Raw genomic sequence first — 57,671 nt, forward strand, 5'->3', positions numbered from 1 at the left:
GTGCGCTGCCAATCCAGACCTGCTGTTAAGCGGTTATAATCATCGCCTTCAGAGCGTGTAAGAAACGTCCCGTCGCCAAAGGCGCGAAGGCGCCCGCCAATGACAGGCACGTCAAAATAATGATCAGCATTTAGCTGTGGCAACACAACCGGGAGGGTGCTGTTATCTTCTTGATTGACGATGATCTGGTTGAGATTGTTGGGATTGCGCGTGACGTTTCCGCGCAGGGATTGAAATCCAAATGTCGAGGCGGAGTAGCGAAAATCGTCCTGTTGCCCGACCAGATAGGCCTGCTGAACCAATCTGCGGCTGCCGCCATCATAAAGGCCAAAATCACTGTCGGGCTCGTCAATATCATAACGGTCCAGATAGAAGGCATCAGTCGCCGTTTGCACGCCAAAGCCCCAACCCCATGTCTCGGAGAGATCAAATTCGCCTCTGGCGAAAAGATGGCTGCGTAAGCGCTCGCCTCTCAGGCTGAGATCAGGATTAAGAAAAACATCCGCATCGCTAAAGCTGTCCCCGCGATTGTCGAAAAAACTATCGTAAGTGAAGCTGCCTTCAATTTCGATACTGCCGGAGTTAAACTTTTTATTATAGTCCGCCATCAAAAGCGGATTAACGCGCTCCATAATACGCGGCGTAACGACGAGCTCTGAGTATGGCGAGATCGCCCAGTAATAAGGCTGTTCGTAAAATACCCCGTAAGCGCCGGAACGTCCGCCAAAAGGAATGAGAAAGCCGCTGCGGCGCTCACTGCTGGGATCGGGATGGGCCAGATAGGGGGTGTAAAAAATCGGTACGCCTTTGACCTCGAAAACCGCGTCGTGATAATAGATCATCTGGTCTGCTTTATCCTGCGTCACTTGACGCGCGCGCAGACGCCATGTCGGTTTTTCTTTCGTGCCGTCCGCTTTCCTGCACGCCTCGCAGGCTGTGTAATAGGCATTATAGAGATCAACGCCGCCATCGGCGCGGCGCAATGCAAAAGCGGCTGCGGCGATGCCGCCTTCGGGGAAGCGCGCAACGAAATCGGTTGCGCCGCCTGATTCGAGCCGGCTATTGAGCTCAATTTTTTGTGAATATTGGGTGCCGCCATCGGCGTCGATGATGATCACATTGCCAATCGCTGTGACATTGCCGGTGTCCAGATCATAGACAACTTCGTCGGCTTGCAGTGTGCGGGTCTGGTAACGCCCGGTGACGCTGCCGCGCGCGATGAGTGTATTATCTTCTGATTTATCAATCAGTTGGTCAGCTTCAAGATAGATAAGGTTCGGGTCGGCAAAGGGACTGTCCGTTTCGGCGACATTCTTTTGCAGCGCAAGCGTTTGCGCCTGCGCGGTCATAGCGGGCAGGCACAGTCCCAAAACGGCAGCGGCAACACTGGCGGTTAGATAGCGGCGGATACGGCGCAAATCATTCTCCCTGAACTTTTCTCCGCTTAACGCGGCCCCGTCCATCCGTCCATGGCCTGAGGATTAAAAAGTGTTAGTCATAGGGGGTGATTTCACATCTTCACGCTTTCATCTATATCCTTAATCCGGGATGTTAGTAGGGCGTCTGTGCGGGACTTTGAAAAACAGGGGCTACCTGTGGGTGCGCGTAAAAGTGTTTCGTTTATCAAAGTCTCTGCCCTTGGCGCGGCGGCGAGGCCGCACGTCGGACATGCTGCGCCTTGGCAGACGCAGCAGCACAGCAATGTCTCTGCTAAACGGCCGAATTAGCCAGTCGAGGCGCTAGACAGCTCACGCTTAGCGGGCCGGCCTCCTTTGCGTTACCATCGGAACCTACACCCAACACCATCTTACCCTCCGACCAGCCAACGTACGCTTGCCTGCCCTGTGAGATAAGAACAGTTTGAAGATAGGGCAGGTTTGAGAGGCGGGGATGAATTTGTTTATATCCACGGTTTTGATGAACCAAACTCCCGTACCGGATGACGAGGGTTGGGGATGTAAGTTAACATTAATCCCCGCCTCTCAAACGGGGATAAAGTTGTGTCAATTACCATGACAGGCGCAAGCCCGTGCGCCCAAAGCCTGTGCACGGCGCGTTAGCTGCACGTCCGGCTGCCATAAGTCTTGCCCGCGCCGCGCCCCCCTGCTAACCCGCGCGCATAAGAATTATGGAGCGTAGCCGTGAGTGTTTCCGCCAAAGATGTTAAGAAAATTGCCCGCCTGTCGCGTCTGCATGTTGAGGATAATCAGCTTGAGCCGCTGGCCGGAGAGCTAAACGGTATCCTGAAATGGATCGAGCAACTCGGGGAGGTCGATGTCGAGGGCGTGGAGCCGATGACATCAGCCGTCGATATGGACGCGCCGTTACGCAAAGATGAAATCACCGATGGCGGCGTACGGGACAAAATTTTGGCCAATGCGCCCAAATCCGATGACGGCTTTTTTGTTGTCCCCCGGTCAGTGGAGTAGATGATGAGCGACCTTACAAAACTCACATTATCCGGCGCTCTGGACGGTATGGCCAAGGGTGATTTTACATCCGCCGAACTCACGCAGGCCCATATCAAAGCCTGTAAAGACGCTGTGAAGCTCAACGCCTTTGTCACAGATACGCATGAACTGGCCATGGATATGGCCAAGGCGTCCGATATGCGGCGTCAAAAAGCCAAATCCAGTGGACAAAGTGTCGGCAAGCTTGAAGGCGCGCCTTTGGGCATCAAGGATTTGTTCTGCACCGAAGGCGTGAAAACCACTGCGGGCAGTAAAATTCTCGGCGAATTTACGCCGCCTTATGAGAGCAGCGTCAGCGCCAATATGAAGGCCGACGGCATGGTCATGCTCGGCAAGCTCAACCTTGATGAATTTGCGATGGGCAGCAGCAATGAGACCTCCGCTTTTGGTCCCGTGATTAATCCATGGCGTAAAGGTCAGGACCTCGTTCCGGGCGGCTCGTCCGGCGGTAGCGCCTCTGCAGTCGCGGCTGATTTATGCCTTGGCGCGACGGCGACCGATACGGGGGGATCCATCCGCCAGCCCGCCAGCTTTACCGGAACGGTCGGGATTAAGCCGACTTATGGCCGGTGTAGCCGTTGGGGCACAGTCGCTTTTGCCAGCTCGCTGGATCAAGCCGGCCCGATTGCCAAAACGGTCAAAGACAGCGCGATTTTGCTCGAGTCTATGTCCGGCTATGACCCCAAAGACAGCACGTCAATCAACGCGCCTGTCCCCGATTGGGCGAGCGCCTGCGGCGCATCCATAAAAGGTCTGCGCATTGGTATTCCCAAAGAATATACTATTGACGGCATGCCGGCTGAAATTGAAAAATTATGGCAGCAAGGCATTGAATGGCTGAAAGCGGCAGGAGCGGAGATCGTCGACGTGTCGCTGCCCCATACCAAATACGCTTTGCCCGCCTATTACGTGGTCGCCCCCGCCGAAGCCTCGTCCAATCTCGCGCGCTATGACGGCATGCGTTACGGCCTGCGCGTCGAAGGCGCAGACCTGGCCGATACTTATGAGCGTACGCGCACTGAAGGCTTCGGGGCCGAGGTTCGCCGCCGCATCATGATCGGCACATATGTTCTGTCCGCCGGATATTACGATGCCTATTATCTGCGCGCCCAAAAAGTGCGCACCCGCATCGCCGAGGATTTTAAAGCCGCATGGGAAAAATGCGACGCGCTGTTAACGCCGACATGCCCGTCTGCACCCTTCGCCGTCGGCCGCAAGGTCAATGACCCAATCACGATGTATCTCAATGATATCTTCACCGTGACGGCGAATTTGGCCGGACTGCCGGGGATATCTATTCCCGCCGCGCTCGACGCTGACGGCCTGCCGCTCGGCCTGCAAATTATCGGACGGGCTATGGACGAGGAAACGGTGTTTAAAGCGGCGAGTGCGCTTGAAGATGCGGCTGGATTTACGGCTAAGCCGGAGAAGTGGTGGTAGGTTATGTCTGAAAAGAAAAGCAAATCTTTGGTAGGTCTGAGATTAGAAGACTATGTTTCGCAAACATGCATTCAAATTCTCATGGGTGTTGTGAAAGCGCAAGATAATTCTGAAATCGGATCATATATTGGACGTGCAAGCCGGGATAGTGAGAGTGACGAAAATGGTAACTCAATAACAAATATTGAGTTTTCAATAGTTTCCGAAGTTTCCTCAAATAAAAATGGAGGACTTGAGCTTACGGTCCCTATGCTTGCGGCGAAGGTTGGAGCAGGGGCTAAAATCAATTCAGAGAATAAGATTTTAAATACTCTTAACTTTAACGTTCCAATCGCGTTTCCAAAACCTTCAGGCCAAATCGTGGATGAAGAAGACTTGGCACAAAGACAATCCGAAGGGTTTCAACGTATTAGTGAAGGGTTGAAGAATATGAAGGATGATGGCGTCGTTTGAAAAATCTAAAATCGTAGTTCAGAATCGGCAGCCATCGGCCTTCTCCCTAATGGGAGAAGGTGCCCGACAGGGCGGATGAGGGGAGATAATGGACAGAGTTAACTTCGCAAGACAGCTTCGAAAAGAGCAAAGCGAAGCCGAGGCCTTATTCTGGCAGAAAGTAAAAGCGCGGCGTTTCTGTAATCTGAAGTTCAAACGGCAAGTGCCGATTGATAAATATATTGCAGATTTTGTGTGCGAGCATGAAAAGTTGATTGTTGAACTCGACGGTTTTCAACATGATGAGAATGAAGCGTATGACGATACGCGAACACAAGTTTTACAGCGCCACGGCTATCGGGTCTGGCGGGTAAGAAATGAAGATATTTATGAGGATATTGAGCAAGTCCTTTATGATATGAAAGAGTTTTTGGGGCAGTAATAATTTCCCCTCATCCGCCCTGTCGGGCACCTTCTCCCATTAGGGAGAAGGACGATAATCGAGAGTTTGGCACGAGAAACGAGAGTTGAGTAAATAACATGTTCATAGCACCCCGCGTCGCGGACGCAAAAGACTGGATAAAGGGCGAGACCGGAGACTGGGAGATTATCCTGGGTTTGGAAGTCCATGCGCAGGTCGCGTCTAAGTCCAAATTATTCTCCGGCGCAGCGACCGAATATGGCGCGGCGCCCAATACGCAGGTCTCGCTCGTTGATGCGGGCATGCCGGGCATGCTGCCTGTGGTCAATGAATTTTGCCTCGAGCAGGCCGTGAAAACGGGTCTGGGCTTGAACGCACAGATCAATCTATTTAGCCGCTTTGACCGCAAAAATTATTTCTATGTCGACCTGCCGCAAGGCTATCAAATCAGCCAGTTTGAATTTCCAATTGTCGGCGAGGGCGAGATTGAAATCACCCCGATTGACGCTAATGGCAAGACCGGCGATCCGGTTATTGTCGGGATCGAGCGCCTGCATCTCGAGCAGGATGCGGGAAAGTCCGTGCATGATTTGTCGCCAACAGAAACCTATGTCGATCTGAACCGCTCCGGTGTGTGTCTGATGGAGATCGTATCAAAACCCGATATGCGCAGCCCCGACGAGGCGTCTGCCTATGTCGAGCGCCTGCGCACGATTGTGCGCGCGCTGGGCACATGTGACGGGGATATGGAAAAGGGCAATTTGCGCGCCGACGTCAACGTCTCCGTGCGCCGACCGGGCGGAGAGCTTGGGACGCGCTGCGAGATTAAAAACGTCAACTCTATGCGCTTTATCCGCCAAGCGATTAATTACGAGGCCCGCCGTCAAATCGATATTCTGGAAGCGGGCGGCGAGATCGACCAGGAAACGCGCCTGTTTGACAGTGACAAGGGCGAGACCCGCACCATGCGCAGCAAAGAAGACGCGCATGATTACCGTTATTTCCCGGACCCGGATCTGCTGCCGATTAAGCTGGAGCAAAGCTTTGTTGATGGCATTAAAGCGAACATGCCGGAAATGCCGGGCGCGCGTAAAGCGCGGTTTATGGCTCAGTATAGCCTGTCTGAATATGATGCGCGCTTGCTCTCCGGTGACAGCGAAACAGCCGCGTTTTATGAAACGCTGGCGACAGGGCGTGACGCGAAGATCGCCGCGAACTGGATGCTTGGGGATTTCTTCGGCGCGCTGAATAAATCCGAAAAAGACCTGTCCAGCAGCCCTGTTAGCGCAGACGCGCTGGGCGGCCTGATTGACCGCATTAGCGATGACACAATCTCCGGCAAAATTGCCAAAGACGTGTTTGAAAAAATGTTTGACGGGCAGGGCACGGCTGATGAGATCATTGACCGCGACGGCCTCAAACAGGTCACGGATATGGGCGCGATTGAGGCCATGGTAGATAAGGTTATCGTCGATAACCCCGACCAAGCCGCTAAGGTCAAAGACAACCCGAAACTAATCGGTTTCTTTGTCGGGCAGGTCATGAAAGCGTCTGGCGGCAAAGCCAATCCCGGCGCGGTGAACCAGATATTGCGGAAGAAATTGGAATAAACAATCTTTCCGCTCACCCCGTTGAAAAACGGGGTCCATCACCCGATTTTGGATTGTAGGTATTTTGGTCAAAATAACGGGCGGGATTATAGATATCTGCTTCGCTTATGTTGATGTAAAGATCATCCCAATTCGTGTTAAGCTGCTCTAACATCTCAATTTTCCAGCGCCGTTTCCATTCCTTGATACGGCGCTCGCGTTCAAACGCGCCGTCACGGGTTTCATGCAGTTCAAACCACATAAGCTTTTTGCAATCGTGCTCTTTAGAGAACCCTTCGAAGACGCCCTCTATGTGTTGCTGCATTCGGAAGACCAGATCTTCAGTGTGACCGGTATAGAGCGCACCTTGTTTTCGATTGGTGATTATATATGTAAAGAACATGGCCCAGAATAAATCAAACTTGATTAAATTGAAAGCGCGGGTGATGGGCCCCGACTTTCGTCGGGGTGAGCGGGAAGTTTGGATGTCATGACCCGCCCCCGCATCATGGGGATCGTCAATGTCACGCCCGACAGTTTTAGTGATGGCGGGCGCTATGACAGTGTTGATTTGGCGGTTAAGCACGCGTTGTCTTTGCACGACCAGGGGGCGGACATCCTCGATGTTGGCGGCGAGAGCACGCGCCCCGGCGCAGCGCAGGTGGACGCTGCCGAGGAAGCTTTGCGCGTCGTCCCTGTTATTATGGCCCTGCGCGGCGAAGAACGAAAGCGCGATCTTACGCTAACCCTATCTGTCGACACCCGCAAAGCCGCTGTGGCCCGGCAAGCCGTTCTGGCCGGCGCCGATATCTGGAATGATGTGAGCGCGCTTAGCTTTGACGAGGCCTCTCCGGACATGGCGGCGCAGCTGGGCTGTGACGTGATCCTGATGCACGTTCGGGGTATGCCGGAGACCATGCAGGATAATCCGCGCTATCAAGACGTTCTGATGGAGGTCTGTGATTACCTGAACGCGCGCGCGCAGATTGCTATGGCGGCCGGTGTTGAGAAACATAAAATCACGCTCGACCCGGGTATCGGTTTTGGCAAAACGCTGGAGCATAATCTCGCGCTTATCCGCCATTTGGATGATATAAAAGCGCTCGGCTATCCTGTGCTTATGGGGGTGAGCCGCAAGAGCTTTATCGACCGTATTGATGGCTCAAAAGCCGATGATCGCCTTGGCGGCTCGCTAGCCGCGGCGCTGTATTCAGTGAGCAAGGGCGCAGATATTTTGCGCGTTCACGATGTGGTTGAAACCGTGCAGGCCCTTGCTGTATGGTCAGAAATACATGACCACTCGTAATTCAAAACCTTGGCTTGAGCATAAAAGCAACATTTCTGATCCATCTGAGTATAAGCCTAAAATTCAATCTAAATCTATTTCTATAGCCAGACTTTCTTTGATACTTGGTTTGGGACTTGGTTGGCATCGGTTTTACCTTGATGACAAAAAGGGAGGGTGGCTTTGGATTCTTTTATATTCATGTGGATCATTTGCTGCTTATTTTATTAGTATTATGACTCCGCTTATTCATCCATATAACATCGCTTTTGCTGGATTGCTTTTGAGCTCATTCTATATTGCTATTTCGATTTACGAATGGCGCGCAATTCCGGCCCGCGTAGAGGTATGGAATAAGCGGCATTTTGTTTGACCCGCCTACCCCGCCCATCCCAGCGAAGGCTGGAATCGAGTGTAAGGGAAAGCTATAGTTGCTTTTAAAAATTATGGGCGGTCCATGAACTATAGAATTGATCCGGGCTTTAGACTTTAGGATAACCCACTCTGAATTTCAGCCTTCGCTGGGATGAGCGGGTAAAAATATTGAGCGGAAATATAAATAATGACCAAATCTTCGAAATCCCCATACCCCCGCATCCTGATCATCGCCGGGTCCGACTCCGGCGGGGGCGCGGGTATTCAGGCGGATATCAAAACCTGCGCGGCCTTTGGCGTCTATAGCGCGACGGCGATTACGGCGATTACGGCGCAAAATACGCTGGGTGTACAGGCTGTTGAAGCCCTCTCGCCTGCACTGGTCACGGCGCAGATCAAAAGCGTGCTGACCGATATCGGCGCGGATGTGGTCAAGATCGGCATGCTGGCCAACCGCGAAATTATCGACGCTGTGGCCGATGCGCTAGAGCAGTACGCGCCCGAAGCCTCTATTGTGCTGGATCCCGTCATGGTCGCCACATCCGGCGATAGATTGCTGGATGAGAACGCTGTCGAGGCGCTGAAATCCCGCCTGATCCCGATGGCCGAAGTTATTACGCCTAATGTACCGGAAGCGGTCGCGTTGACGGGCTTGCCGTGCAGTGACCTTGAAGAGCTACAAGCGGCAGGACATGCCCTGATTAAAATGGGCGCCTTTAGCGCGCTGATGAAAGGCGGGCATCTGGACACGGGCGCGATGATGCATGACCTTATCGTGACCGAAGAGGGCACGACCTATATGTCAGGACCTAAAATCCGTTCGCGCCACACCCACGGCACGGGCTGCACTTTGGCGAGCGCACTGGCCTGCGGCCTCGCGGCGGGAGCGTCACTGGAGGATGCCGCGCAGGCGGCCAAGGATTTTGTCTATGACGCGATAAAAACCGCGCCCAAGCTGGGCAGTGGCGGTAAGGGCACACATGGCCCGCTTAATCACGGGTTAAAACCGCTCTAAGCCAGTGGCGTCGGCGGGACAGTGCGTTTCCTGCGGCGCGGACGCGACAGGGCAACGCCAACCAGAATAACGACCAGCGCAATAATGGCGCGGTATGTGAACTCTTCACTCAGCAGCCAAACGCCTGCCAGCACAGAGATAAGTGGCGGGAAATAATTGATCTTGGCCATCGCGCTGGGTCCTGATTTTTCTACGACCCATAAATATAATATCGTGCCTATCGCGGTTGAGCCGACGCCAAGACCCACAGCCATCCACCAGCCGATTGCAGGCGGCATAGTCTCGGGAATGCCGGAATACAGCGCCATCGCTGTCGATGTGATGGCCGCACTGATCAGCATAATGGTTGCGCCCACCACGGCAGAAGTGTCCGGCGCGCGTTTGGCGGCCACGGTTGTCACGGCGTAAAAGAAAGCCGCGCCGAGAATGAGCGCTTGGGCTTTCCAGTCACTGATCAGGGCGAGGGAAAAATCTTCCGGCAGAAACAAAATAACAATGCCAAAAAAGCCGATAACAAATCCGGTAAACTTTCGCCATGTCAGTGGCTCGTGAGCGAAGAAATGCGCGAGCACAATGGTCAATATCGGCATGGCACCGACGATAATGGCGGCAATACCACTATCGACACTGATCTGCCCGATAGAGAGGAGCCAGAACGGCGCAACCATACCGGTAATGCCAAGGCCAAAATAAACCGCCCAGCGTTTATCGGTCAGTTTAGGCAGGCGGTAGCCGCGTGCATAGCAAAACACAGTTACCAGAAAAGCGCCGAGGACACAGCGCAGGCTGACCAGCCATATGGGCGGGATATAATCCACGCCGACGCTGACCATCGTGTACGCTGTGCCCCAAATCACAATCAAGGCGAGGGCTGCGGCCAAAAATGCGGGCACAGGCAGCACAGAATTAACAGGAGTGGAATCGGGACCGGGCTTCATCATGACGCCCTATAGATTGCCGCGAATTTGTAAAGTCAGACCTTGCGCCGCCGAGGCCGCTGTACCAAAACCATGCTATGTCTGAGAATCTCAAAAAGGCCCGCCGCGCCCAAGCTATTGCCCTGTATGGCGCAATCGGTTTTGTCGCCGTGACGGCCATCGCTACCTTCGTCTTGACCGGAAGCTTTATCTGGCCCGCTATTGCTCTGTCGCTTATTCCTGCCGCGTTTCACTATTTTGGCTGCCAGATGTTTGTGCGCTATTACAAAGCGCTGGCCGAGCATAATGGGGAAACATCATGAAGGAGCGCGGTATGGAAGGTATGATCTTCGGTGCGGCTATCCTCGCGGTCGGTGTCGGCTATCTTGTGTATAAAAAAACAGGTGACCCGATGATGGGGATTATGATCGGTGCGGGCGTCGGCCTGATTGACGTGATTATCCTGCGCTATGTCGCTATCCTGACGGATAAGAACAAGAAGAAATAACATGACTTTGAACACGACCCCATCGACCGACGTGACCGACGCGCTGGAGACCCGAATAACTGTGCGCGCCTTTTTAGATAAAGCTGTGCCCGACGACATGCTGCGCGCAATTTTGCAGACCGCCATGCGCAGTCCGTCCGGCGGAAATCTGCAGCCGTGGAAAATCCATGTTATGCGAGGAAAAACGCTGGCCGAGTTCAAAGCGGATGCCAAAGTCAAGACCCTGTCCGGCCAGATGGAGGAGCCCAGTCATCCGGCTTATCCCGCGAATCTGTGGGAGCCGCACCGCAGCTGGCGCTATAAGCTGGGCATGGATATGTATGACAAAATCGGTGTCGCGCGGGACGATAAAATAGGCCGCATGATGTGGCTGGCCAATAATGCCACGTTTTTTGACGCGCCTGTCGGCCTGATTATTACGGGCGATAAGCGTCTGGAAATGCCGCAACATATGGATATTGGAATTTTGATCCAGTCCATCATGCTGCTGGCGCGCGAATCCGGCCTGCATACCGCCCCGCAGGGCTGGTGGAGAAACTGGCCATCGGTGACGAGCCACCATTTGGACATTGATAAAGGCCATGAGGTTCTCGTCGGCATGGCCATCGGCTATGGTGACCCGGAAGCCCGCGTCAATGACTTGAGAGCCGACCGCGCAGAATTAGTTGAAGTTTCAAAATTTTACGACTAATCTACTGTCCCGTTTCGGGATTCTGCTGTGTAAAACCAGAAAAAATCACTTTTTTTCGTCTTTTTATTTTGTTCATTAGACTTGATTATAAGCTTTGAAAGTCTCTATTTATACTTACCTTAAACCAAATATAAGCTAATTATAGCTTTGGATAAATAGAGTATAAACACTTATTTACTTACTTTAACTGTCATAAACACTTGTTAAGCTTTACGATAATTAACCTTATGTTTATTGCAACGCGCAAATTTGAATGTGTCGGGGAGGATCAGTTCTCCTCAACACCGCAAACCGGAAAACCGGAGGCGTTAGGTGAAGCGCGTAAACAGGAGGCCAAAATGGCTTTTACAGACACAGAAATTACTGAAATACACGAAGCAGTTACAATGCAGGCTACGCATCAGGATCTTTTCAAATTGGGTCTAATGTATTCGACAGAAATCGAAGACCGCGGTCCTGATTTTGTCGAAGCGCATAAATGGTTCAGTTTGGCCGCGATGATGGGCAGTGAGCCGGCCTTGGCGTACCGCGCCGATGTTACAGAGATGATGAGCCGTCAGGATTTGACACTTGCACAGCGTGCAGCCCGTGGTTGGCTTGCCGAACAAAAGACCGTTATAAGCCGCTGCGCAGCTTAAAATCTAAATAAGAAATGCTGTCCCGAAATCGGGACGGAGAGCGCGTTAGTTTCTAAAGCTTTCACCGAGATTGTAACTGATGCTAGCGTCAATCGGCAAAGCTTCGCGCACATATTGCTGCATGAACAGGCCAACTTCCGCCACATTACTGCGCGGCACGAAAATGATATCGCCGCGGCGAAGCTGCACTGTATCTGCCATAGTGCGGGGGTTATTCAGACCGTCGCGAAAATCGATTAGACGCGCCATCATACGTCCATTGGGGTGGCGGCGTAATACCACCACATGTGTTGACTGCGCTGACGTGCTAAAGCCTCCGGCCATAAAGACCGCTTCGAGTGCGCCAATCGGGCCTGGTAGCGTATAAGTACCTTGCTGCCCGACCTCGCCGCCGACAAAAACCTGCTGTGGAGAATAGGCTCGGGGGGTCACATCGACGCGCGGATCGCGCAATTGGGTGGCAAGTTGGGCCTGAAGCGACTGACTGAGTTGCATCATCGTGCGGCCTGCGGCCATGACGGGTTTGGTCATCGGCATTACAACGCGTCCATCCGGGCCGACCGTTAATGTCCGTGAAAGCTCAGGCGCGCTAGGCACAACAATATCGACTTGATCGCCCGGATAGAGCACATATTGCGCGTCCGTCTCTTCCCACCGCTGAAACTGATTTAAAGCATCAGGGATATTTGCCGGCCGTTGATATATCGGGCGGCGGCGGTCGCGCATGCGATCGGAAAAGCTGGCGTAATGATTGAAATTTTTGCGGGTAAAGAGTTTGTCGAATAAAGACAGGGGAACATGGGATTGTGCACCGCGCATAGTCTGGGGCATCTGACCGCCTGACACGGGCTGCTGGGCGCGTCTATAAACAGGCGTATTAACGCGTTGAGGCGCGCCGTTGAAATAGCCGGATTGAGATGGACCCGGCGCATATCGGCCTGAAACAGGTTGCGGCGTGGGTCGATAAACAGGTCCGTTGACGCGTTGGGGCGCAGTATTGACGTAACCGGGCTGATTCGCGGACGGAGCATAACGCTGCGCTTGAACGGGCGCGCCAAACGCGACGAACCCTGCCGCGGCCGTCAAAACAGCCCATTTTGCTTTAAATGTAGTCGATTGAGTCATGAAATACGCCTTGAAGCGAAACAAATGTGATTTTCTTAAGTGTTAACAAAAATGGATAAGGAAATCTTAAATTTTAGAGGGTCATGGTGTTAACGAATTCAAATGTTGGGTGATTTGCCCCGCGTTACCCGAAAGATCAGTATGAGCCAGACAGCAGATAACCGCAGAAACGACGGCGGCGGCAATGGCGGCGGTATTTCTTTCCCCGCCGTAATGGCCTCGTTTCGCAGGCAGATCATCCCGATGCTGATAATTTTTATTATTCTGGCATCGATTGGATGGGTTATTAGCGGAAAAATGAAACGCAGCTATAAGGCGGGCGGGACAATCATGGTCACGCTGGGTGATGAATATGTCTACAACCCGCTGACCGGACAGGGCAATAGTGCCAGCCTGGTTACAACGCCGGATTCCATCACGCTCAACGAAATCGGAATTTTGCATAGTCCGCAATTGATGGAGCAGGTCATAAATGAACTCGGCACGCAGCGTCTGTTTCCCAAAGACGCAGAGAAATTGTCGAGCCCTGACCGCTTCGTTAAATTGACCGCGCGCAATGACATACTCCAAAAGTTCGAAAGCGCATTTGGCGTTGCTGCCGTGCCAAAATCTTCAATCATTAATTTGAATTTTAAGCATGAAGATCCTGATATCGCTGTTGAAACCCTAAATACTTTGATTGGCACTTATTTGGCCTATCGCCGGACGCTGTTCGATGAAGGGGCCAGCGATCAGATTGCGCAGCAGCGCGAAACGACCGAGAAACAACTTGGAAAAGTTGACGGCGCGGTTGATGCATTTCTGAAGAGAAACGGGCTGGCCGATTTTGAGAGCGAGCGTGACGGCGTGAGAAAGCGCACGGAAGACCTGCGGGCGCAGCTTAATTCAACCCGATCCGCTATGCGCGAGGCCGAAGCGTCTCTGATGGCGACAGAGGATCAACTTCGCACAATTCCACAAACGATTGATCTTTTTAACGAAGACCGTGTTCAGGCCCGTTTGTCACAAGCCGAGCTTGAGCGGCAGCAATTGCTCGCGAAATATTTGCCCGGCTCTACGCCTGTTCGCGAGAAAGAGCTCGAGATCGCGCAAATTCGTCAGCTTCAAAACACCAGTGGCGGAAATGCGCAGGGCGGCCGCCGCACCGGGCCTAATACAGTCTATCAAGGTTTGCAGACCGAACGCGCCAAACATCAAGCTGTAGCTGACAGTCTCCGGGAAAAAGATATCGTACTCGTGGCGCAGCTCAGTGCAGCTGAAAATAAGCTCGGACGGATGAGCAGCCTTTCGCCGACCTATCAAAATCTTTTGCGCGAGAAAAAAACGCTCGAAGCACGATTGGAAATCCTTAACGCCCGCGAGCAGGAAGCCTTGGTGCGTAAGTCGACTGCCGAGGCGCGCTTTGATAATGTCAAAGTCATTAACGACGCGACCTTGGCGCGCAAGGGCCGCAATATGAAAAAGATATTCCGCGTTGTAAGCATTGCCGGTGCGGCTTTGACAGCTCTAATGATCGGCTTACTGCGCGTTTTCTTAGATCCAAAAATCTATACAGGCGGCGGACAACGCGGCACGCGCGGTGATGGCGGACGCCGCGCCAGCGACGCGGAAGTTACGCCGGCCACCCCCTATATTCCGGAGCCTGTAAAACCTTATCAGCCAAGCCCGCAATATTATCCCGATACGCCTTATGCGCCCGCTGCTGCCTATGACGGGGGCGGCGGCCAAGATACTGTGCAGGACGGTTACGCCGTACCTTATAGCGGCAGTACAGACCAAAATGCTGCCTATTATGAGCAGCCCTATTTTGAGCAGAGTTATGCCGAGCCGCAACAATTGACGGGCACGGATGGATATAGCGCCCCCTACGCAGAACAGAGTGCGGAAATGGGAAATCCTTATGCAACAGCTTTGCACGGCCAGAGCGCGCCGCAGCCCGTGCCCTTACCGCCGCATACGGGGGAACACTATGTGCAGGCCCCCGATGGACACCAGGTTCCCGTGATCGGCCAAACGCCGTATAAACGTTAGCCGTGAGCGCGCCGCCGCCTGATATCGCCGCAGCGCTCGGCGCTTTACTGGGTGAGCCGCGCGCTGACGGGCGGGGTAAAGTCTTTGCAATTTTAGGCAGCGGGACGCAGATCGGCGCAAGTTTTGTCGCGCGCCAACTTTCATTGCAGGCCAAGGCCCAATCCTTACGGTGCGCACTGATCGATACAGATTTCTCGCAAAACTCACAATTTGCCGCATTTCATGATCCGCAAATGCAGGCGGTTCATGGCGCGCTGGACGGTCCCTATGATGCCAGCTTCGGAGTTATGCCGTACTGGCGGGTCAGCCCGCTTGTGGTCGACGATCCACAATCGGCGCAGGCCGCTTTTTGCGGTCTTTATACGGTCGGCGACGGGCGCTTAGTGGTCACGCAATTTCTGTGGGACCGGATACAGCAGGGGCAACAGGTGCATTTGGCGCACAGCCGTGAATATTGGACCGCGCTTCGCGATCATTACGACATTAGCTTTGTGGATAGTCCGGCAACCTCGCGCAGCGGCGCCTATCAAACGCTGGCCGAGGAAGTGGATGGCACGGTTTTAGTTACAAGCGGGCAAGGCGACGGCGCGACGGCGGGCGCTTTATCGCAAATAAAGCAATCCGGAGGCCGATGCGCCGGCGTCATCTTTAACAGTGCACAAGCCTCGCCGCAATACGGGGACAGCGCATGACCCTTCCCCCATATACCGCGCCTTACCCACATGGACATCACGCGGCGCCTCAACCCCAACAAAAGCGCGCGCGGGACGGTGCAGCTATAAAAGGATTAGGCTGGCTGGAAGAGTTGGCCACATTCTGGCTCATCCTGCATTTTTCCGGCGCAGTCTTAGCGCTGGTTTTAACCGATCAAACCGCGTTGGCACAAGAAAGCTCGTTCATGCGTCTGCTGTGGTACCCGAGCTATATAATTATTGCGGTTTTAATTCTTAAGAACTTTACCGCCTTCATTCGAATGGTGGTGTTTAATCCGCTCATTATCATTTGCGTTATATGGTGCGGGCTTAGCTTTTTCTGGTCGATAGCCCCTGATGTTACTATGCGCCGCGTGGTCGCAATTGTAATGACAACCAGTTTCGGCTTATTGCTTGCGGCAAAATATAACTGGTATGAACTTGTGCAGCGCCTGGCTGTTGCTTACGGCATATTGATCATCATCAGCTTTATATTCGCGATTGCATTGCCGGAATATGGCCGGATGCAATTTATCCATGAAGGGACATGGCGCGGGACGTGGCTGGAGAAAAACTCTTTCGGGGCGCAAATGGCCAAGGCACTTTTGATCATGATGTGCGCTTTCGCGATGAAACCCAAGCGGGGCTATATATGGGTGCCCCTCGGGATTCTGGCCTTTCTGGCTATTATTTTGTCTACGTCGAAAACAGCGCTGCTGGGCGGTGTGATGATGATTGCCGGTATGGTCTTTGTGCGGATTATGCGTGCTAATCCCGTTTTGCGCATCCCGGTCATGTATGTGGCCATTGTCGGCTGCGTTGGACTGGCTTTCGGCATTATTTTTATGCCTGAAGAGATGTTTGGCCTGATCGGCAAAGATCCATCGCTGACGGGGCGAACGCAAATTTGGGACGGACTTATCCGCGCCATCGAACAACGCCCGTGGCTCGGCTATGGCTACGGCACATTCTGGGCTGACCCGCTCGGGCCGAGCTATTGGGTAAGGTTCGAACTCGATTGGGGCGTACCGACCGCGCATAATGGATGGATCGAAACATGGCTGTCTGTTGGATTTGTCGGAATAGCTATATTTTCGGTGACTTACCTTATCACCGTCATTCTTGGTTTAGACAGGCTCGCGCGGGGCGGGGTCGAGAATTATTGGGTCCTGCTTTCGACGCTCCTCTTTGCATTTCTGTCTTTATCAGAAAGTACGATATTGCAACAAAACCATTTGGACTGGGTGATCTTCGTCGCCACAACAGCCAAGATGTTCAGTTTTGCCCCCGCCTACTGGCGAGACGGACGTCCGGTTACGTCTTATTGGCAGCTTCGATCGGGGAACTCGCCCCATACAGCTTTGGCTTAAGATCGCCGAACCAGAATACTTTGCCTACGCCCTGCCAGAACCGGCTGAGCCACACTATATAACTCCTGTGTCCGGTCCATTTACTCACCAGCATAGGCCCGGCGAAAGCGCACATTTGCAGCATGCCGATGACCATCCATTTGACCAAGGCGATCATGTTATTCTCATCTTTGGCGATTTCGCTGGGCCCTTGTCCCCACGCCAAACTGCGTTTGCGCACATAATCAGGATTAGTGCGCCCGGCTGGGATATATTCATGCGTATGGGTGTCAGGCGTCCACACTGTGATCACGCCTTGGTCTTGGATATAGCCGAACAGTAAATCATCCTCGCCGCCGGTCTCGTTGGCGATGGGGTCAAATACAGGATCAGGAAAGTCGAATTTGGCGCAGTCCATCATACTATTGCCACAGCCATAAAAGGTCTCAACTGGCCCGCGCATTTGATTTGGGATGCGCGAAAAAAACGTCACATATTGCGCGTCCCACGGCGTTTGTGTTTCCAGTACGGCATGGGTCGGGCAAAATGCCAAAGCGGCATCATAATCGGTGAGCGCCGACATTAAGCCGCTGATCCAGTCCCCGGAGGCCTGTTGGTCATCATCCAGCCACGCAATAAAGCGCCCGCTGGACGCGTCAACGGCGGCGTTGCGCGCATTGGATACACCCGGGACTTCAGCATGAACATAAATGACATTATGCACCATGCTTTTGGCCAGTTTTGTCACTTGCGCGCGCGCGCTGGCTTCGGGTGTATTATCGGCAATGATAATCTCGATCGCGTAGCCGTCTGCGTGTTGCGCGCTCAGGCTTTTTAACGCGCGGGCCAGCCCCTCCGGCCGTCTATACGTCGGCATAATAACACTGATAAGAGTTTGGCTGCGCGTATTATTGGGCATAATGGCCCCGCAATAGTGCAACCGCGTCACGAACAGGAAGAACCTGCGCATTGACAGTCTTTAGGGCAAGCAGGATCCGGTCAAATTCGCCGGGCGTGCATCCCCATTGTGACGGGGAGGGGCAAATGTCGTGGGTGAACAGGATAAGCCATGCCGGACGCCGCGCCAGATCCTGTATTCGCGCGATGATTTTGCCGACTGTATCGCTATAAATCCCGCAGGCTTTTAATTCGTTGAGATCCGCTTTTTTGCGGTGAACGCCATCATGTATACCTCTTATGGCGTCAAACCGCTCGGACAGAACCTGTTTCAAATCACTATTAGCCGCGCCAAAGGGATAAGCAAAACCGTTCAGGGATTGCGTCACGCCCATAGCGCGTAGGAGCGTCTTGTTCTGTTCAATCTGATTAATTAACTGGCTTTGACTTAGTGTCGTGCAATCGACGTGGTCGAGCGTATGTCCCGCGATTTCATGACCGCGGGCCTGAAGACCCGTTAAGTGGCCGCGCGAAAAATGCACGCCATGATGATTACTCACCCGTTCAAGCGCCGCCGATGTATAAAATGTACCGCGCCACCCATGCGTTTCCATCACATCGGAGCCGTTTTCAATCGCGCTGATTGGGAAATCATCAAAGGATATAGAGACAAGCGGACGGTCCAGCGTAAACGCAATCTCACGCCGGTTTTGGAACGGGCGCAGGCGCCGCGCAATCTGGCCTGTAATGCTATTTGCAGGCGTGTAATGCGTCATCATGATAAAGCCTCTTCCAAGACCGCCTCCGGTTTTCGCGCCGCATCGCATGTCTCGGCATACCAACTGGCCCGCCATAATTTTAAGGCTTTAATACGGATGTGGATCGGAAAAAATCTAGACTTTACGATCGCTTTGAGCGGAGCTTGGCATAATCCCTGAAACGGAATTTGGGCTAATCCGCGCATTGCCTTATATAAAGCTAGCTTTTTAGCCATTACGGGGTGGCGCGAAATGAAACGGTTATAATTCGTTCCGCTCATCGCAAAGCGTCTCAGTAAGGTGTCGGTCGTCTCCAGCCCTAAATGCACGGCAGGGTTATCGATATGGGCGAGCCTGTATTTCGGCGCGATGCGCGCAGCCCATTCACTGTCCTCCCATCCCCATCCGGTAAACCCTGTATCAAATGTCTCCGCGTCGAGAACAGATGAGCGTACCGCCAGATTTGAACTGCAGACATATTGCGGGCCGCTGGCTGCGCGCTGCGCCGCGGTGAGACAATCTGTGGATGCGGAAAAGGCGCGGTGAAGTGCATATTCAGGCGAGCTGCTCTCGGGCATGCTGAAGCCGCCAAAGATCACGTCGACGCCGCCTTGCATAATGATCTGCATATAGCGGGATAGGAAATTGGCATCGGCGGGCATCATATCCGCGTCTAAGAATAAAAGCCACGGGGCTCCGGCAGCAGCCTGCAAGGCATTGCGCGCTGCGCTTCGCCCTTGATTTTCATAGGCGAGAAGTAACGTCACGGATGCGGTATTTGCCCGGGCAATGCGGCGCAATGCGTCATTAACCTCAGGGTTGCCTGTGCCGTCATCATAAAGCAGGATCTCGATACCTTCATCGGCTTGCGCGATAAGAGCGGATAAAAGTTTGGACGGGTCATCCTTAAAATAGGGTATAAGAACCGAGAGACGCGGATTATGTTTGGCGTTAAAATTATGCTGCGTAATCATTTAGGCCTCCACTGGTTTTCGGGTCTTGTGTGACAGGATATCGCGTATGAGAGTCCGGCAATCTGCGGCGTTTGTGGCCACAACAATGACGCAATAAATCGACGCGCCGACTGCGCCTTTAATAGCGACTTCTACAAAGGCGTTGATATCATCAGCCAAGGGCAGAGCTAAAACACCGGCGGCCATTGCGGCGCAGGCCAGTGCGCATTTTACAAAAGCTTCCCACGGGAGCGGCAGAGGGAAATAGCGGCGCGCCATAGCGAAGGCCATAACCACGCCGAGGCTGTATGAAATCAGGGTTGCATAGACTGCGCCCATTACTCCGAAACGCGGCAGCAAAATAAAGTTAAGTGCGATGTTTATAATCATCGGCGTAATCATAGCCACGGGCAGCATGATGGTTTTACCGCCCAGCATAAAGGCGCGCTGTATATAATAAGAGATCATGCCGTTAATCACGCCCGCCCCGACAATCCACGGAATGATCTGCCTGCCAACCTCTCGGACATCCTCCCCTAATAAAAGGGAAGCCGGCTGTGCTACCAGACCTAGGCCGACGGCGGCAGGCATGGTCACCAGCAAAAGTATAGCGCCGTAGGATTTGAGTTCTACTAAGCATGTCTCCAATCCTGCGCTCTCAAGCGTTCGCACCAGATGCGGCGTTATAGCCAGGCCTATCCAAATGAAAAGCACGTCTATGGAGCGGTTAGCGAGGCCGTAGCCTGCCGAGTAACGACCGACATCAGCATCGGTTAAAAGATAGGCAATGACAAAGCGGTCAGATGTCGACAGCGCATATTCGAGAATGAGCGAGAAACAAATTGGCAGGCCGTAGAGCAAGTAATCTTTGCTGCGCTGGCCTTGAAACACGCCGCCTTTCATGCGCTTGAGCATAAATGGCAAATCAACCAACAAAACGAGGGCATTGCCTATAATTAATCCGGCAAAGGGCCCGGCTTCGCGAAGCGGCGTTAGCAAGATAAGCAAAATACCAACTGTAAAACTGATGATCATTTGCGAAGAATAAAGCACGGAATACCGGCTGACGCGGTTAGCGGCTTTATGCGCCTCGAAGCCTAACCGCATAATGATTTGTAAGGTGGTCGAGATGAGCGCGAAAGTCAGTACGGTCTTGAGGTCCTGACTAATCGGCAAAACATATATCGTCACTAAAAATATAGAAAATCCACTGACTGCAAATGCGGCGCCGAGCTTATAAAGAGTATTAAGATGATTGCGCAGGTCCCCCTTTCGAACCGCGCGGGCATGATAGCGCTCCATGGAAGCTTCCATCCATGTAAAGGCGGCGGTGTGGATGAGCTGCATGGTGACCATAACCAATGCGTAGCGGCCAAATTCCGCGGCATCTAATATGCGCGTCAGGATCAATATCGAGCCGAAGCTGACGATAATATTCGCCAGATTGACCGGGATATACCCCAACAGTTGTCGCCAAAGCGTCATACTAGCGGATATTCTCGCTGTCACCGAGCAGGCAGGGCAGAGTTTTTAGCATAATCAAAATATCAAAAAAAACATTGCTGTTTTCAATATATTCGACGTCCAACCGCACGCGCCGGGCAATATCGGCTTGGTCATGAAGCGGGCCGCGCGAGCCGTTAATCTGAGCCCATCCGGTCATGCCGGGTTTGACTTTGTGGCGATGAGCATAGTCGCTGACCAATTCAATCGAGGCCTTACCCTGCGTGCGCATGCCTACGGCATGGGGCCGCGGCCCGACAAGTGACATCTCGCCTTTGAGTACATTCCAGAGCTGTGGCAATTCATCAATCGATGTCTTGCGAATAAACCGTCCGATTTTTGTGATGCGTGCATCTTCGGCTTGGGTCTGGACGCGTGCCTCGCTGTCAGCTGCGTCATTGCGCATTGAGCGAAATTTATAAACGTAAAAAATGCGATTATTAAAGCCGTGACGCGGCTGTTTAAATAATACCGGGCCGGGACTGTCGAGCTTGATAACCAGCGCCAGCAGCGCAAGAAATGGAGCGCTTAATATTAAAGCCGTGGTGGATACAACAAGATCCAAGGCCCGTTTAGACAGAATTTGCGCGCCTGTTTTAGGCTTCCCCGTAACCTCACGAAGTCCGATATTAGCAATGCTGGTCAGACGCTGCTTAACATGGTCAAGTGTTTCAAATTCATCATCAATAAAGGCGATGCGGTTAGGTAATAAATGGACTTGCCTGACATAGTCAGCCTTGCGCTGCTCGGCCAGTCCCGGGAGCGCAACAACGATGCGGTCGACATAGGGCAGGGCGTCCCATGCGAGCAGGTCGTCAATGTCGCCAACAACCGGTACGCCGTGTATATGGTAAGGCGCCCGCGACAGACGGGCATCAAATATCGCAACAATATTGAGCTCTCTTGTACGGGCGTTTTCCTCTATTAGCCGCCGCGCGCCCTCAGTCGCTCCTAACATAACAATAGTCGGGGTTAATTGACCCTGGTTATAAAGGCGGCGAACCTGTCCGTAATAAAGCGTATGCAAAATGAGCAACGCTGCGATTGCGCACAATCCTGCAATAGCCAGCGCATCCGGTAAAAATGTATCAGGTTTAATAATAAGCGCGGCGCATAGCCAAACCCCCATGGCCGCAAAACTGGCCATGGACAGCCTTCGTATATGTTTGCCATAGCGTTCAGAGGGCGCAAATTCATGCGCTTTGCCGACAATAAGCATGATCCCGAAAATGACCGTCCCTAACAGTCCGGCGGCCAGAGGGGCCATAAATTCCTTACCATTAATACCGACATAGCTGTTCCAAACTGCGATCATAATGATCAAGCTCACGACACACACATCGATTATACGAATGCCGGCGCGCAGAGCGGCCTTGCTCATTTGCTTTTCGGGAATGGAAATCGAGGAAAGCGGCACACGCGGCTTTCGCCCCTGCGAAGATTCAGATGAAACCGCCTCAAGCTTTTTCTCCGGCGCAGGCGCGCTTGACCGCCGGGAAAATTCGTCCAGCGTTTCAATTTTTCGCGGCTTTGTCTGCGCGAAGACCGGCTTGCCGGAGGGCATCTTTTTAGGGTTTAAGCTCATCTATCCAACCATGTTTTGGATTATATAGACGGCTTTGGACAACATCCCGTAAATCGACATGGCTAACGAAAGGTAACCGGCAGGGCCGTGCCAACAGTCTGCCGCTATAAATATCCGCATATATACGGGGTTAATACAGGGTAGATAGTAAGCTTTTGGGGAATGAGGACGCTCAAACCGGTCAATTTAATTCGGAAAATATGAAAGTGCCGGTTGCGTTAAAAGTGTCTCCAGTGCCCGCTAAATCGGGGACTGAAGAATTGAATATATTCAGAACTATTAATAAAAACTTAAAATATAACTTGATTTTATACTACTTAATGTTGCACATAGCTTTTGTGGGGTGACAGATGAAGTTTATATCATTCAGATTTAAGAATGCGATGCAGGACTTGGGTATTTGCATCATCAGCACTCACACACTCAATGCCCACATTGTGACAGATCGGGTGTTGCATTGAACCCGTTTGTACTCAGCAATGAATTTGGTACCGGAAATGTCTATCTAGGCAGTATCACAGAAGCCTCGCCGTTACAGACAAAGTTACTTTTTACGGTTGTGTTTATTCCAGCGGAGCAATCCGATCCTCCTAACCAATATACATTGGAGGCGGCCTGGGGGTCAAAAGACGGCCGCCTTTTTATACTTGGAGAGATGCTGTCAGACGCTAAAACATTTCTGGCTGACGTTGACCGCATGGAATTCGACTTATCCGAGGGTTTGGTCTGGATTCTTAATCCCAATTCAAAGCGGTCTAACTGGATATATTCCGCATTCAAATTGTCTGCACTTGTCGATGCAAAACGTCAATTACTGAACGATGTCACCCTCAATCTTTCAGACGAACGGGCTGGCTATATACTTAAATTAGCGAAAAAGTCAGACATTGCTCTGGACGCAGTCCTTAATATTTTGCGTATCAGCCACGTGACGGCTTCGCCGCAGTTCGGCAGGGGCACAACCTTACTTCCAGTTAAATCTCCGGGTCTAAGCTGTGACATCAGCAATGTGACCGGCGTCAGTTTCGACTTTGAATTTGACATACCCGGGAAAGAAGACCTTGCTGTTTGGCTTAATAATCTTGATGTCGGCCTGCGGTATTCGGTCGTGAATGACGGCACTATAAAATCTATCCGTTATCCGGTATTTTCCAGCCATAAATTACTCGATGGAGTTACTGCGTCTGCAAAGATCGTCCCGTTAAATTTTCTAGAACCGGCGGCATCTTATATCACGCTAAGCCGCGACAGTGATAAGACTGATATCTTTCTTACAAATTTTCGAACAGTGACAGGCCGCGCCGCAACATTTGCCTTAGGCGGGCAGTCGATAAAGCTGTATTTTGCACAGGCCACCTCAGACACATATACTCTGGTGCCAAGCGGGAAGTTCAAATTTAAGATTACGGAGCAGCTTAGAGACAGCGAAGAGGTTAACCCTCTTCTAGTGTCCGATCCTGAAGATTATGAGCTGGCCTGCGGCGCTTCTGGCACGGAATATTTCCGCATTCCCAAGCTTGCCCGCGATATTCTTTTTATAGACTTCATGCCGGGCTGTCCGGGCCACAGTGTTGCCGTTGATGCGGACACATTCGGTCTGGACAGGACAACAGTAACGTCTTGGGTCCGGTTTGGGTTTGGGCAGACTGCAGACGTCACCGCCCTTGAATATTACGCACAGCCGGAAGGGCAAGCCACACTGTTTATGGCCAGTCAGCCAGCGGGTAGCGCAAAAGTGCCGCTTTTGCCTTATCAACCCATGATAGCCGCGCATATTGGCCCGGGAGATAGCGCACCCATTCTCCCGTGGGTGCCGTTGGCGGGAGTTGATATAGCCGCGCGCGACGCAGCCATTGGTCTTGAATCCACTGCCATAGCGCCGACGCGTAAATCCATTTTCTCTGATGCAGAATATTCCAAATTTCTCGATGGCCATTTACATTCGGGCTTGCCAAGTAATACCGCCTTTGAAGTCGACGGAAGCTATACAGCCATTACGCCACGCGGACTTGAGGCCTCATTTACCACGACTGGCTCAGCCGAAACTTGGGATGCGGTTCACCTTGCACGGCTTTTTGATACAGATTCCGGCACAAATATAAATTCTGGACGCATTGTGTTGGGACAATACCCCCCTGTAGTTCCGCCCCCACCGCCGGAACAGTCAAAAAATAAAAAAATAAATTCTGAGGATGTAGAGCCGCTACAAAAAATAGTTGAACCGCTAAAATCAGCGCTTCTGACCAACCAGCAATTCATCGTCATAACGGACGGATCTAAAATTCAGCCTTTCTTCCAAGGCGATAATGCCAAGGTTAAACTAAAGGGTTGGGAATTTCTTCTCTCACCGGAACACTGGGACAGTCATGGCACGATAATGATTGTCAAAAGTGCCATCACATCTTTGCGTGACCTGGCATTTGACAGCGGGGCGTGGACATCCGGAGGCGTGTTTAACCGCAATGTCACCATAGCAGCGAAAGCGCTACAGACTATCATTATAGAATCCGAGCAAGAATATGATAATTTGGCTGAAAAACAGCTAAGTGCAGTCGGGCCCGCACAAGGCAGCCCGTCCGATCTGGAATATTTTGTACAAAACGTTTTGCGCTCACCGGATTGGAACGGCACACTTTTTCTCAATGCTAATCTCGGTAGTTTTCCGGATGACTTGGCCGGATTGCGCGCAGGTATACAGCCCGGCGGCTTATTCGCTCATCATTTAGGTATTACCCAGACGCCTTTTGAAAATTTAAAAGAGCTGCAGAGCAACTCATCGGATATGTTCGGTCTCATTCGATATGCGGATACACGTACAGAATTTGGCCAATCCAACACTTATGATTTTCGCGTTCAGGATCTGGGCGTTCTGTTTCGCAACTCGCAAGTCAGAGATTTCAGAGCGCGTATAAATATTCATCTGGCCAATCTATTCGGACAATATGCGCGTGATGAGGATGGCGGTCCGGCCATTGCCGATCTTATAGGGATAAGACATCGCCGCGCTAATGCCGATGCCTATATGTTTACTGCGGAAAAAGAGAACACGTTCAAATTGGGCGGAGAAATCCTAACGCATGTCGAGATCATTCACGGCGAATTTGAAACTGTTTCCGTCGATCCCTCCGCAACAGGAACGACATCAACGCGCTTCCTGTTTGCCGGTCAGGCTAAGTTTTCAAATATAGATAATTTCGATATTTTCTCATTCGACAATCTCGCATTCTCGAATCTGGCTCTGAATATGAGGTTTCAGAATGACAAGCCACTGCATCCCGAATTCGAGTTTTCAACCGAGACTACTGTTCTAGATGGACCGCTTAGCGATGTACGCGGCGGCTCTCTCTATGAGGGTTTCCCGGCCCAGCTCAGTCATTTTATCGACAGCAAAGGCATTAAGCCGACGGCAATGGGCTATATGACAGTTCAGAATAATCTTGTGTTGGCAGATTTACCAAAAGACTGGTTCGGTCTAGCGATAAAATTGGATATGGGCTCGCTCAGCGATACGGCGGGCGCCGCAGGGCTTGAAGCTTTTATGATTCTCGCATGGGGCACGCAAAAAAACCAAATCTTTGTCGGGCTTGAAATTAAAGGCTACGGCCTGAGCGGGTCCTCTGACGAACTGTCTCTGCTTGGCGTGCTTAAACTGAAAATGTACTCCCTGTCACTTCGCAAAGGAAACCGCGAGGGGGACAAGGGTTGGGCCTTGATGATGCACGGTATGACGCTCAAAATCTTTAGCAAATCCCTCCCGCCAAGCGGCAGTTTCGACTTTTATCTTTTCGGAAATCCCGATCCTGACGGAAGCGCTAATAATTTTGGATGGTATGGTGCTTATGTTCAGGACGTGGAAGACAAAGAGTCCGCCAAGGCTGTCACCGATAGCCGAAGGCCTCGATTGCCGCAAGCCGAATATACTTTCCCGAATTTAATTTCAAAAGATGATCCCCTGCCTGTGACCATACGCGGGCGCGGTAGGCGTACCTAACCCTTTACCTTAACTTGAACTGGAGAGACATATGACAATTACAACACAAGGATCCGTCAGTCTGAAGATTGGCGGGAAAGATATCAAGCTGAATGGCTTGGTAGGGGGAACCTTACAAGTTGGGTTTCGCGAAAAAAACGGCGATGATCCGATTGTTTTGGGAAAATTCAAAGACATTGTTACAGATGTCGCCACTGCGATTTTGGAACCGGCTGATGCGACCAAATTCGAGACTGAGTTTAATGCCAGAGTTACGGATTTAAGCACAACCGCAGGTCCGTTAGGCGCAATTGGGGCTAAGCTTTTATCAAGTTCATTGATCGTCACCGACCTCGCTATTTCCGCAACTTATGATGACACGGCCGGGACTTTAACTGTTGACAGCGCCGCCTTTGGTTTCCGGGTCGAATTTGACGACATCAAGCTCGGTCCGGTCGAACTTGTCGGATTTGGAGTTCTGTTTGAATATAGCGTCACAGCAAAAACCGGCAAATTAACCTCAAGAGCCCAGTCCAAAACCGGTTAATTTTACGTCCTTTTACTGCTTCGCAGGCGCCGCGACATGAGCGGCGCTGATCATCGTCCAATGGATAATATATCAGTATGACTGAAATCACGAAAGTTTCGACAATATACGGAGAAATTTCTCTGTTCGATATCCCGTTCAAATTGAGCGGATCGTACACAACCGTTACGGACAGTACGACGAAAGAGACTGTAAATACTGTCAAATATACTGTTCGGGTTATTGATAAAACACTTGGCGAGGTTTTGAACTACATATTGAGTGTCGTGAACGGACCCGAGCTTAATTTAGATCCGCCTTGGAACGTCATTACCGATATCAAACTGGATAAATTCGCCTTTGAAATCGAAACGTCCAACGGGCAATCAAAATACGGCTTTAGCTATACGGATCTGGGTATTGATCTGCCATTTTTAAAAATGGACACGCTCAAAGTTCTGTATCAACCGCAGTCGAAAACCAAAGCGAACAAATCTTTCGATGTCAGCATTTTTGGATCGTTTTTAGGTATAGATTTTTCGGACAATCCGATCACTTGGGATGCTCTAAAAGAGCAGCCGCCCGCAACGCCAGCTGGCAGTGATAAAACGTTCAAGCTAGAATACCTAGGGCTAGGCCAGCGGGTTACACTGAGCGATATCTCTGATCTTGATACAGTCAAAAAAGTCATTGACGCTTTGCAAAACTCCTACGCCGTTGTTGATGAAGAAGCGGCAGATCCCCTGGCGGGCAGTAAGGCACCAAGCTTGGTATACGACGAAGCGTCAACGTGGCTGATTGGTGCGCGGTTTTCAGTGCTGGAAACGTTTGATTTTTCCGGGATTTGGAATGTGCCGTCTCTCGCAGGGGCGCGGATCGGCCTGCGCGGCGAACGGGCTAAATCTCTTGGCGGGTTCGAATTTGAAATTCTCTACCGCCGGATCGCCGAAGATCTCGGGCAATACCATATGGAGCTGGTTCTTCCGGATGTGCTGCGACGTTTTAATGCCGGCGCAGCGTCTGTAACTTTGCCGATAATCGGCTTGGATATTTACACAGATGGAGGCTTTAAAATTGATTTGGGTTTCCCGGAAAATCTAGATTTTTCAAGATCGTTTACATTAGAACTCATCGTCCTTGGCGTACCGGTAACAGGATCACTCGGCCTGTATTTCGGCGTTCTCAGTCCGAAAGCGGTACCTGATATCCCGGCTATCACAGGTGGTGAATTTCGTCCCGCAATTATTGCGGGTGCGGGCTTTAGGATTGGCGTCGGAAAATCCTTTACCGCAGGAATCCTCGATGCGGGCATATTTGTCGGCATTGAAGGCCTACTTGAAGGTATTGTTGCTTTTTATGAGCCGTTTGAAGTTACCGAGCCCAAGGCAACATTTTATAAAGTTTCGGGACATCTGCAACTCACCGGACATATTTGGGGCTCAGTTGATTTCAAGATCATCAAAGCAGCTGTCGATCTCTACGCATATGTTTCGGCGAAAGTGGATTTTGAATCCTACAGAATGGCGATGGTGGTTTTTGAAGCCGGGGTCCGCCTAAAACTGTCTATTAAAGTGGGCATAGGGTGGTTCTCATTTACCGTCGATCTCTCATTTGATGCTAATGTCCGCGCAGAATTTCCGATTGGCGATGACAGCCCTACGCCTTGGATTATTGATCAGACGGTCGGCACGAGCTGGGCAGAACGCATTGGACCGGTGGCCTTCCGCAGACTGCCTGACGGTAAAGTTATAACTGACGAGATTTTCGACCGTCTTCTCTATGACAATTATGAGTTTGCAACCCGCAAAGTCCCATATACCGCCGCCGAAGACAAAATTGCTTTGGAGTTACATTTTATTCCGGTGACAACGGTTGGCGTAAAGGGCGATGCTCCGAGTGTAGGGATATCGGACAGCGCCAGCGGCAACGTTAATATGGTTGCAACGCTTGCCGCGCGAACCAACCGCAATGTAGAGGCCGGTGAGGCTCTTTCGCCAGCGGAAGAATTTGTGCTCGCTGCGTTGGATTGGTCTATACTTGAGATAAAGAACAAAAAAGCCCAGCTGGGCGCGGGTATTGACGAGAGTGTAATCTCCGCATCCGATCTACGCTTTATCAAAGAAGACCTTGATCAGACAGCTCCTAAAACACCGATCAATATGCCGGCCATGGAACGGTTCTTGACAGAATTTATTACGCTGACAATCTCTAAGCCGGATAGTTTGGCCAAGGATTCCCAAGTCACGCCTTTCCCGATGATTCCTTTTCTGACCCTTGAGGCCGGGAATGCAGATGCCGCGCCGACTTACACAGCAGATTTTGAAACGACGCCGATGTGCTCTGCGCAGTACCAGAAAAATATAGCCGCCTATTTTGACGCTCTAAATTCACAGAGCCCGCCATCATCGCCTTTTATAGCCGACACATTCGATCCTGAATATGAGACGCTATCTATGGCCGGCCTCATATATGTCGACTGTTTCAAACTCGTCCTACGGTCGATTGTCGGCAAGGCCCTTGATGAACTGACCCTGCTGAAGAATGCCGCAAGCGGCGCAACCTTGCAGGATATTGCGAGTAAATACGGGCTCGATAGCGAAGCCGCATTTGAACGTATGGTTCTGGCCAATACGGACAATAAAAACCTGTTTGCGGAAGGCAGTGAACTTCTGATCGCGCAGCAGGCTGAACGGTTGTCTGAGGGCAAGACAATTAACGGGATTGCCGGAAAATTTAGAGTCGCAAAACTGGCTGCCGCAAAATATCTCGCTTCGCAACGTATCTTGGCTGAAGGCCAAAAAATGACTGTGAAGGGCGCTCAATATTTTATTATGCCCACTGATACGCAGCAAAGCATCTTGACGGCAACCGGTATGAGCGATTGGACCAAGATCGAAAAAGCTAATCCGCATTTTGACTGGTCTTATCCGCAACTCCCGATCACATCGCCGCCAACGCCGCCTTGGCCGGAACACTATCCGGTATTGCACCTGCCCGCAGGGCAATGGATTAATCTTCCCGATCTAAGGATTACAATACCTGAGCAATGCACATTGCAACGGCTTTGCGATGCCTACAATACAAGACTCCCGGATTTGATTGAAGCTGACATACCGCTCCAGTCAGATGGACTGGCGCTTAAAACGCTTAATGCTCATATTAATGACGGCGAAACATTTAATGAGCTGATGGCCCGTTATGGATTTACAGGTCTCGTCGAAATGGAAAGCGCGCTTGAGGATAATGCCGGTATTATGCCGACGGGATCTGCGCTCGCCATACCCCAAGGAAATTATATTATAAAAAGGGGCGACAACCTCTATGCGCTCGCCGACACTTTGCAAATCGGCGCTGACGCCATTTTGGAGGCCAATAAAGACGCGCCGTGGAAATTTGTGCCGCGTCCTAACACCCCAGAAGCCTTGCCGACAGGAGTGGAAATTATTCTTCCTGCCGTTGATCACTATGTTGTCGGTGAGACCGATACGCTTAAATCTATCGGGCGGACGTTCGGCCTGACCTGGGTGCAAATTGCCGAGCACAATGCGGCTACGTATAAGTTGCAAGCTCTGGCGTCTATAATTCTGCCGCCTTTGGTCAGGACAGCGGCGGCGACAGGAGATGACGCCAATACGCCGTCTGTACTGGCGCAGAAATTTGCAATCCCGCCTGAAGCCGTTGTGAGAGCCAATCAAGGCATGACGTCCGGTCAGGGACAAAACGCAAAACTTGGCACCGTCCTTGTACCGGACTGTGAGATTATTGATCGCGCGGAGCTAGTCGAACTTCTCTCAGCCGGGGATCTAGAAAGCGCTTTGGCGTCAACATCCAGAGAAATGGCGCGCTTTCTGATGGTGGGGTTACGTTTACCGGCGCCAGGCGGGACAGCCGAAACGGCTGTGCCGGACGAGACGGAAGCATTATACCCGTTATATACGCTTACAGGTCAACAATTTGCCGCCCCCGCTGCTCCGACTGTGAGTGATTGGGTGGAGCTAAAATGGAATGATTCAGATGATGCGCTGCGGATGAGAGAGCTGTGTGTCGGCGCCGTAGATCCTGTTAAAATCAATTTGGCCGAGCCCGATATTAGTCTTATCACATCCTTCCGGACTGCGCTGACGGATCTGCCCGGCCTTCAACCGAAACTCTTGTCCGTCTCGGCTTATCCCGCGCTTGAACAGGTCGCTATCGAACGCGCTTTGGGGGCGTCGACAAGGTGGTCGATTGCAGAGCCGCTAACATTTATAGGGGATATTCCCCCGGTCGCGACAGATGCTCCCGCTGAGCCTAGCCAGCAGATATATTTACATGACATACCCAATGCCATGCGGGAAATCCTGCCCATGCCGACTGATCCGCAGAGAATACTTTATGTCGAAGAGACTGACTCGGATCCGATAATTAATAAGAAAAGCCGTAAGATTATTCAAAATGTGGCATGGGCCACACGCCTGGATCTCCAGATTAATCAATTGGGTAATCCCGGAACAGAAGATGGAACGCTACCTCATATTTACGAGGCCGTATCGTGCACGTCACAAACCCAATCCGATCTGGAAGGGCTGCGGCAATATCTGCACGCGGCCGGCAAGGATAGTCCCGTCGACTTGTACCTTCTTTTCCCCAGCGGTGAATTGTCATCAACTGCCGGCGCATTGCGCTCGGACGTTATACCGGCTGACCAACTCAAAAATGTTGTCATGGTCAAATCCAATTTGTCGACCTTCACAAATCCGGGTGTCGTGCTTAAATCCCGTGAGCAGATATTCGGCGATACGGGTGATTTTAGTTCTGCAGGTTTTGATACGCCTGTCGCGTTCCTAGAATTATTATGGCAAATCAGCGTAACAAATGCCGGCGGATTTTATTTGGATTATGGCGTGCCGGCTGACGGACCGGGCCTTCCCGATTCTGTTTTCAAGGATGGCGAGTCCGCGACAATTTCCATTCTGGCCGTCCTTCGCTCTTCACCGACAAAGCGCGATAGCATTGCGCCGCGTCGGTTTCATAATGTTGTAATCAACGGCGAAAACTTAACCTCGGATAGCTCCACTCTATTGGTTTGCGCGCATAATCACGACGTCACTATCACCTCTGCTCCTGCTGACCCGCAGACGACACAGTCTCTGACCCAGATTGCAGGGCTCTATAGCATTACCGTTGCGGAGTTAGGCCTCATAAATGCGACAACGCCCAATCTGCTTATCGTTGGAAGCACGATAGAGTTGCCACCCACTGCTGAGACTCCCCTCAGCTACAGCGTAGAGGCCGGAGATGATTTACTGACAGTAGCCTTAGCACTCGGATTACAGCCGGGGCCTCTGAGCGAACTTATCAAAGACAGAACCGATATTTTGTTCGCCGGGGCCAAAATGCAAATCTATGCAGAATGGGTTAGCGCAACGAATAAGGTAGCGATGGGCAATGGCGGTATTCGTATTGTCCGGCCAGTTCCTGTCGAACCGCCGCCCCCGCCTCCGCCGTCTTCACTCACCGCGTTAACGCAAGACCCTCACTATATTCTCCAGACATATTTCAATCTGATGGGGTATGGCTTGCAAAACAATACGGTTTTCAAGGCCAGTCCTCAGGGATTGCCTTTGCAGCCCAATGACCCGGACGAGACGCAGCGTAACGGTCTCTACGCCATGGCAACCGGCACGCCGCAGCCCTGGACATATCAAAGACGTATACCGTTGTCGAAATGGGCGAACACCGAAGATTTCGACCTGAGTGGCACGCTTGATCCTTATGCGGGCTTAGGCGGAGTGGCAAAGATCGAATTCGGTTTTCAGGATATTTTTGGCAATAAACTACCCCGCAATGACGCGCCTTTAACAGTAAACTGGAACCCGCTTTACCGGGATCCCTTGACGCCTGTACATGCATGGCCATCCACAACGTTGTCGTATTACTTTGAAACAGACAAACAGAGCGCAAGACGTCTCGTCAGCAAAATTAAATTTGCGCCGGCAGGCTATGTGGGCGCTGTCGGTGTGTCGTATAAACGATTGGTTGCGCGGGCTTTGGCTGATCAGAAAAAGTTCTCGGATATATATTACCAAGTCGTAGATCACCGCGTGCAGGCAAAAATCGTTACAACACTGCAACATGATGAAGCTGAGGGCGTGGATTCAGAAAATCTGGCGCGATTGTCCAAAGATGCTTTTAATTATCTTGCAGCTGTTTCAGCTCTTTGCCCGGTCACGCATAAAATTTTACCTGATGACTGCCTCGATACCATTGCGCAAACTTATGGGGTCTCAGCCCTGGATATTGGCGAGCATGCCAGTCAAAGCGCGGCGCTGCTATCGCCAGGAAAAACGATCGTCGTTCCGGCCAAAATTACCTTGCAACCGGCCATGTCATTTAACTCGATCATCAAGCAGTCAGGCCGCAAACTGGACCTCGCTCAGATTGCCAAGCTGAATGAGAGGCTCATCCTATCACCCGGAATAATACTCAAAATTTCAGGTGATGACTTCACCGTACCTTCAGGGTCAACATTGGAAAAAATTTCCGGTACTGAGCATGTGTCAGTTGAGGATATTGCCCAGGAAAATGCCAGTGTTGAGGGAATATTTCCGGCGGGGAAAACGTTTAATATCGGCCAGTTTACCCGTAAAATAGGCTCGTCAGAGACGCTGAAGAGTATCGCGCATAACTTAACGCTTGCCTTGCCTGATTTGATTGCTGCCAATGCGCAGACAGATATTCTGGCTGTGGATCAAAGCGTGGAAATTCCACTTCATCTGACGTTAGAAACTAAGCCGGTCTGCTCACAGCTTATCAACGGCGAACAATCTCTTAAAGATTTTGCGGAAAAATTAGAAGGATCACTCCGGGATATCGGCACGGCGAATTCGGATTTGTCGGGAATTTTGGCGGTCGGCCAAAAAATCTATTATTCAGCGCCGAATTCAAATGGGTCTGACGAAGTCGAAAAAATTCAAGATAATGACACTCTGTCAACGATCGCCAGACGTATTGGCGAAAAAATTCATAATCCATCCGTCGTTGCGGCTGATCTCGCATCATATGAAAAAAATGCGGTGAACACAAAATTGTTCAACGCCGGGTCGAGGCTTTTAACCCCGCCTATACGCGTAACTGTTTTCATGTCGATCTTGTCCAGTAAGGTACCTGTCGACCCAATATTTGACCTCGCGACCCAATTGGTATTATGGCGCAAGGACAGTGATATTGACCCCGCCTTTGCGCGATCTGATAATGTAAGAACAGTCAGTAGCGTTATTCCGCCCCGCTTACCTTCAAGCTTTACGCCAGACCAGCGCGGTACATTGGTTGCCTTTGCTGATAACTTTCAAGAAATTTTCGAATATCTTAAACTTGGAACAGGGCCGGATAAAATTATTTCAAGTGTTAAGCTTGTCGCAGGCGATGATATTATCGACAAAGACTCAAAACTTATCGTTGTGAATTGGTCCAAAGAGGGATTGGGCGCGACTGTGCAGCCTGATCCTTCCTTTTTCGCGCCAAAGCCTCTGCTGACAGAGCTCTGGAACGCTAAGGATGTTGAAATTTTCCCCTATGTTCCGGGACAGCCCTTGCGGCCCGCGCCGGATGCATTCACGAAAACGAATTTCGCCAATGCCGATATTGAGCGGTGGGCGCAGATATTACTGCGGCGGATCGACAGGGTTTTGCTTGCCGATATGGGGCCGGTTTTGCGTAAATTATCGATTGCAAATTATGATACGCTTATCAAAGCCAAGAGAATGATTGCGCAAGCCGTTGCTGGACGGACCAGTCTAATTCTTGCCCAGACTGATAATCAAACGCCTGATACTGCCAGCGCGCAGAAAACACTCCTCCAGCAATTGCTGGTGGAGTTAAGTACTACATATAGAGGCGGTACAGTGGTTCAGTTTGATGTAACCGCAAACGCCCCTGACGGCCTTTGGACGCCTGAGACCGCGCCGCGCATATTATGCGGGCTGTCGCCTAAATATTTCAAGCTCAATGATGATTCTAAAAAAGCGACTTTGGATATAGTGGCGGAAAAATTCGGGGTGCCGGCTCTGCTGATAGCTTATGTCCTGGAAGACACATCTAATATTCTGGATGTCGGTAAAGCGCTTCCCTTTGATAAAAACCGCAAAATTAAAACAAGCGATACGATCAGGACTCTCCTTACAGATGCTAAAGAGCAGCAGACACCCCTAACATTGGAGCAACTGGTTGAAGCCGTTCACAATAAACCGAATTTCCTCAAGCCGGGTGCAGGCATTCCTGTCTCGCAAAGATCGTCTGCGACCTCAAATGATGACTCCTTTGCCTCATTACTTGTGAGGCTTACGCCGGGGCTGATATCGCGCGATCGTGTCGATGATGCGATCAGAGTTTTAACGACAATGAATGGTGATGAACCGGGCGTGTTTGAGCCCGGCATTAAACTTTCACTTAAGGTCGGCGATAAAACCTTTTCTTGCGAAACGAAAGAAACTGACACTATAAACGGGCTGACTAAAAAATTAAAAGCGCAAACGGCGATTGATTTCGTAAATGCTTTTTATGTCACGACACCTCTACTCGCCGCAGATAAGACCTATAAATTCTTGTCATTATATCCGTCATCGACGATTTCTTCGAGCAAGCTGGCTTTTTTCAAAAGCACAGATGCGACGCCGAATAAATTTAACACAGTCTATGTGACCTCCGAACCGGATGATGCCAGTAGCGTCGTTTTTGATATTGGATATGAAGTCCAAGCTATGGAATACCGTATTCATGATGATGCGAACGCTCACGGCTATCAAGGGTCTGACTGGCTAACCTTCATCGACTGGAAACATAGCGCGACTATGGGCAGTGTAGAAATTCCGATACCCAACCGGCAATTCCCAATTCCACCGACAATCTTGTCTCATGATGTCTTGCCGGTCGTGAAAGACGGCAAAGTCGATCCCGATAAATTATTTGAAGCGACGCAATTTAACTATCTCATGACCTTTAGCTTCGAGGCGGCTACGCAAGACGAAATTGCCTATATTCCGCACTATAATGTCGTCAAAGACGGGCCTTCTGTCGCGGCGGTCACAGATGATGTGAAACTGGCGCACGTCTTGGCGCAATATCAAGCGATCGATGCCGCCCTTTGGGAAGACCTGTCCAAGCTGGCTTATCTTGCCGCCGGACGTTCTGACGAAGTTGATCCGGCCATCCTGACATGTGCAGTGACTATATTTTGTGAACTGGCGCATGAAATCGGGGAATCGTGGTCAAAATGGGCGCCCGCTACATCTGCTCTAAAATCTGACGGCGCATTTCGCATCCGTAAGCATCAACACACAGATGGCCGCGCCAGTGTGACGATGGCCGAAATAGGTGAGCCGGCGGGGCGTTCTGCCAAGGCGCGAGCGCCATCGGCCCGTTTATTAGGGCGGAAACACCGTATGGAGCTGCGTAACGGAGTGCAGCATTGTTTGCACGATGCAGAAGTGCCGGTTCCGCATTACAAAGGCAAAGACCGATATGAAATAGAGGATCCTGACCTGACTGTACTGGGGCAACAAAACTGCTGGGGAGAAATATTCATCACCCGTAACCGCAGACTTATTGATGGCAAAGCCACTGCGAATGAATTTGTTTTAAAGATCGAAAATATCAGGCCGTTGGAACCGGTAGCGCCGCATTTAGTAATCACTCAAAAACTGGACGTTGCGACGGAGCCTTTGCCGCTTGAGGCGCGCATGGCTAAGCTTTTCAAAACTTTATTGTTCCCTGAACAAGAGGGCTTGCGCCCGAGCCAGCTCAGTTCGCTCAGCGTGGCGTTTTCGAGGGACTTGATTGAACCCTCCTTGCTACAAGGTGAGCCAAAGCCCGCCGACACAACGGTTCTTTTCGCTCCGGTCGTCACGACGCCGGCATTGTCTATGAAAGGCACGTCTGAAGCAACATTTGCGTCACCCGGCGAGGTGGCGGAGCAGCTTAACACTTATCTTGCACTTTACTTGCAGGAGAGAAATATTGCGGCGACCGATGAGTGGTCATTCAATTTTAAAATTTTCAGTAATTTGGACCAACAAAATCAACCGGCATTGCTTCTGGAGATGCTCGATCTGCGGGTTCGAATGGCGCAATTCCAAACGTCTTCAAATTAATGCGCTTTACACAGGTTTCTTGAATCTAGGCCAAGGTCGACTTTTGAATTTATCAATGGCTTTTCAAATGAGAACATAAGCGAAATTATTGAATGGAAGTATTTTAATGATATATGATTTTAATCTATTTTTCAAAATCACACTTATTGTGGCTGGCGCGGCTTTGTTAACTACCTGCGCTCAGCCCGGTTCCGATACCGACGTTAAAGCTAAGGCCGGAGTTGAAATCAAAGCAGCCGCGGACATCTCCGTGGCCACACCATATAAATTCCTCGCAATATCAGATATCCATTATTCAAATTATCAGCATAGTGATTCTGCCGATAAATACTGTGATAAATGCGAAACGACGCCGGAGCTTTGGGCGGCATCAAAGGCCAAGGCTATAGATATTGTAGCCGGCGAAAATCCTGATTTTATTATTGTAACAGGCGATCTACCCGCCCATCGCAAGTGGAGAAAAACGGGAGTAGAACGCAGCGACATAATGTTTAATATTGAAAAAGAGTTTGAAACTATATTTTCAGGGTTGACCGAAATTGCTGATACATCTTCTGTTCCGGTTATCTTGGTTCCCGGAAATAACGATTCGATAAGCGGCGATTATTGCTCTTTTAAAGCAAATGTCGATGACAGCCGATTTAACGGAAGAACTCCATTTGACTTGGCTCCAAATCCGTCAAATTGGCCGGTCAATAACGGCGCATTTATAGCCAATGTTGATGATCTGTCGAAAGGCTATTACTCTATCTATCCTTATGGAGATCCTTCAGGGCGTGCGTCCGGCACCACGATGAGGATCATAGTGCTCAATACAGTGATTTTTACGCGCCATTATTCTGATAATTACTGTGACGATGAACAGCAAATTGATTCCAACAGTCAGTTAGAGTGGCTCTCCGCTGAGCTCTCAGACGCTGAAAGCAAAGAGCAAAAAGTACTTATTGCCATGCACGTGCCTCCAGGAACCGATGGATTTAGAAGTTACGGATCAATGTGGAGTGAAGATCTGTTTTACACCGGAGGCATCATACCGAATATGGATGATCAATGGGTGCAGGATGTCTTTTTAACGCTCGTGAGTGGTCACGAAAGCGAAATTGTCGGGCTTCTCACGGGGCACACTCACCTCAATGGTATACGCAAGATCCATTCGTGCAGCCTGCCAGCGGCAGCAGAGGGGACATTTATCGAACTGGCCGTATCTATCCCGGGAATTACGACAGATCACGGGAACCAGCCCGGGATAAAACTTATTCATGCGGGGACGGATTTCGAGCTTATGTCCAGCGATACATATTTTGCTACGGTGCATACCGGGTCAGCATATGACTGGGCTGATAGTAATGTGATCAGTTTTTCAGAAAATTATCCGTGTACGGGCGCTGCATGCAATGGACTATCCATGCTTGCGCGGACTCAATCAATTTTAAATTCGTCCGGCGGGGAGGAGCAATTACTGAGCGATATGCTGCAATATCTGAAGCTATACCCTGATCGGCCGTCCGGCAGACATAATTTTGCAACAGCGATAAATGTTCACTGCTATGTCCAATATCCTTAAAGGCAGAGGCGAAGGACTGTTTCTAATGAGTAATATGGCGACCTCTTACATCTGACTGGCGCGGGCTACGCCGGCACGGTAATGCCGCGCGGAGTCCAAGTAAAAAACAATGCTTAAAATATTGAAGACCAAAATCCATGTCAGAGCCCGACGTATAGAAAATCGTCCCAGCTCTTCGGTATAAAAATCTGAAATGATCCCCATAATAACGGGGCCCAGGCCGATGCCTATTAAGGTCAAGGAAAGCAGCATAACAGCCGATGCCATTGCGCGCATTCTGACAGGGACAAGCTCTTGCATCGCTGTGTAAGAAATAGAGGCATAAAGCAGGCCAACCAGACCCGGAACGGCGTACGCCCAATAGGCTGTCTGTTTGTCCGGTGCATATAAAAACCACAGGATAAAAGGAAAAGCCAAAAGCCCGGTTATAAGAATAGTCCATGGCCGCCAGCGCAGATCTTTGGCGGATAGGCGGTCACATAATGCGCCAATGCTGATCGCGCCAATGCCGCCCAGACCTCCCATTAATAGACCGAGCGCAACGCCAAGCTCCCCGATAGGAACCTCATGAACGCGAATGAGATAGAGCGGTATGCCGGCCAGAAAAGCGTTAGCTGAGATGCAAACAAAAACCCCGCCCAGCAACAGACTGACCATGGCGCGCTGCGAGAGGAAAAAGGCGAGGGTTTCTTTGACCGTTGGGACATTGGCCTCGCTTATCCGGTCTTCTGATGCTCCGCGTTTGGGCTCAGCGACTGTGAGCATTAATACTCCGGCTAAGAGTAAACCGGGTACGCCGGCAACGAAAAAGGCCATGCGCCATCCATATTTGGCGGCAATCGCGCCGCCCAAAATAAAGCCGATTAAAATACCGAGACTGATCCCTGTTGTATAAATGCCCAAAGCTAATGCGCGGCGGCGCGGCGGGAATACATCAGCGATGATGGCCGTGGCCGGCGGCGTGCCGCCCGCTTCCCCAATGCCAACTCCCATGCGGGCGAGCGCCAGCTGCGAAAAGCTGCCCGCAAATCCGCTAAGCGCGGTCATGCCGGACCAGATGGTCAATGCCAGAGCTATAATATTACGGCGGTTTCCGCGGTCTGCCCAAATCGCAAATGGAATGCCAAGAGTTGCGTAAAAAGCCGCGAAGAGGAAACCCGTGAGCATGCCGAGCTGCGTATCGCTCAGTCCAAATTCAAGCTTAATCGGCTCTGACAAAATCACCATAACTTGTCGGTCAACATGATTGAGCGCGTAAACGAGGGTCAGGATAAAGAGGATATACCATTTATTGGTAGATTGCATTTTCATATTATGATGTGCGCTCCGCGAGGGTGTTCAGAAAAGAATCTATTGCCGTAATTGCTGCAGGCTCATCCAGCATCGGGGCGTGGCCGACATCGGGGACTTCGACCTTTGAGAAATCAGGATGTCCCGTCTGCATTTTATCCACCGTTGCGGGGGAAAGCAGGTCGGACAACCCGCCTCTAATGCTCAGGACGGGGATAGGTTTAAGCGCTTCAAAAAACGGCCACATTACGGGCGGCGCAGCCGAAGCGGCGTCGGTTTTAAACGGCCGCGCAATTTCAGGGTCATAATTATAGGCGGGCCGTCCGTCGGGCAGGGCTTTGAATGTCCGGCGGGCAAAGGCCATCCAGTCTTCATCCGTATAGAGTGGAAACACATCCGGCCCTTGGGCTTTCATAGCCTGCGCAGCGTCGTCCCATGTCTCGAAGATGCTCGATCCGCCGACATAGCCTTTAATCCGCTTTATGCCTGCAGGATCGATTTCCGGGCCGATATCGTTAAGTATAGCCGCGCGAAACAGACCGGGCCGCATGGCAGACATAATCATGGTCATAATGCCGCCCATCGACGTGCCGATCACGACCGGATTTTCGAGTTTTAAATGGGCAATAAGCGCGAACATATCCGCGCAATAGACATCAGGACGATAGTTTTGCGGGTCGGTGTCATAATCGGAGTTCCCGCGTCCGCGCTGGTCGACGCTGACTACCCGAAATCTGTCACCAAGATGTATGGCGAGTTGGTGAAAATCCGCTGAGTTGCGAGTTAGGCCGTGGAGGCATAGCAGATCCGGTTTTCCTTTTTTACCATCGTAATCACGTGCATATAAAGTCAAGCTGTCCGGCGCGGTGTAATAAATATCCTGGTATAATTTAGTCAAAGACCCGACCCTTATAGGTTTTGCGAAGTTCTCTTTTGAGAATCTTACCATTCGGGTTTCGCGGGATTTCGTCAATGAATTCCAGACCGGTTATGCGCTGCTGTTTGCCAAGCCGCGTGTTGGCCCAGACGCGAATTTCGTCGCTTTTGCCGCTTCCGTTCTTCAGAGCGACAAGAGCCAGTGGCGTTTCGCCCCATTTTCGGCTTATCACACCAATGACCGCGACGTCACCTACATCAGGATGCTGGATAATCACGGCCTCAATGTCTTGGGGGTAAATATTTTGCCCGCCGGACAGGATCATGTCTTTCTTACGGTCTACAATGTATAAATAGCCTTCGTCATCCAAATAGCCGATATCGCCGGTGCGCAACCAATGAACACCGTGACTGTCAATCCACACGGCCTCCTGCGTGGCCTCTTTGCGGCCAAAATATTCGGGCATAACGATACGGCCGCAAGACACGATTTCGCCTGCAGTTCCGGCCGGGCATTCATTGTCGGCATCATCAAGTATTTTGATATCCGTTCCAATGAGAGGAAGCCCGACAGAGGCAAGGCGTTGCGGCGCGTCTTCGGGATCCAGAGTCGTGATGACGCCTTCGGTCAATCCGTAAAGTTCAATAACGCCGCAATCAAAATGCTCAAATAATGCGGCTTTGACGGGCTCGCGCAGGGGAGATCCCGCGCTCATCATGCCGCGCATAGATGTAGATTTAAATTGCCGGCGTTGAGGGGACTCCATCATGCGTTCATACATGACGGGAACCATAGATAGATGGGTGATACGGTCGGTCTCAATACGCTTCCAAATGGCGTCGGCATCAAACTTTTCATTAATCAGCAGCGTGCCTCCGGACAGCAAGGTGCACAGCATGCCGACCCATGTAATATTCGAATATAGTCCGATCGTGGCCAGAAACCGCGCCGAGCTGTCATAGCGTAGCGTAATTGCCAGATCATAAGCCCAATCGCGCCGCCCTTGATGAGTATGTACGATACCTTTGGGCTGTCCTGTCGTGCCTGAGGAATAGATAATATTCAGAAAGTCGTCGGGCGCAATTTTAACGTCCGGCCTGTACGGTGATTGCGCGTCGCGCCAGTGAGAGTAAGGCGTCCAGTCTTTGCGAGATTCTCCCGTACACACGCGGTTATGCTTTATTGATTTTGGCAACTTATCCAGCATGTCATCAATGCGCTCCGCCTGATCCTCTGTGCATATAATGGCCTTCGCACCGCTATCAATTATCATATTTATAATTGCGTCATCCGTAACCGATATATTAAGGGGCGCAGAGACAAAGCCGCCCATCATGGCGCCGAATAGGCACTCTGCCATCGCCGACCCATTGGTCATGAGGAGCGCGACGCGGTCGCCTTTGCGCATTCCTTTAGATGCGAGACCATTGGCCACCTGATTCATGCGCTGCGTAAATTCATGCCAGGTCTGGCTTTCGCCGCTCGCAATCAAAGCGGGCTTATCCGCCCGCCACTTGCCGTGCAGAGCGAAGATGTCCGGAAGAAGCGGATTTGTGGGTTGAATTATTTTAGACAAAACATTCCCCCCACGGTTTGACGATTGGACAGCGGGGTATATGAACTGAGGTAACGATATTCGTTTTTGGAGTCAGCGTATGACGCTTAGCGCAAAAAATACGGTCAATTCCGTACCCCGGAAAATTAGAATTCTGAATTCGGCCGAGGCGCTGTTTTCCCAATTTGGTTATGACGGGGTTACGATCCGCCAGATTACCAAACGGGCGGGTGTGGATCTGGCGTTGGCGAATTATCATTTTGGTCCCAAGCGCGATCTTTTTAATGCCGTGCTGGATCGCCGCGCCGAGGTTTTGAATGCCGCGCGCCAAAAAGCTCTGGATGAATGTTTGGATAATGCAGGGGAAAACCCGCCGACGGTCGAAGCCATAATCGACGCCTATTTGAGGCCGCTGGGTGAAATTCATGGATCCGCCGACGAAGGCTGGAAACATTATTTTGCGCTGATTGCTTATGTGAACAGCTCCCATGAATACGGGCGTGAATATATGACCCAGTTTTTCAATCCGCTGGTGGAGCGTTTTATTGAAGCCCTCCGGATGGCTTTGCCGCATGCGGATATCAAGGCGATTTATTGGGGATATCATTATCTCTCCGGCGCACTGACCCTGACCTTTGCAGATACAGGGCGTCTGGATGTCTTGTCCGACGGCAAAACGTCGTCGTCGGACACGGTGACGGGATATGCACATATGAGCCCGTTTATCGCTGCGGGTATCCGGGCGATATGCGAGCCTGAGCGCGCTTAATATTTATATCCGAGCGAGAGTGTGACTGTGCGCGGCGCACGGTAGAACACAGAATAGGCCCCGTCCGCGCCGAGCTGGCTTGGCGTCACAAAGTTATAAGCTGCGACCTTAGCCCGTTCGTCCGTCAAATTGCGTCCAAATAATCCGAGATCCCACGTTCCGCTTTCGCTGGTCCAGACCATGCCCAGATCAAACACGGTGTAACCGTCGGGATCGAGCGCCGGAGCGCCATTTGGATAGAGCGCATTTGTTCCCGGCGCGAAGCCGGGATTAGCGGCGTTGAACAAGAAATACTCGCTGCGGTATGACGCCGATCCGGTGAAGGTCAGGTCACCGGCATTTTCCAGCTCCCGATTGTAGGCAAAGCCGTAACGGGTTGTCCATTCGGGCGTGTTTTGCGTGACAAATTGATTGGCGACATTGACGCCGCCGGACTGGATATCGACGATCTCGGCGTCGATATAGCCAACAACTGTAGACAAGGTGAAATTCTCAGATAGGCGAAGCGCGCCTTCAAATTCCAAACCTTTATATTCAGACTCGCCGGCATTGAAGACCGAAGAAATAAAGGTATTGGGCGTGCCAACCGGGCCGGGCGTTCCGGGATCATAGACCCCTTGCTGTACAGTGATTTGCTGGTCTTCATAATTGGCGAAGAAAACGGCGGCGCTATACGTCAGACGGTCTGATAATGTGCTGCCTTTGATGCCCAGTTCGTAACTGTCGACGCGTTCGGGGCCGAAACCGTCACGAGAAATACCCAAGGGATCAAGGTCAGCGCGGGCGCGCGGATCAAAGCCGCCGGCTTTGAAGCCTTGCGAAAATGAAGCGTAGACATTGGTGTCTTCATCAAGCTTATAATTGACGGCAACGCGCGGTGTAAATTCGCTGTCTTCGCGCTCCAGACCTTCATATCCCGTTTGAACCGGACCGGCAAAGGCGGTGTTAGATGGATCAAACGCCGGTGATCCGAGACCGAAATAAAGCTGTCGCGTCACATCGGCTACGGTTTTATCATTGGTATAGCGTGCGCCTAGAGACAGGCTTAAACGCTCAGTCATGTCATAGGTAAAATCGGCATAGACCGAAAGATTTTCTTTTTCTTGAACGCCGGATTGATAAATCGTTAGGCCGCCAAATAGAGATTCCAAGAGCAGATCAAATTCACCAGACGCTTCGCTGTCCAGATAGTAAAGACCTGCGACGCCGTTTAAGCGGTCGCTACCATATAGGACTTGAATTTCTTGGCTGAACTGATCGTCACGGTAACGCGCGGGCACATCGAAATCAGGCTGGGGCAGGGCGTCAAAGTCAATCGGCGTTTCGGTTTCACTCTCGCGGTAAGCCGTGATGGATTTGAGGGTAAAGGCCTCATTGACGTCCCATGAGGCTGTAAACGATGCGCCCTTGGTTTCGACACTATTGTCGTCACCCAATCCGGCGCGTGTATCATATTCATTGTCAGTAACAGGGATTGTGCCGTCACCGCTGGGGATTAATCTGTGGCCGTGCTTCGCGTTTGAATCGTCCTGTGTAATATCCGCAGCGATGCGGAAATTTAATGCATCTGTCGGTGCCCATTCTGCGCTGACGCGCCCCGCCATAACGTCCTTGTCATAGTGATCGGCGCCGGTGTTCAGATTGCGTCCAAAGCCGTCGCGTTGATAATTGGCGAAGGCTCCGCCAATTGCAAATGTTTCACCGATAGGCAGCGAACCGGAGACAATCTGGTCAAATTGACCATAGCTGCCGACATTAATCCGCGCCTTCAAAGTCGGGTCTTCCATGTCCAGACCTTTGGTGACGTATTTAATCGCGCCGCCAATGGTGTTACGACCATAAAGTGTGCCTTGGGGGCCGCGCAGAACTTCAATCCGCTCTACATCGAAAATATCAAGAACCGCGCCTTGCGGGCGGGCAATATAAATGTCGTCGACATAAATGCCGACGCCGGGTTCAAAACCCCAAAGCGGGTCTTGTTGCCCCACACCGCGGATAAAGGCGACCAGTGTCGAGTTAGACCCGCGCGCGACCTCGATTGTCGCGTTAGGTGTAATTTTCTGGATATCGGTAATATCGATTGCGCCGATTTGTTGTAAGAATTCGCCTGAAACAGCTGTGACTGAGATAGGCACATCCTGAATATTTTGTGCGCGCCGCTGGGCGGTCACAATAATTTCGTCGTCGACGGCCTGTGCATAAGATGGTGCGGCGGCGGCCAGGCCAAGCGCAAGTGTGGAGCAAGTAAGCGTAAGTGAATGCCTGAACAACATGATATATCCCTATATGTGGTGACGCTTTTTCAACAAGCGTTTAATTTCAACATCTGTTGAGTATCAGAAAAGTCAGGATTGTCAATCATAGAAATTCTGGCGCTCTATTCCTCTCATGGAGTAAAATGCCTAATCTGTAACGCTCCACTATACGCCTGTTTGTAATCCATCTCGCCTTAATATAGACACTCCGATTATGTCTAAAACTGTCATCATTGTTGGAGCCTCTCACGCGGCCGCGCAAACTTGCGTCAGTCTACGTCAAGGCGGGTGGAGCGGGGAAATCACGCTCATTGGTGATGAATTAGTGCCGCCTTATCACCGCCCGCCTCTGTCGAAAGACTTTCTGTCGGGACAAAAGAGTATAGATGATATTCTAATCCGCCCAGTGCAGACCTATCAGGACGCGAACATAAATTTGCGGTTGGGTATCCGTGTTGGAGTTATCAACCGCGTGAGCAAACAGCTGCTTACTGACGGGGGCGATGAAGTCCCCTATGACAAGCTCGTTCTGGCGACGGGCGCAAGGGTTCGGCGCTTGCCAATTGAGGGCGAAGCTCTGGAGAATGTTTTCTATTTAAGGGACACAGTTGATGTTCTCGCGATTAATCAAAAAGCCCAAAGCGCAAAAACCGCCGTTATTATTGGTGGAGGTTATATTGGCCTTGAGACGGCAGCCTCACTGCGCAAACTGGGCCTTGAAGTCACGGTTCTAGAAGCTATGCCGCGTATCCTGCAGCGCGTTACCGCGCCGCAAATGTCGACATTTTACAAACGCGTTCACACCGAAGAAGGCGTGAAAATAATTGAGAATGTGATGGCGTCGGAAATCATTAAGCAAGATCATTCTCTACGTGTTTTGACTTCATGTGAGCAAGACTTCACGGCTGATATGGTTATTATCGGTATTGGCATTATCCCCAATGTTGAATTAGCGCAGACTGCGGGTTTGAAGATTGGTGACGGCATTGAGGTCAATGAATTTTGTCAAACATCCGATCCGGATATTTATGCGGCCGGCGATGTATCGTGGCACTACAATCCCATTTACAACACGCACATCCGGTTGGAATCGGTGCCAAATGCGATTGAGCAGGGCAAGACTGTCGCAGCGCATATAAATGGCGCGCCGAAACCCTATAACGCTTTACCGTGGTTTTGGTCAGATCAATTTGACCTGAAACTTCAAATCGCCGGACTGTCAAGCGGCTATGATAACGTCATTATGCGCGGCGATAACAAGGCAGGGCGCAGCTTTGCCGCTTTTTATTTTAAAGATGATAAATTTATCGCCGTCGATGCCGTGAATTCACCCCGTGATTTCATGTTTGGAAAAATGGTGCTCACTAAAGGGATGAGTTTAAATAAGGCCCGGCTTGCCGATACCGGCGCTCAACTGAAGAGCTGCCTTATGATGGGTTAGGTCGCCAAAACGAATCTTGACTAGTTTTACGGCGCGCCAAGAGCTTTAAAATAAACAGTCTTAACTGAGCTTTGCAAATTCCAGGACTCTTTGCGCGGCTTTGACTACGGGCGCTTCAATAAATTTCCCGTCCAAAAGTGCAACATTGCCCCCTGCGGATTGATAGGCCGCAATGACGCGCTGCGCATGGCTCACCTCGTCTTTGCTGGGCGCGAGGGCGGCGTGGATGCGCGCAATTTGCGCAGGATGGATAGCGCTACGCGCATAAATCCCAAGCGCTTTAGCTTTGCGCGTTGTGGCTTCGCAGTCATCCAAATCGCGTACATCAATATGGGGGACATCAAAGAGCTGCACGTCATGGGCTATGGCCGCTGCGACGCAGTGGCTGCGCGCGTAAAGATGGGACTCCCAAGACAGGTCACATCCTACATCGCCGGCATAATCTACCGCGCCATACATGCCGAGCTTAACCCGCCCGACAGAAAAAATATCTGCCGCATTTAACAGCCCCACCGCACTTTCAATGATAGCGAAAAACGGTCCCAAATCATTAGGCAGATCGTCGTCTAGGTCGGCAATCTCGCTTTTGCTTACCGTTTTGGGGATCATCAAAAAGGGCAGTTTAAGTTCGCTTGTCTTGAGCGCTGCAATATCGTCTTTGGCAAAGGGCGTGTCCAAACTGTTAATCCGCAGACTAACATGTTTATGTTTTGTCGAGGCCAGAAAATCGAGTACGGTATTCCTTGCTGAGTCTTTTTCAGAAGACCCTACGGCATCTTCAAGATCAATACAGACCAGGTCGGCGCCTGCAGTGCAGGCTTTTTCGAAACGGTCAGGACGGTTACCCGGAACAAAGAGCTGGGAACGGTAATGCATAACTTCAATTGTCCTTGTTACGGAAAGCGCATCTATAGAGGCTAGGTAGTCGGGTCTAAGTCAATCAATAATATAAAGTGATAATCGCTTAGGCAGGTAACTTTGCGATATTGATACTGATGTTATAATATGTGTACTCTTCGACGGCGGAATTTGAAACATTAAACTCGATGCCTTTTTTAAAATGACTTCTCAACCTCAAGACATGAGAGTACGAAAAGTTAGTAAAATGCAGAAGATGCGATCTGACATATATCTTTGCCAGAGGATATTGATGTGCTGAAATTTGACTACGGTCAAATTTCCAAAACGCCGACACTCTAGCCTCTCTCCGAGTCTCATCACACTGATGAGCCAATCGGGTTGCAGGCATTATGACATCGAAAAATATACTATCCAGATTGAAGGGAGACGACTCACTTATTTTCATCGCTCTCATCTGCGTCCTAGGCTTTATCTGGTCCATATTTGCAGCGCAGCCTCATGACGTGCCCTCAATGATTTACCCGACCATGGAAATGCATGGTTTTATTTTGATGGGGGCGTTTATCATCGCCTTGATCGTGATCATGTTTAAGGTTGCCGACGGCTTGCCTCAAATTGATCACTCTGAATATGAAGATGGCGTGATAAAAGCCGGTGTTATCGCTACCACATTCTGGGGCATTGTCGGCATGTTGGTCGGCGTCATTATTGCGTGTCAACTTACGTGGCCCGAAATATTTTATTTCGAAAACCTGCCGTGGACAAATTTTGGTCGCTTGCGGCCTTTACATACCTCAGCGGTTATTTTCGCATTTGGTGGTAATGCATTAATTGCAACCTCTCTTTATGTTGTTCAGCGTACCTGTCGAACCCGTCTGGCGGGAGGAAATTGGGCCTGGTTTGTGTTTTGGGGTTATCAACTTTTTATCGTTTTGGCCGCCACAGGGTACCTCACCGGGATCACGCAGTCGAAAGAATATGCCGAACCCGAATGGTATGTCGATATATGGCTCACTATCGTCTGGGTCGCCTATTTGATGATATTCCTGTTCACGCTTGCCAGACGTAAAGAACCACATATCTATGTGGCGAACTGGTTTTATCTCGCGTTCATAATTACGATCGCAATCTTGCATATTGTCAATAATTTGGCGCTGCCGACCGGGCCCTTTGACGCAAAAAGTTACTCATTATTTGCAGGCGTACAAGATGCCATGACGCAGTGGTGGTATGGCCATAATGCGGTTGGGTTTTTCCTGACGGCAGGGTTTCTGGCCATCATGTACTACTTTATTCCGAAACGTGCAGACCGCCCGATCTGGTCGTATAAATTGTCCATTGTTCATTTTTGGGCGGTTATTTTCATCTATGTCTGGGCGGGGCCTCACCATCTTCATTATACCGCGCTGCCGCAATGGACACAGACTCTGGGTATGGTGTTTTCCATCATGCTGTGGATGCCAAGTTGGGGTGGCATGATTAACGGCCTTATGACGCTGTCAGGCGCATGGGACAAGCTGCGCACAGACCCTGTTCTGCGCATGCTGGTCGTGTCCGTTGCGTTTTACGGCATGGCGACCTTTGAAGGTCCGCTCATGTCTATACGCTATGTTAATGCCCTGTCTCATTACACAGAATGGACTATCGGGCATGTTCACTCCGGAGCATTGGGCTGGAATGGATTTATTACCTTCGGTGCGCTCTATTGCCTTGTGCCTTGGCTGTGGAAAAAGAAAGAGCTGTATTCTCTGAAACTGGTGGAGTTGCATTTCTGGCTCGCGACTCTCGGGATAGTTTTCTACATCACATCCATGTGGGTCGCCGGCATTATGGAAGGCCTGATGTGGCGCGCATACACAGACCTTGGCTTCTTGGAATATGCTTTCATTGAGACTGTGTCCGCGAAACATATCTATTATGTTATCCGGGCCTTAGGCGGAACATTGTTCCTTCTCGGTACCTTTATTATGGCTTTCAATATTTTCATGACAATTAAAGGCAAAGGTTTAGCCCAGCCTTTGGACGGCGATATACCTTTGGCGAAAAGGCCGTCCGTTCCAACCGCAGCGCCAATCCTGGCGGGAGAATAATCATGTTTCTAAGGATCCACAAGTTTCTGGAAAAACGATCATTCGCACTCCTTATTGGCATTATTGCCGTCGTCTCTGTGGGCGGATTGATCGAGGTTGCGCCTCTATTTTATATCGACAGTACGATTGAGGAAGTTGAAGGAATGCGTCCTTACACGCCCTTAGAGCTCGCCGGACGTAATATTTATGTCCGCGAAGGCTGTCATGCTTGCCATTCACAAATGATCCGGCCTTTGCGTGATGAAGTCGAGCGTTATGGTCACTATTCTCTGGCGGCAGAGTCTATGTATGACCGGCCGTTCCAGTGGGGGTCTAAACGCACGGGTCCCGATCTTTCGCGGGTTGGCAGTAAGTATTCTGATGAATGGCATAGGCTGCATATGGAGGACCCCCGGGCCGTTGTGCCTGAGTCCATAATGCCGCCCTATAAGTTTCTTTCTAAGAATGCATTGGACATTTCAAGCATACAGGCTGACCTCAAGGCCAATCAAAGACTGGGCGTGCCATACTCGGATGAGATGGTTGAAAAAGCGGCCTCAGATTTGAGAACACAACTGGACGAAGACGCCGATGATTATGATGGATTTGTCACGCGTTATGCCAATGCTGTGGTGCGGGATTTTGACGGAAACCCTGATAAAATTTCGGAAATGGACGCCTTAATCGCCTATCTACAAATGATCGGAACACTGGTCGATTTTGATGAATATGAGGCCGAGAAAGATGAGAATTTGAGATGAGTTATGACATTCTCGCACACTTTATAAAAATAGGCGGAACCGTATTCTTTACGGGGTTTTTTGTCTTGGCTATTGTCTATGCATTGTGGCCTAAAAATAAAAAACGTTTTGATAGCGCGGCCCAAATTCCGCTGTGTGACGATGATCGTCCTGAATTAGGAGACGGTGATGTCTGATAACACACCAAAAATTGATGAAATTTCCGGTACCGAGACAACAGGTCACGAGTGGGACGGAATTGAAGAACTTAATACGCCCATGCCGCGCTGGTGGCTATGGGTGTTCTATGCCTCGATTTTGTTCGCGATTGCCTATGCTATAGCGATGCCGTCCATTCCTCTTGTAAATTCCTACTATAAGGGGCTCTTAGGGGCGTCTGACCGCAAGCAGGTCGCACAGGAAGTAGAACTGATGGGTGGTCAGAAATATGAATTATTTAATCAGTTAAATGGTGAGACTTTAGAAGGTATTGAGGCAAAGCCAGAGCTTTTCCGGTTTGCTATGGCCGCGGGAAAATCTGCTTTCGGTGACAATTGCGCAACATGCCACGGGTCCGGTGGGCAAGGCTTTAAAGGCTACCCTAATTTGAATGACGATGTTTGGCTATGGGGCGGGACATTTGAAGATATCCGTCAGACTTTAACCGTTGGCATCCGCTCTGCGCATGACGATACGCGTTTTAATATTATGATGGCTTACGGGCGCGAGGGATTTTTAACGAACCCGCAAATTGACGACCTGACACAATATGTACTCAACCTATCAGGCCAAGAGGCCGAACAACAGGCGGTTTTGCGCGCCGGCACTGTGTTCCAAACGAATTGTAGTTCGTGTCACGGAGTTGCCGGCACGGGGGATCAGTCGCAAGGCGCGCCAAACCTGACAGATAATGAGTGGCTTTACGGCGGCGACGCTGCTGATATTCGGGCAACGATATATAATGGCAGACAAGGCGTCATGCCCAATTGGAATGAACGTTTGTCGCCTGAAATAATTTCAGCATTAGCCATATATGTTCACAGCCTTGGCGGCGGTGTTGCAACCCCTCAAGACACAAATACGGAAGACGCGCCGTAAAGTGAAAACCCATGACAACGCTGATTGATAATACCAAGCCACGCAAAGAGGCTGCCGAAGGCATTGAACAATCACAGGCTGTAGCAAGCTCTCCATCAACGCCGCAAAGTCTCTATTCGAAGCGCGTAAAATTATACCCAAAACTGGCGCACGGCTTCTACCGCAATATAAAATGGTTCGCCTTATTTACTCTGCTTGGCATATATTACATTACGCCATGGATCCGGTGGGACCGCGGTCTTGATCAGCCCTCGCAAGCTGTTCTGGTCGATTTTGAGAATGCGCGGTTCTATTTCTTCTTTATCGAAATCTGGCCGCAAGAGGTGTATTATATCACCGGGCTATTGATATTAGCGGCTCTGGGTCTATTTCTGGCAACCTCATTATTTGGCCGGGTTTGGTGCGGCTATGCCTGTCCGCAAACGATATGGACTGATTTATTCATTCAGGTTGAGAAGTTTTTTGAAGGTGACCGCAATGCCCGGATGAAACTTGATAAAGCGCCATGGAGCCTCAAAAAGGTTTACAAAAAGTCTGCAAAACACATTACATGGGTGATTATTGCGGCCTTAACCGGCGGGGCTTGGATATTATACTTCCACGACGCGCCAACAATTGCCCGGAACTTCCTGTCGGGTCACGCGCCTATGACATCATATGTATTTGCAGCGCTTCTGACCTTTACGACATATTGGCTGGCAGGGCACATGCGCGAGCAGGTCTGCACCTATATGTGCCCTTGGCCGCGTATCCAAGCCGCCCTGATTGACGAAGACGCGCTAAACGTGACCTATAGATATGATCGCGGAGAGCCGCGCGGCGCGCATAAAAAGGGAACGAGTTGGGAGGGTCGCGGGGATTGTATTGATTGCCGCCAATGCGTGGTCGTATGCCCCGTCGGCATTGATATACGTAATGGCTTGCAACTCGAATGTATTGGATGCGCTCTGTGTATCGATGCGTGTGACGAGGTTATGGTCAAAGTAGATCGCCCTAAAGGCCTCATTGCTTATGACACAGATGCCAATGTCCAGCGTCGTATGCAGGGTAAGAAAAGCCGTTATAATCTCATTCGGCCCAGGACAGTTACTTACGCCGTGCTCGTTGTCGCAGTGGGCGGAATAATGCTGTATTCGCTGCTTAACCGCGTGACTTTGGATATGAATATATTGCGCGACAGACAGCCTAATTATGTATCCCTGTCAGATGGCGGCGTGCGTAACGGCTATACCCTAAAAATCCTCAACAAGTCTTCCGCGCCCCGGCGTCTGGCATTGAGCGCCGATACATTGCCGTCGCCGGTGATAACCGTTGCGGGTCAACGCTATGACGGAGAAATTATTCTTACCGCGCCGGCCGATGACACTTTGGATTTTAAAATTTATCTCAGCGAGTCAGAGATATTAACTCTCGATCAGAAAACTGATTTTGAGTTCACTTTGGTCGATAAAGACACGGGTGAAACGACTACAGCTCACGCCATATTTATCAGTGGAGGGCCAAAATAATGGCTGTAGCAAACCGTAAACCCAAAGAACTAACCGGTAAGCATGTCCTCGTAATGGTTCTTGTTTTCTTTGGTGTTATCATCGGCGTGAATGCTATTTTTATTGCCAAAGCGGTTCAGTCATTTAGCGGCGAAGACATCAAAGGGTCTTACCGACAAGGCTTGGAATATAATAAAACTCTAAGCGCCCGCGCGCAGCAAACGCAATTGGGATGGCAAGTTAAAACAAACTGGATTGAGGAGTCTGAAGGCCGCCAGCGCTTCGTTGTTTTGCTAATGGATAAATCCGGTAATGCTGTCCGCAGCTTAAATGTAGAGGGGACATTTCGCCATCCCACTGATTTGTCAAAAGACCTCAGCGTGAAATTCTCTAATCTTGGAGATGGCCGTTATGAGGCCATGGTAAACTTGTCAAATGGTCAATGGCAATTAAAGGCCAAAGCGACAGACGACACTCATAGTTTTCACTTCGTCGATCATATCACTATAAAATAATGACATCCATAATTTCAGCTTATGCAGACATACCGGAGCCCTCATCCGGGCATCAAGACCCTCCCATTGTCAGGAGCAATGCATCAATTGGGCAAGTTGACTTGTCGGATTATGTCACGCGCAAACAGGATGGGTATTATCAATTAGAGCTTATTGTGCAGGGCGCGCATTGCGGGGGCTGCCGGAGTCGGATTGAGCGTGGCATAGGCGAACTGGTCGGGGTTAGCCAAGTTCGCATGAACCTGTCGACTTTGCGTTTAGTGACGACGTGGACAGGGGAGGTTTTGACCGCAGGTGATATCACGACAAAGCTTTCACAGCTTGGTTTTGGATCGGCGCCTTATCAGGTGCTCACAGCGCAAACACAGTCCGAGGCTGAACTTAAAACCCTGCTTCGCGCCATGGCCGTTGCCGGATTTGCCGCAATGAATGTCATGTTGTTATCCATTGCCGTATGGTCAGGCGGATCAGAGATGAGCGCCTCTACGCATTCATTACTGCATTGGGTCTCGGCTTTAATAGCTCTACCGACTGTGGCCTATTCGGGCCGTACTTTTTTCAGTTCCGCTTGGCAGGCTTTAAAAAACAGGCAAACGAATATGGACGTCCCCATATCTTTAGCTCTGATCCTCGCATGCGCATTGAGCCTTTATGAAACCATACAGTCCAATCCTGAGACCTATTTTGACGCTGCTGTCATGCTTTTATTTCTACTGCTTATCGGCCGGTTTCTGGATGCGAAATTGCGTCTGCGTACAGGTGATGCGGCGCGTCGTCTCGCGGCGTTGCAGATTACCTCGGCTACACGGATATTAAAGAATGGGTCTATAGAAACAGTGCCTGCCAGTTCTATTCATCCTGATGACACGCTATTGATACCAGCCGGGCAGCGTATTCCGGTCGACGGTATTATTATAAAAGGTGTATCGGATGTTGATGTGCAAATCGTCACCGGTGAAACCAGCCCAAAGTCTTTCGGTGTAGGCGGCAGACTTTACTCCGGCACGACTAACCTGACAGCGCCGCTGACCCTTAAAGCCGTCGCCGCAAGTTCTGACAGTTTCCTATCCGAAATTACGATGCTCGTCGAAGCGGGTGAGCAAAGTAAGAGCAAATTTGTTCGGATCGCGGATAGGGCGGCGCGGGCTTATGTTCCGGTTGTGCATACCATTGCGCTTGCCACTTTCATAGGCTGGTTATGGGCCGGGGGAGACCTTCGGGTCGCTGCTTTAAATGCCATTGCTGTTTTAATCATTACGTGCCCCTGCGCGTTAGGACTGGCCGTACCGGCCGTGCAGATTGTCGCTGCAGGCAAGCTGTTCAAACATGGAGTTTTAATAAAATCAGGAAACGCTTTAGAGCGGCTGGCCAAAACAAAAAGCGTTATATTTGATAAAACCGGTACGCTCACAACGGGCCAATTTACCCTTTTAAATTTCGATGAGATACAGCCTCAGGCTATAAAAACCGCGGCAGCGCTTGCCCATCATTCCAACCATCCTTTGGCCCGGGCATTACATGGCTATAAAAGCGATCTGATTCTCACCGATGTTGAGGAAAAACCAGGATTGGGGCTTTCGGGCTTTCTCAAAGACAAACCTGTTCTATTTGGGTCGGCCGATTTTACCACTGCAACATATGTTGATGGTGCAGCCAGCACAGCATGGCTTAAAATAGCTGACGACGACCCCATTTTATTCACCTTCGCAGATCAACTGCGAGAAGACGCTCAGCAGGCTGTTGAAGATCTGATAGCGCTATCTCTACGCCTTGAGATGTTATCGGGTGATCGCAATGAGGTTGTTAAACAGGCAGCGTCCGATTTGGGAATTTCGCAGTGGCGGGGTGAGGTCACGCCACGCCAAAAAATGAACCTGATTCATCAACGCTGGGCTGAAAATTATTATCCGTTAATGGTCGGGGACGGTATTAATGACGCCCCGGCATTGGCCGCAGCAAATGCATCGGCTTCGCTTACGGGCGCTTCGGATATTTCGCGATCCGCATCGGATATCATCCTGCAAGGCGATAGGCTAAGCGGGCTGCCTATTGCGATTAATATTGCGCGGCAAGCACAAAGCCGGGTCATAGAAAATCTAACATTGGCCGTGCTTTATAATCTCTTGGCTATACCGCTTGCGGTTTTTGGTTTTGTGAATCCCTTGATTGCCGCCTTAGCGATGTCAGGCTCATCGCTTTTGGTCACCCTAAACGCTCTTCGGATATCGCGGTCATGAGCGCCTTACTTTGGCTTGTCCCTATTGCATTACTATTAGGGCTGACGGGACTCATAGCGTTTTTCTGGTCAATGCGGGCCGGCCAATTTGACGACTTAAAAGGCGATGCCAGTCGCATTTTGGATGATGATGATCATCCCTTATAATATGGCTCAGTCTCTAGATTTTCGGCGTCTTATTATCCGCTAGTTTTTCAACTTTGCCGTTTTCAGACTTACAGCATATTGCGTGACAGGCTTTCATTTTGTGCGGAAGGGGCGGCGGTCTGTCCATCGGCCCTAAATCCAAAAATACGGATTGGCCGGAGCAAGTTTGAACCCATAGCCCTACACGTTTTGCCTGCGCGGGTATCGCATCCAGCATAACGCCTGCACAAAGCGCCGCAGTCACTATATATGGCGTGAGACTAAACATATCGACATTATACAATGTATTGCGCAAAAATTTTTGCCTACGGTCAATTTTGAACTGACTTTTCGCGGGCTATAATTTTCAGTCGAATATAATCACATATATGGATAGTATTACGGTTAGGGAGATGGATGACGCCGCCATCTTTTAATTTTGTGAGCATGCGGCTGACAGTTTCAATGCTGAGGCCCAGATAATCGGCAATATCTTGTCGGCTCATCGGAAGGCGGATGTCAAACGATACGCCCTGTTGTCCTTGGCGCTGGGATAGCATGACTAAAAATGTTGCGACCTTTTCAGCCGCTGATCTTTTCGTTAGTGTTGTGATTAGGGTCTGAGCCGTATCCAGCTGACTGCAAGCCATATCAAAAAGGGTTTTTTGTAAAGCGATGCTTTGACGAATGTCATGCAATGTCAGCATGACTATATTTGCTGTTGATACAGTCACTGCAGTATCAGGATGGGCGTCTGATGAAGAAAGGCCGAAAAAGTCACCCTGTGTGTAAAATCCGGAGATTTGACGCTGACTGTCGGGTAAGAGCCGGTAAACCATGACGATGCCGCTATTGACCCGGTAAAACCCGCTAACACCATCGCCTTGATGATACAAAACGGTTTGCTCAGGATGAACGCGTCCACGTGATTTTACATGATCAATGTAATCATCCTGCTGCGAGATATTTTGGCTTCGGTTGTTCACATCCAACTCCGTCGAGCTTCGTAGTTGAAAATAAAATTAGGGGGAGTTGAAGCGCGAAACTAGAGCGGGGAAATACTTAGGTATTATTACTGAGATGGACTAGGCTAATTTATTAATTCTATAGCTTCGACAAGATCATAGGGGGCTACAGGGTGAATAAGGACCCTTATACGCTCCCCGAAAAATTTATCGTCAGGTTTTAATGTAGTTCTCTGATCCGCCGTGATTAAAATACAGGGTCGGCGCTCAGCAAATATAAGATGATTAAAGACACGAAAGGCATCTGGCGTATTTTGGTTTAAATCCAGAAGAACAGTGTCTGTTTCTCTACAGATATAATCAGATATAAATTCTTCTCCGGCGCTAAAAACTCTTACGCTGCAGTTCCTGGACTCCAACAAAAATTTTGTTGAGAGGGACAAATCCGGGTCACCCCCAACGATATAAACCATGTGTGAAGGATGTGTAGCGTTCATGGTGTAGCCTGCTGATATAGGGATAGAA

At 50.6% G+C, this 57,671-nt stretch carries 45 protein-coding genes (1 of these 45 cut by a window edge); 29 read left to right on the forward strand and 16 right to left on the reverse strand.

Features of this window, described 5'->3' with window-relative positions:
• On the reverse strand, positions 1–1,418 hold the 5' portion of the coding sequence (locus H142_RS0108800) for an LPS-assembly protein LptD (protein WP_169331833.1). 937 nt of this gene lie to the left of the window's left edge; 1,418 of the gene's 2,355 nt are visible here — the first part of the coding sequence; its start codon is at positions 1,416–1,418; its stop codon lies off the left edge, out of view.
• A 723-nt stretch (positions 1,419–2,141) separates the two neighbouring features.
• Between H142_RS0108800 and gatC the strand changes: the two genes are divergently transcribed.
• The 5 genes from gatC (at position 2,142) to gatB (ending at position 6,374) form a co-directional block, all read left to right on the forward strand.
• Complete coding sequence (gene gatC / locus H142_RS0108805) at positions 2,142–2,429, forward strand: Asp-tRNA(Asn)/Glu-tRNA(Gln) amidotransferase subunit GatC (protein ID WP_017931760.1); 288 nt, start codon at positions 2,142–2,144, stop codon at positions 2,427–2,429.
• 3 nt (positions 2,430–2,432) lie between these two features.
• Entirely contained in the window at positions 2,433–3,911 is a 1,479-nt protein-coding gene (gatA, locus tag H142_RS0108810; RefSeq protein WP_026147914.1) for an Asp-tRNA(Asn)/Glu-tRNA(Gln) amidotransferase subunit GatA, read from the forward strand.
• Positions 3,912–3,914: 3 nt separating this feature from the next.
• Positions 3,915–4,364, forward strand: coding sequence for a hypothetical protein (locus H142_RS0108815; protein ID WP_017931762.1), 450 nt, complete (start codon positions 3,915–3,917; stop codon positions 4,362–4,364).
• Between the two features lie 88 nt (positions 4,365–4,452).
• Positions 4,453–4,785 (forward strand): endonuclease domain-containing protein, encoded by a 333-nt coding sequence (locus H142_RS0108820; protein ID WP_017931763.1) that lies wholly within the window; start codon positions 4,453–4,455, stop codon positions 4,783–4,785.
• Positions 4,786–4,883: 98 nt separating this feature from the next.
• Positions 4,884–6,374, forward strand: coding sequence for an Asp-tRNA(Asn)/Glu-tRNA(Gln) amidotransferase subunit GatB (gene gatB / locus H142_RS0108825; RefSeq protein ID WP_017931764.1), 1,491 nt, complete (start codon positions 4,884–4,886; stop codon positions 6,372–6,374).
• Between the two features lie 13 nt (positions 6,375–6,387).
• Here gatB and H142_RS15060 read toward each other — a convergent pair whose 3' ends face one another.
• The gene (locus H142_RS15060; protein WP_017931765.1) at positions 6,388–6,756 is read right to left on the reverse strand and encodes a GIY-YIG nuclease family protein; all 369 of its coding nucleotides are present in this window, start codon (positions 6,754–6,756) and stop codon (positions 6,388–6,390) included.
• Between the two features lie 78 nt (positions 6,757–6,834).
• On the opposite strand from H142_RS15060, the gene folP reads away from it, so the two are divergent.
• The 3 genes from folP (at position 6,835) to thiD (ending at position 9,028) form a co-directional block, all read left to right on the forward strand.
• The gene (gene folP / locus H142_RS0108835; protein WP_017931766.1) at positions 6,835–7,659 is read left to right on the forward strand and encodes a dihydropteroate synthase; all 825 of its coding nucleotides are present in this window, start codon (positions 6,835–6,837) and stop codon (positions 7,657–7,659) included.
• Positions 7,646–8,011 carry an NINE protein gene (locus tag H142_RS0108840; protein ID WP_017931767.1) on the forward strand — a complete coding sequence of 122 codons (366 nt, stop codon included), beginning with the start codon at positions 7,646–7,648 and terminating at the stop codon, positions 8,009–8,011. Before folP ends, H142_RS0108840 begins: the two co-directional genes overlap by 14 nt.
• Before the next feature lie 189 nt (positions 8,012–8,200).
• Positions 8,201–9,028 (forward strand): bifunctional hydroxymethylpyrimidine kinase/phosphomethylpyrimidine kinase, encoded by an 828-nt coding sequence (gene thiD, locus H142_RS0108845; RefSeq protein ID WP_017931768.1) that lies wholly within the window; start codon positions 8,201–8,203, stop codon positions 9,026–9,028.
• Here the strand turns inward: thiD and H142_RS0108850 are convergent.
• On the reverse strand, positions 9,025–9,969 hold the full coding sequence (locus tag H142_RS0108850; protein ID WP_083898989.1) for a DMT family transporter: 945 nt from the start codon (positions 9,967–9,969) through the stop codon (positions 9,025–9,027). The two genes, thiD and H142_RS0108850, sit on opposite strands and share 4 nt — an antisense overlap.
• Positions 9,970–10,043: 74 nt before the next feature.
• On the opposite strand from H142_RS0108850, the gene H142_RS0108855 reads away from it, so the two are divergent.
• The 4 genes from H142_RS0108855 to H142_RS0108870 all read left to right on the forward strand — a co-directional run bounded on the left by H142_RS0108855 (position 10,044) and on the right by H142_RS0108870 (position 11,782).
• Positions 10,044–10,268: a hypothetical protein gene (locus H142_RS0108855; RefSeq protein ID WP_017931770.1), complete on the forward strand. Its 225-nt coding sequence runs from the start codon at positions 10,044–10,046 to the stop codon at positions 10,266–10,268.
• Positions 10,269–10,279: 11 nt separating this feature from the next.
• Positions 10,280–10,453: a hypothetical protein gene (locus tag H142_RS0108860; protein ID WP_156811966.1), complete on the forward strand. Its 174-nt coding sequence runs from the start codon at positions 10,280–10,282 to the stop codon at positions 10,451–10,453.
• A 1-nt stretch (position 10,454) separates the two neighbouring features.
• Entirely contained in the window at positions 10,455–11,144 is a 690-nt protein-coding gene (locus H142_RS0108865; RefSeq protein WP_017931772.1) for a nitroreductase, read from the forward strand.
• A gap of 338 nt (positions 11,145–11,482) precedes the next feature.
• Positions 11,483–11,782 carry a hypothetical protein gene (locus tag H142_RS0108870; protein ID WP_026147915.1) on the forward strand — a complete coding sequence of 100 codons (300 nt, stop codon included), beginning with the start codon at positions 11,483–11,485 and terminating at the stop codon, positions 11,780–11,782.
• Positions 11,783–11,827: 45 nt separating this feature from the next.
• Here H142_RS0108870 and H142_RS16320 read toward each other — a convergent pair whose 3' ends face one another.
• Positions 11,828–12,907 carry a polysaccharide biosynthesis/export family protein gene (locus H142_RS16320; protein ID WP_017931774.1) on the reverse strand — a complete coding sequence of 360 codons (1,080 nt, stop codon included), beginning with the start codon at positions 12,905–12,907 and terminating at the stop codon, positions 11,828–11,830.
• 141 nt (positions 12,908–13,048) lie between these two features.
• Between H142_RS16320 and H142_RS0108880 the strand changes: the two genes are divergently transcribed.
• From H142_RS0108880 to H142_RS0108890, 3 genes are read left to right on the forward strand one after another with little or no spacing between them, the layout of a single operon-like run.
• Entirely contained in the window at positions 13,049–14,938 is a 1,890-nt protein-coding gene (locus H142_RS0108880; protein WP_026147916.1) for a GumC family protein, read from the forward strand.
• A 2-nt stretch (positions 14,939–14,940) separates the two neighbouring features.
• Complete coding sequence (locus H142_RS16325; protein ID WP_017931776.1) at positions 14,941–15,630, forward strand: P-loop NTPase family protein; 690 nt, start codon at positions 14,941–14,943, stop codon at positions 15,628–15,630.
• A complete protein-coding gene (locus tag H142_RS0108890; protein WP_017931777.1) occupies positions 15,627–17,000 on the forward strand; it encodes an O-antigen ligase family protein in 1,374 nt (457 codons plus the stop codon). Before H142_RS16325 ends, H142_RS0108890 begins: the two co-directional genes overlap by 4 nt.
• Here the strand turns inward: H142_RS0108890 and H142_RS16330 are convergent.
• Genes H142_RS16330 through H142_RS15090 form a run of 5 tightly spaced genes read right to left on the reverse strand, consistent with a single transcriptional unit; the run spans position 16,945 to position 22,675 of the window.
• Entirely contained in the window at positions 16,945–17,898 is a 954-nt protein-coding gene (locus tag H142_RS16330) for a glycosyltransferase family 2 protein (protein WP_017931778.1), read from the reverse strand. The two genes, H142_RS0108890 and H142_RS16330, sit on opposite strands and share 56 nt — an antisense overlap.
• A complete protein-coding gene (locus tag H142_RS15080; RefSeq protein WP_017931779.1) occupies positions 17,888–18,655 on the reverse strand; it encodes a polysaccharide deacetylase family protein in 768 nt (255 codons plus the stop codon). Before H142_RS15080 ends, H142_RS16330 begins: the two co-directional genes overlap by 11 nt.
• Complete coding sequence (locus H142_RS15085) at positions 18,652–19,608, reverse strand: glycosyltransferase family 2 protein (protein WP_017931780.1); 957 nt, start codon at positions 19,606–19,608, stop codon at positions 18,652–18,654. The genes H142_RS15080 and H142_RS15085 overlap by 4 nt, the downstream gene beginning before the upstream one ends.
• Positions 19,609–21,072 carry an oligosaccharide flippase family protein gene (locus H142_RS0108910; protein WP_017931781.1) on the reverse strand — a complete coding sequence of 488 codons (1,464 nt, stop codon included), beginning with the start codon at positions 21,070–21,072 and terminating at the stop codon, positions 19,609–19,611.
• A gap of 1 nt (position 21,073) precedes the next feature.
• Positions 21,074–22,675, reverse strand: coding sequence for an exopolysaccharide biosynthesis polyprenyl glycosylphosphotransferase (locus tag H142_RS15090; RefSeq protein WP_017931782.1), 1,602 nt, complete (start codon positions 22,673–22,675; stop codon positions 21,074–21,076).
• A gap of 457 nt (positions 22,676–23,132) precedes the next feature.
• Between H142_RS15090 and H142_RS0108920 the strand changes: the two genes are divergently transcribed.
• The 4 genes from H142_RS0108920 to H142_RS0108935 all read left to right on the forward strand — a co-directional run bounded on the left by H142_RS0108920 (position 23,133) and on the right by H142_RS0108935 (position 38,862).
• Positions 23,133–26,666: a hypothetical protein gene (locus H142_RS0108920; RefSeq protein ID WP_017931783.1), complete on the forward strand. Its 3,534-nt coding sequence runs from the start codon at positions 23,133–23,135 to the stop codon at positions 26,664–26,666.
• A 31-nt stretch (positions 26,667–26,697) separates the two neighbouring features.
• Positions 26,698–27,192 carry a hypothetical protein gene (locus tag H142_RS0108925; RefSeq protein WP_017931784.1) on the forward strand — a complete coding sequence of 165 codons (495 nt, stop codon included), beginning with the start codon at positions 26,698–26,700 and terminating at the stop codon, positions 27,190–27,192.
• 77 nt (positions 27,193–27,269) lie between these two features.
• Entirely contained in the window at positions 27,270–37,298 is a 10,029-nt protein-coding gene (locus H142_RS0108930) for a LysM peptidoglycan-binding domain-containing protein (RefSeq protein ID WP_017931785.1), read from the forward strand.
• Positions 37,299–37,461: 163 nt separating this feature from the next.
• Complete coding sequence (locus tag H142_RS0108935; protein WP_169331834.1) at positions 37,462–38,862, forward strand: metallophosphoesterase; 1,401 nt, start codon at positions 37,462–37,464, stop codon at positions 38,860–38,862.
• A gap of 45 nt (positions 38,863–38,907) precedes the next feature.
• On the opposite strand, the gene H142_RS0108940 is transcribed toward H142_RS0108935, so the two are convergent.
• Genes H142_RS0108940 through H142_RS0108950 form a run of 3 tightly spaced genes read right to left on the reverse strand, consistent with a single transcriptional unit; the run spans position 38,908 to position 42,605 of the window.
• Positions 38,908–40,173, reverse strand: a complete 1,266-nt coding sequence (locus H142_RS0108940; protein WP_017931787.1) for a spinster family MFS transporter — start codon at positions 40,171–40,173, stop codon at positions 38,908–38,910.
• Position 40,174: 1 nt separating this feature from the next.
• Complete coding sequence (locus tag H142_RS0108945; RefSeq protein WP_017931788.1) at positions 40,175–41,050, reverse strand: alpha/beta fold hydrolase; 876 nt, start codon at positions 41,048–41,050, stop codon at positions 40,175–40,177.
• Positions 41,043–42,605, reverse strand: coding sequence for a class I adenylate-forming enzyme family protein (locus H142_RS0108950; protein ID WP_017931789.1), 1,563 nt, complete (start codon positions 42,603–42,605; stop codon positions 41,043–41,045). Before H142_RS0108950 ends, H142_RS0108945 begins: the two co-directional genes overlap by 8 nt.
• A gap of 79 nt (positions 42,606–42,684) precedes the next feature.
• Here H142_RS0108950 and H142_RS0108955 point away from each other — a divergent pair, with 79 nt between their 5' ends.
• Positions 42,685–43,353, forward strand: a complete 669-nt coding sequence (locus H142_RS0108955) for a TetR/AcrR family transcriptional regulator (RefSeq protein ID WP_017931790.1) — start codon at positions 42,685–42,687, stop codon at positions 43,351–43,353.
• Here H142_RS0108955 and H142_RS0108960 read toward each other — a convergent pair.
• The gene (locus H142_RS0108960; RefSeq protein WP_017931791.1) at positions 43,350–45,626 is read right to left on the reverse strand and encodes a TonB-dependent receptor; all 2,277 of its coding nucleotides are present in this window, start codon (positions 45,624–45,626) and stop codon (positions 43,350–43,352) included. The genes H142_RS0108955 and H142_RS0108960 overlap by 4 nt on opposite strands.
• A 196-nt stretch (positions 45,627–45,822) precedes the next feature.
• Between H142_RS0108960 and H142_RS0108965 the strand changes: the two genes are divergently transcribed.
• Entirely contained in the window at positions 45,823–47,049 is a 1,227-nt protein-coding gene (locus H142_RS0108965; RefSeq protein ID WP_017931792.1) for an NAD(P)/FAD-dependent oxidoreductase, read from the forward strand.
• 60 nt (positions 47,050–47,109) lie between these two features.
• Here the strand turns inward: H142_RS0108965 and H142_RS0108970 are convergent, their stop codons facing one another.
• Complete coding sequence (locus H142_RS0108970) at positions 47,110–47,925, reverse strand: HpcH/HpaI aldolase/citrate lyase family protein (protein WP_017931793.1); 816 nt, start codon at positions 47,923–47,925, stop codon at positions 47,110–47,112.
• 497 nt (positions 47,926–48,422) lie between these two features.
• Here H142_RS0108970 and ccoN point away from each other — a divergent pair, with 497 nt between their 5' ends.
• From ccoN to ccoS, 8 genes are all read left to right on the forward strand, one after another.
• Positions 48,423–50,000 (forward strand): cytochrome-c oxidase, cbb3-type subunit I, encoded by a 1,578-nt coding sequence (ccoN, locus tag H142_RS0108975; RefSeq protein WP_017931795.1) that lies wholly within the window; start codon positions 48,423–48,425, stop codon positions 49,998–50,000.
• A 2-nt stretch (positions 50,001–50,002) separates the two neighbouring features.
• Positions 50,003–50,740, forward strand: a complete 738-nt coding sequence (gene ccoO / locus H142_RS0108980) for a cytochrome-c oxidase, cbb3-type subunit II (RefSeq protein ID WP_017931796.1) — start codon at positions 50,003–50,005, stop codon at positions 50,738–50,740.
• Entirely contained in the window at positions 50,737–50,916 is a 180-nt protein-coding gene (locus H142_RS0108985; RefSeq protein ID WP_017931797.1) for a cbb3-type cytochrome c oxidase subunit 3, read from the forward strand. The genes ccoO and H142_RS0108985 overlap by 4 nt, the downstream gene beginning before the upstream one ends.
• Complete coding sequence (gene ccoP / locus H142_RS0108990) at positions 50,909–51,817, forward strand: cytochrome-c oxidase, cbb3-type subunit III (RefSeq protein ID WP_017931798.1); 909 nt, start codon at positions 50,909–50,911, stop codon at positions 51,815–51,817. The genes H142_RS0108985 and ccoP overlap by 8 nt, the downstream gene beginning before the upstream one ends.
• 11 nt (positions 51,818–51,828) lie before the next feature.
• Positions 51,829–53,325: a cytochrome c oxidase accessory protein CcoG gene (gene ccoG, locus H142_RS0108995; protein ID WP_017931799.1), complete on the forward strand. Its 1,497-nt coding sequence runs from the start codon at positions 51,829–51,831 to the stop codon at positions 53,323–53,325.
• Positions 53,325–53,819 carry a FixH family protein gene (locus H142_RS0109000; RefSeq protein WP_017931800.1) on the forward strand — a complete coding sequence of 165 codons (495 nt, stop codon included), beginning with the start codon at positions 53,325–53,327 and terminating at the stop codon, positions 53,817–53,819. The genes ccoG and H142_RS0109000 overlap by 1 nt, the downstream gene beginning before the upstream one ends.
• 101 nt (positions 53,820–53,920) lie before the next feature.
• Entirely contained in the window at positions 53,921–56,056 is a 2,136-nt protein-coding gene (locus H142_RS0109005; protein ID WP_017931801.1) for a heavy metal translocating P-type ATPase, read from the forward strand.
• Positions 56,053–56,202 carry a cbb3-type cytochrome oxidase assembly protein CcoS gene (ccoS, locus tag H142_RS0109010; protein WP_017931802.1) on the forward strand — a complete coding sequence of 50 codons (150 nt, stop codon included), beginning with the start codon at positions 56,053–56,055 and terminating at the stop codon, positions 56,200–56,202. The genes H142_RS0109005 and ccoS overlap by 4 nt, the downstream gene beginning before the upstream one ends.
• Positions 56,203–56,215: 13 nt before the next feature.
• Here the strand turns inward: ccoS and H142_RS0109015 are convergent, their stop codons facing one another.
• Positions 56,216–56,497: a hypothetical protein gene (locus tag H142_RS0109015; protein WP_017931803.1), complete on the reverse strand. Its 282-nt coding sequence runs from the start codon at positions 56,495–56,497 to the stop codon at positions 56,216–56,218.
• A 16-nt stretch (positions 56,498–56,513) separates the two neighbouring features.
• Positions 56,514–57,167 (reverse strand): helix-turn-helix domain-containing protein, encoded by a 654-nt coding sequence (locus H142_RS15100; RefSeq protein ID WP_017931804.1) that lies wholly within the window; start codon positions 57,165–57,167, stop codon positions 56,514–56,516.
• Positions 57,168–57,671 lie beyond the last annotated feature (504 nt).

It is taken from the genome of Robiginitomaculum antarcticum DSM 21748, from assembly GCF_000365025.1.
Classification (GTDB): domain Bacteria; phylum Pseudomonadota; class Alphaproteobacteria; order Caulobacterales; family Maricaulaceae; genus Robiginitomaculum; species Robiginitomaculum antarcticum.

Bases quoted from the DNA above. Each gene is read 5' to 3' on its own strand.
- H142_RS0108940 (WP_017931787.1), bottom strand. From the start codon at position 40,173: ATGAAAATGCAATCTACCAATAAATGGTATATCCTCTTTATCCTGACC.
- ccoG (WP_017931799.1), top strand. From the start codon at position 51,829: ATGACAACGCTGATTGATAATACCAAGCCACGCAAAGAGGCTGCCGAA.
- H142_RS16330 (WP_017931778.1), bottom strand. From the start codon at position 17,898: ATGCCCAATAATACGCGCAGCCAAACTCTTATCAGTGTTATTATGCCG.
- H142_RS0108960 (WP_017931791.1), bottom strand. From the start codon at position 45,626: ATGTTGTTCAGGCATTCACTTACGCTTACTTGCTCCACACTTGCGCTT.
- H142_RS0108985 (WP_017931797.1), top strand. From the start codon at position 50,737: ATGAGTTATGACATTCTCGCACACTTTATAAAAATAGGCGGAACCGTA.
- ccoO (WP_017931796.1), top strand. From the start codon at position 50,003: ATGTTTCTAAGGATCCACAAGTTTCTGGAAAAACGATCATTCGCACTC.
- H142_RS15085 (WP_017931780.1), bottom strand. From the start codon at position 19,608: ATGATTACGCAGCATAATTTTAACGCCAAACATAATCCGCGTCTCTCG.
- H142_RS0108890 (WP_017931777.1), top strand. From the start codon at position 15,627: ATGACCCTTCCCCCATATACCGCGCCTTACCCACATGGACATCACGCG.
- H142_RS0108910 (WP_017931781.1), bottom strand. From the start codon at position 21,072: ATGACGCTTTGGCGACAACTGTTGGGGTATATCCCGGTCAATCTGGCG.
- H142_RS0108865 (WP_017931772.1), top strand. From the start codon at position 10,455: ATGACTTTGAACACGACCCCATCGACCGACGTGACCGACGCGCTGGAG.
- gatB (WP_017931764.1), top strand. From the start codon at position 4,884: ATGTTCATAGCACCCCGCGTCGCGGACGCAAAAGACTGGATAAAGGGC.
- H142_RS0108965 (WP_017931792.1), top strand. From the start codon at position 45,823: ATGTCTAAAACTGTCATCATTGTTGGAGCCTCTCACGCGGCCGCGCAA.
- gatA (WP_026147914.1), top strand. From the start codon at position 2,433: ATGAGCGACCTTACAAAACTCACATTATCCGGCGCTCTGGACGGTATG.
- H142_RS15090 (WP_017931782.1), bottom strand. From the start codon at position 22,675: ATGAGCTTAAACCCTAAAAAGATGCCCTCCGGCAAGCCGGTCTTCGCG.
- H142_RS0108840 (WP_017931767.1), top strand. From the start codon at position 7,646: ATGACCACTCGTAATTCAAAACCTTGGCTTGAGCATAAAAGCAACATT.
- H142_RS0108930 (WP_017931785.1), top strand. From the start codon at position 27,270: ATGACTGAAATCACGAAAGTTTCGACAATATACGGAGAAATTTCTCTG.
- H142_RS0108850 (WP_083898989.1), bottom strand. From the start codon at position 9,969: ATGATGAAGCCCGGTCCCGATTCCACTCCTGTTAATTCTGTGCTGCCT.
- H142_RS0108925 (WP_017931784.1), top strand. From the start codon at position 26,698: ATGACAATTACAACACAAGGATCCGTCAGTCTGAAGATTGGCGGGAAA.
- ccoS (WP_017931802.1), top strand. From the start codon at position 56,053: ATGAGCGCCTTACTTTGGCTTGTCCCTATTGCATTACTATTAGGGCTG.
- ccoP (WP_017931798.1), top strand. From the start codon at position 50,909: ATGTCTGATAACACACCAAAAATTGATGAAATTTCCGGTACCGAGACA.
- H142_RS0108880 (WP_026147916.1), top strand. From the start codon at position 13,049: ATGAGCCAGACAGCAGATAACCGCAGAAACGACGGCGGCGGCAATGGC.
- ccoN (WP_017931795.1), top strand. From the start codon at position 48,423: ATGATTTACCCGACCATGGAAATGCATGGTTTTATTTTGATGGGGGCG.
- H142_RS0108855 (WP_017931770.1), top strand. From the start codon at position 10,044: ATGTCTGAGAATCTCAAAAAGGCCCGCCGCGCCCAAGCTATTGCCCTG.
- H142_RS0109000 (WP_017931800.1), top strand. From the start codon at position 53,325: ATGGCTGTAGCAAACCGTAAACCCAAAGAACTAACCGGTAAGCATGTC.
- thiD (WP_017931768.1), top strand. From the start codon at position 8,201: ATGACCAAATCTTCGAAATCCCCATACCCCCGCATCCTGATCATCGCC.
- H142_RS0108955 (WP_017931790.1), top strand. From the start codon at position 42,685: ATGACGCTTAGCGCAAAAAATACGGTCAATTCCGTACCCCGGAAAATT.
- H142_RS16320 (WP_017931774.1), bottom strand. From the start codon at position 12,907: ATGACTCAATCGACTACATTTAAAGCAAAATGGGCTGTTTTGACGGCC.
- H142_RS0108860 (WP_156811966.1), top strand. From the start codon at position 10,280: ATGGAAGGTATGATCTTCGGTGCGGCTATCCTCGCGGTCGGTGTCGGC.
- H142_RS0108970 (WP_017931793.1), bottom strand. From the start codon at position 47,925: ATGCATTACCGTTCCCAGCTCTTTGTTCCGGGTAACCGTCCTGACCGT.
- H142_RS15060 (WP_017931765.1), bottom strand. From the start codon at position 6,756: ATGTTCTTTACATATATAATCACCAATCGAAAACAAGGTGCGCTCTAT.
- H142_RS0108820 (WP_017931763.1), top strand. From the start codon at position 4,453: ATGGACAGAGTTAACTTCGCAAGACAGCTTCGAAAAGAGCAAAGCGAA.
- H142_RS0108815 (WP_017931762.1), top strand. From the start codon at position 3,915: ATGTCTGAAAAGAAAAGCAAATCTTTGGTAGGTCTGAGATTAGAAGAC.
- H142_RS15080 (WP_017931779.1), bottom strand. From the start codon at position 18,655: ATGATGACGCATTACACGCCTGCAAATAGCATTACAGGCCAGATTGCG.
- H142_RS0108870 (WP_026147915.1), top strand. From the start codon at position 11,483: ATGGCTTTTACAGACACAGAAATTACTGAAATACACGAAGCAGTTACA.